Genomic DNA, 56911 nt, shown 5'->3' with positions numbered 1-56911 from the left:
CGCCCACCAGGTTGAAGTTGCTGTATGGCTTGCAGCCCATCGCCTCTTGCGCGCGCTCGGTCACGCGCAGGCGGCCGCGGCCGGCCGGAAAGCGATCGCCGCAGCGGCCGCCGTGGCGGCGGAAATGGTGCGACGGCTCTGTGGCATCGACGAAGCGGTTGACGCCCAGATGCGGCTCATCCGCGCATAGCGTATCGACCATGGCCCACAGTGCGCGCGCGTCGGCCGGGCTGGCGTCCCAGCCGGGAAAGAACGCGCCGCAATCGGCAAAGGGCAGCGACTGGCCCAGGTCCATGCCCACCAGGCTATCGGACGGCAGGTGGTGCAGCAGCCAGTCGAGCACCTCTTGCCGCGACCAGCGATGGCCGGGGCGCACCAGCACTGGGGCTGCGTCACCCGTTGTGCAGTGGGCGAGAGCGATGCCCTTGTGGCGCTCTCCCGCCGCGCCTGACCAGTCGACCGCCACGAAATGGGCAAAGCGGCTCATTCGTCCTCGATCGGCGTTTCGCCTCGCCGCTCGCGCCGCTTGCGGTCCCACCAGTCCAGCCGCTTGACGATCTCGCGCTCGAACCCGCGCTCGACCGGGCGATAGAAAGCCTGCGCGGCCATCTCTTCGGGCCAATAATCGGCGCCGGAAAAGCCATCGGCGGCATCGTGGTCATAGGCATAGCCCTTGCCATAGCCGATGTCCTTCATCAGCTTGGTCGGGGCGTTGAGGATATGCGCCGGCGGGCTGAGCGATCCGGTCTCGCGCGCGGCTTTCCATGCCGCCTTCATCGCGCCATAGGCGGCGTTGGATTTGGGCGCGGTGGCGCAATAGAGGCAGGCCTGGACGATCGCCAGTTCCCCCTCGGGCGAGCCGAGGAAAGTGTAGGCATCCTTGGCGGCCAGGCACTGGGTCAGCGCCTGGGGATCAGCCAGGCCAATGTCTTCGCTGGCAAAGCGGACCAGGCGGCGCAGCACGTACATCGGGTCTTCGCCCGCGACCAGCATGCGCGCCATCCAATAGAGCGCTGCCTGCGGATCGGACCCGCGCAACGATTTGTGCAGGGCGGAAATGAGGTTGTAGTGCCCGTCGCGGTCCTTGTCGTACACCGCCATGCGCCGCATCAGGAAGGCAGACAGGCCTTCGGGATCGAGCGGCGCGGGCAGATCGACATCGAGCAGCGTTTCGACCTGGTTGAGCAGGAAGCGCCCATCGCCATCGGCCGAGGCGACCAGCGCCTCGCGCGCGGGGGGCGTCAGCGGCAGGGCAAGCCCGGTTTCCTCTTCCGCGCGGCGCAGCAGCTCTTCCAGCGCGGCAGCATCGAGGCGGTGCAGGATCAGCACCTGCGCGCGGCTGAGCAGCGCGGCGTTGAGCGCAAAGCTGGGGTTCTCGGTGGTGGCACCGACCAGGGTGATCGTGCCGTTTTCCACCACCGGCAGGAAGCCATCCTGCTGCGCGCGGTTGAAGCGGTGAATCTCGTCAACAAACAGCAGCGTGCGCCGCCCGGCCAGCGCCATGGCTTCGGCCTCGGCAAACAGCTTTTTCAGATCGGCCACGCCCGAAAAGATCGCGCTGATCGCGATGAAGCGCATGCCCACGGCATCGGCCAGCAGGCGCGCGATCGAGGTCTTGCCGGTGCCCGGCGGCCCCCACAGGATCATCGACGAGAGCTTGCCGGCAGCAACCATGCGGCCGATCGCGCCTTCCGCGCCGGTGAGGTGGCCCTGGCCGATCACCTGGTCGAGCGCGCGCGGGCGTAGCCTGTCGGCCAGCGGGCCGTGGTCAAGCGGCTGGGATCGCGGGGTTTCCTGGGGTGGCGGGGCAAACAGATCGGCCATGCGGCACCGAGATAGGGCCTGCGCGCGAAAATTTCTCGAAAAATTTTAACCGGGGTCTTGCGCAGATGCTATTAAGATATATCTTAGCTGCATCGTGATGAAAGGAATAACGATGCGATTTGATAGTGAACGCCCCGGACGGGGCAAATTCGGTGGCTGGCGCGGAAGCGCTGGCGAAGGCCATGGTGGCCACTGTGGCGGCGGCCGGTTCGGCGAGCGCCTGGCGCGCAAGTTTGCCGGCCGTTTTGACGATGAAGGTGGTCCTTTCGGTGGAGGCCCCTTTGATGGTGGCCCCTTCGGCGGCGGCCCGTTTGGTGGCGGTCGGGGCGGGCGCGGCGGCGGCGGGCCGTTCGGCCGTGGCCGGGGTGGCCGTGGGCGCATGTTCGCCGCTGGCGAATTGCGCCTCTTGCTGCTGAGCCTGGTGGCCGAGCAGGACCGCCACGGCTATGAACTGATCAAGGCCGTGGAAGACCTCACCGGCGGGCAATATGCCCCGAGCCCGGGCGTGGTCTATCCCACCCTGGCCCTGCTGGTGGACGAAGGCCTGATTGCCGAAGCAGCGGGTGAAGGCACGCGCAAGGCGTTTACCGCGACCGAGGCCGGCCGCGCCGAACTGGCGGGCAAGACCGAGGAACTCAAGGTCATCGTCGATCGGCTGACCAGCTTGGCCCAGGCCGGCGCCCGCGAGGCCAGCCCGCCGGTGCGCCGCGCCTTTGCCAACCTGGCGTTGGCGTTGCGGCAACGCGTGGCGGGCGGTTCGTTCGACAACGACACGGCGCTCGCGGTGGCCGATATCCTGGATGAGGCCGCGCGTAAGATCGAGCGGCTGTGACGACACCACGCCGGAGTGGCCAACAGGCCGCTCCGGCGCCTTGGTGGGGGACACGATTGGAATTGCCAGACAGTTTGCGTCGCTTTAAGTCCGGGGCAGACTTGAAAGTACGTGATCCTGCCAGTGATGCCTGTAACCGATGAACCCATTGCCCGGTTGCACGCGGCCGAGATCGCGGCGTTTCCTTCCAATGAACTGATCACCACGCAATGGCTCCAGGCCAAGTGGCTCTGGCTGGTCGCGATGCTGCTGGCCGCATTGCCGCTGGCCCTGCCGCCCGTGGTGCCGCTGACCGACCTGGCGGGCCATCTCGGGCACTATGCGGTGCAGGTCGATCACGGTCGCTCGGCCGACCTCAGCCGATGGTACAGCTTTCACTGGAACCTTATCCCCAATCTTGGGGTCGATCTCGTCATGGAAGTGCTGGCGCCGTGGCTGGGCCTTGAGCCCGCCTTGCGGGCGGTGGCCGTCGCCATTCCGGTGTTGCAGGTTCTGGGGATTTTCTGCCTGGCGCGCAGCCTGCATGGCCGGATCACGCCGCTCGTGCTGTTTGCGCTGCCTTTGGCCTATAGCTATCCATTGCAGTTCGGCTTCCTCAACTTTGCCTTGGGCCAGGCGCTTGCAACCCTCGCCCTGGCGCTGTGGATTGCCATGGGGCGGCGCGGCTGGATTGCGGCGCGCTGGGCGCTGTTCATCCCGGTTTCCGCATTGCTGTGGACGTGCCACTTGGTGGCCTGGGTTTTGCTGTGTGTGTTTGCCGGCATGGATGAACTTGCCCGGCGCTGGCAGCCCGATGCATCGCGCAAGGGCAGGTGGCGCGCGCTGTGCCGGGCTGGCTGGGATGCTGGGCTGGCGGCCAGTTGCCTGGCTGCGCCGCTGATCTTGCGGATCGTCTGGCCGCTGCCACCCAGCGGACATGGGCCGACCGAGGATTTCTTCAACCCCGCGCTCAAGCTCACCTACCCGTTGATGCCGCTGCGCGATCGCTGGCTCGTGTGGGACGTGGCGGGCGCCATGTTGCTGTTGGGACTGGTGTGGTGGGGGCTGCGCCGCACAGGTGGGGACCGCGCCAGGCGTGTGGGCACCATGGGTTTGTGGTGGGGGTGCGCCGTTCTGGCCCTGGCCTATGTCCTGCTGCCCGCCACGTTGATCGGTGCCAGCCTGGTCGACATGCGGCTTGTACCCATTATGCTGATGGTGGCGCTGGTTGCGGCTTCGCCACGCTACCCGGATTCCGGCTGGCTGCGCTGGGCAAGTCTGGCATGGCTGGGGGCGGGATTTGCCGTTGCCCGCCTGCTGGGCAATGTCCTTAGTCTATGGCTGGCCGGGCAAACCATGGCGTCAGACCTGGTGGCGCTTGATGCGGTGCCGCGCGGCAGCCGCGTTGCGTCGCTGGTGCTGGAAAGCTGCAACGTATCGATCCTGCCATGGCAGCGGGAGCGGCGCACGCATCTGGGTGGCTATGCCATCGCGCGGCGCCATGCCTTTTCCAACGAGCAATGGATGGTGCCCGGCGGCCATCTGCTCCAGGTAAAGGCGCCATTGGCTGGGGCATTTGCCACCGACGATTCCGAATTCGCCAAGCCCGATGACTGCGCCAAGCCCAACACGATCAGCCGGCGCCTGGCGCAGCTGCCGCGCGCGGCGTTCGATTACATCTGGATCATCGATACGGCTGCCGTGCGTCCGGTGGCCGGCGCGATGCCGGTGCGGCGCACGCCCGGCAGCGTGCTCTATCGCATCGTGCGCTGAACGCGCGATGCTCTATGGCATTGTGCGCTGAACGCGCACTGGCGGCTATTTGCGTGTGCGCTTCTGCCGTACCAGGCGAACATAGGTATCGGCCACGGCCTGGTTGATGCGGTCCCAGCTGAATTCCTGGGCGCGCAGTTCGCCCGCCGCGCCATGCTGCGCACGCAGTTGCGGATTTTCCACGTAGGCGCGCAGCGCTTCGGCAAACTGGTGCACTGCGCCCGGCGTGATCAGGCGGCCGGAGACATGATCGTCGACGAGGCTCTGGCTGCCGGTGGCGGCTGAAGCCACCACGGGCAGGGCGCAGGCCATTGCCTCGAGCGTGACATTGCCGAACGTCTCGGTGACGGAAGGGAAAAACAGCACGTCCATGCTGGCCACGCCCCGGCCGAGATCGGCGCCAGACATGAACCCGGCGAATACCGCGTCGGGCAGGCGGGTTTCCAGCCATTCGCGCGCCGGACCTTCGCCGATCACCAGCACGCGGAACTTGGCGCCGCGTCGCTTCAATTCGTCGATCGCGTCGGAAAAGACGTCGAGCCCCTTTTCCATCACCAGGCGGCTGAAAATGCCGATCACCACATCGTCATCGGCCAGGCCCAGCGATCGGCGCCATTCCATGCTGCGCCGCTCGGGCGTGAAGATGTCGCGATCGACCCCACGTGACCAGATGCCGATATCATAGTTCATGCGCTGCTCGCGCAGCACCTGGGCCATGGATTCCGACGGGGCAACCAGCGCATCGCAGCGGCGATAGAACCGGCGAAGCATGGCCTCGATCACCGGTTCCAGCCAGGCCATGTTGTAATAGCGGAAATAGGTTTCGAACCGGGTGTGCACCGAGGCCAGCACCGGCAGGCTGTGCCGGCGCGCCCAGGTGACCACGCGGTGGGCGGCAACATCGGGCGACGAGACATGGACGACATGCGGATCAAACGCCGCCAGATCGCGCCGCACCCGGCCCGACAGCGCGATCGGCACGCGATATTCGGCGCGGCCCGGCACGGCCAGGGCAGGAATGCCGATCAGCGTGCCGGTGGGCTCGAACGCCGGATGTTCCACCTTGGGCGAATAGACCCGCACTTGTGCACCCTGGCGCATAAGATGCCCGACCAGGCGATTGAGTGCCTGGTTGGCGCCATCGCGGACATAGTTGTAGTTGCCGCTGAACAGCGCGATGCGCAGCCCGTCGAGCCGACCAGTGGCCGTCATGGTACGAAGATCAAGTGCCTGAGGATCAGGTGTGGTCTGGTTCACGGGGTGGGAACTCGTCATGGCGGCGCCATAGCGGGCGCGGGGCGGGATGGCGAGAGGCCGGCGCGACAAATGCCAAGGCGCCAAATGGCAACGCGCCCGCCGGACTGGTCCGACGGGCGCGCCTGTCAGGGTTTCACGCTATGCTGGCGGCGGGTTTACCAGCCGCGATGCCAGCGCGGATAACCGCCATAACCGTAATAGGCCGGGCCGCTGCGATAGACTTCGCGATAGACATAGGTCCGCGGGGGCGGCGGCGGCGGGGCATAATAGCCGCCATAATAGGCCGGGCCTTCATAGTAATAGCTCGGCGGCGGGGGCGGCGGGGCATAGCCTTCTTCCACCACATAGCCGCGGTGCGGATGGTCCGACGCGATCGCAGCACCCACGGCCAGGCCCAGGATACCGGCGCCAATCGCCAGACCGGCGCCACCGCCACCACGATGCCAGCCATGGGCCTCTGCCGGGGCGGCAGTGGCCATCACGGTGGCGCCCAGGGCGCCGGCCAGCAGAACCTTGCTCAAAAGCTTCATGGCTCGTCTCCAACCCGCTGCCTTGTCCAAAAGAGCCTCATGCTCGCAGCGGGGTTCGTTGCAGCAACCTTATGCAACACGCGCTGAACCGGCGATGAAACCTTTGTTCAGGCAATGACAGACATGAAAAAAGGCGCCCCGTTGCCGGAGCGCCCCTTTTCGCTGATCAAGCCTGGCCCGCAAAGGGCCGCAAAATCAGGCGTTTTCCTTCTTGCGGCTGGCCTTCTTGCGCTCGTTGGGATCAAGGATCGCCTTGCGCAGACGCACCGTCTGGGGGGTCACTTCGACCATTTCATCGTCGTCGATATAAGCGATGGCCTGCTCCAGCGTCATGATGCGCGGGGGGGTGAGGCGAATCGCGTCGTCCTTGCCGGTCGAACGGAAGTTCGTCAGCTGCTTGGACTTCATCGGGTTGACTTCGAGATCGTCGGGCTTGGCGTTTTCGCCAATGATCATGCCTTCATAGACCTTGTCCTGCGGGCGCACGAACAGCACGCCGCGGTCTTCCAGGCTGTTGAGGGCATAGGCCACCGCTTCGCCGGTCGCGTTCGAGATCAGCACGCCGTTCTGGCGGCCTTCGATCGCGCCCTTGTGCGGGCCATACTTTTCGAACAGGCGGTTCATGATCCCGGTGCCGCGCGTGTCGGACAGGAATTCGCCGTGGTAGCCGATCAGCCCGCGCGACGGAGCCGAGAAAGTGATGCGGGTCTTGCCGGCGCCCGAGGGACGCATGTCGGTCAGCTCGGCCTTGCGGCGCTGCATCTTTTCGACGACCGTGCCGGAGAATTCGTCGTCCACGTCGATCAGCACGGTTTCATACGGCTCGGTGCGGCCGTTTTCGTCGGTGCCGAACAGCACGCGCGGGCGGCTGATGCCCAGTTCAAAGCCTTCGCGGCGCATCGTTTCGATCAGCACGCCCAGCTGCAGTTCGCCGCGGCCGGCCACTTCGAAGCTGTCCTTGTCGGCGCTTTCGGTGACGCGGATGGCCACGTTGGTTTCCGCTTCGCGCATCAGGCGGTCGCGGATCATGCGGCTCGTCACCTTGTCGCCTTCGCGGCCGGCAAACGGGCTGTCGTTCACCGAAAAGCGCATCGCCAGCGTCGGCGGATCGATCGGCTGGGCGGCAATCGGGGTCGAGACCGAAGGATCGGCCACGGTGTTGGCCACGGTCGCCTTTTCGAGGCCGGCGAGCGCGATGATGTCGCCAGCGCGGGCTTCTTCCACCGGCACGCGTTCCAGGCCGCGGAACGACAGAATCTTAGAGGCGCGGCCCACTTCCAGCACCTTGCCATCGCGATCGATCGCGTGGATCGGCTGGTTGAGCTTGATCGTGCCCGACTGCACGCGGCCGGTCAGCACGCGGCCCATGAAGTTGTCACGATCGAGCAGGGTGGCCAGGAAGCTGAACGGACCATCGACGTCGAGCGACGGGGCCGGCACGTGGCTGACGATCTTTTCGAACAGCGGCAGCAGGTTGCCTTCGCGCACGGTTTCGTCGTTGCCGGCATAGCCGTTGCGGCCCGAAGCATAGAGCACGGGGAATTCAAGCTGTTCGTCGTTGGCATCGAGGCTGACGAAGAGATCGAACACTTCGTCGAGCACTTCCTGCGGGCGGCCATCGGGGCGGTCGATCTTGTTGACCACCACGATCGGCTTGAGGCCAAGGGCCAGCGCCTTGCCGGTGACGAACTTGGTCTGCGGCATCGCGCCTTCCGAGCTGTCGACCAGCAGGATCACGCCATCGACCATCGAGAGGATGCGTTCCACTTCGCCGCCGAAGTCGGCGTGGCCGGGGGTGTCGACGATGTTGATTCGCGTCGTCTCGTTGGTGGCCGGATTGGTCCATTCCACCGAGGTGCACTTGGCCAGAATGGTGATCCCACGTTCCTTTTCCAGGTCGTTGGAATCCATCGCGCGTTCTTCCACGCGCTGGTTGTCGCGGAACGTGCCGGATTGGCGGAACAGCTGGTCAACCAGCGTGGTCTTGCCGTGGTCGACGTGGGCGATGATCGCAATATTGCGCAAGGGCAGTGACATGAAAGGCTTTCTTCGACAGACCGTAACGTGCGGCCGGGATACTGGAGCTTGCAGCAGGCGCTGTGTCGGGAAGATCCCGTCATCTCGGTTCTGGCCGCACTTGGGCGCGCGCTTACTCGTTATTGTGCGTTGCCACAAGGGCGACTGGCAAAAGAGCCTGCCGCGATGATGTGGCGCAGGCGCAACAGTACCGCCAAAACGCCGCCAAATCCGGCCGAAATGCCCGGAAATGACACGGATTGCGGTTTATGGCCGAATGTAACCGCGCTAGCAGAAAGGCGCGGCGTGGCCGGCCAACACGGGGGGTGTTGCCAGCCACGCGGTCAACAGGGCGCGCATACCACAAGACATGCAGGGTCGGGGCGAACACAGCGATGATGCACGGCGGCGCCGGCTTGCGGTAAACCGCAAGCTGCTGATTACGGCCGCTTGGCTGCCGCTTGGCCTAGCCATCGCGCCCACCGCCCATGCTGCCGGCGATGGCCCGGCCGAGGTGGCCGCAAGCGGCGAGGGGGCAGATGGCACTATCGTCGTCACCGCGACCAAGCGTGCGGCCAGCCTGGAAGACGTGCCGGTGGCGGTCAGCGTGGCCAGCGGCGAGGCCATCGCGCGGGCACAGATCCGCGATCTGAAAGACCTGACCAGCCTGGTGCCCTCGCTGTCGATGCAGCAGTTGCAGAGCCCGGCCAACGTCAACATCTACATCCGTGGCTTTGGCAACGGCGCCAACAACAGCGGAATCGAACCCTCGGTCGGGGTATTCGTCGATGGCGTCTATCGCTCGCGCACGGCAGCGCAGATTGCCGATCTGCCCGATGTGGAGCAGGTGGAAGTCTTGCGCGGCCCGCAATCCACGCTGTTCGGCAAAAACGCGTCGGCCGGGGTCATCTCGATCATTACGCGCCTGCCGCAGTTCACGCCCGGCGCGGATTTCGAGGCGAGCTATGGCAACTATAACGCCCAGGTGTTCAAGGGTTTGGTCACTGGTCCCTTGACCGATACCCTGGCGGTGAGCGTGGCGGCCGGGCGCAACCGGCGCGACGGCTTTATCGTCGATCCCGATAGCGGCCAGCGCAGCAACGGCCGCAACCGCTGGTTCGTGCGCGGCCAGGCGCTGTGGCAGCCCGGCGATGATCTGTCGCTGCGGGTGATCGGCGATTACGGCCTGATCGACGAGGTGTGCTGCGCGCCGGTCAATGTCCAGTCCTCTGCCGCGACCCAGGCGGTCTTGGCGATCGGCGGCAAGGTCAATGCGCCCGATGCGATCTATGCCGATCAGGCCTGGTGGAATTTCGATTCGACCAACCGCATCGCCAACTACGGCTTTTCCGGTCAGCTCGACTATAAGGCCAGCCGGTTCAAGCTGACGGCGATTTCGGCGTGGCGGCGGCTGACCTCGGCCACCAACCAGGATTCCGATTTCACCAGCGGTCAGATGCTGGCGCGCAATGCCCAAGACCTGACGCTGTCGACCTTTACCGAGGAACTGCGCCTGGCGACCGACCTGCCCGGGCCGTTCAACGCGCTCGCCGGGGTCTATTACTTCAACGAGGCGCTGGACCAGCGCAATGCCATCGCCTTTGGCCGGGACATGCGCGCCTATGCCAACCTGCTGGTGCAGGGGGCGAGTGCCGGAGCATTGAGCGTGCCGTTGCTGGAGCAGGTGCTGGGCGGCCTGGACGGCGATCCCGCCCGCTATGCCGGCCGCTTCTTTGCCAGCGGGCAGGGTTCCAACGAACGCTATCGCCTGCGTAACGAGGCGTTCTCGGCATTTTTCCAAGGCGATCTCAAGCTCGGTGGCGCGCTCACGCTGACGGCGGGTGCTGCCTTTACCAGCGATACCAAGCGCTATGCGATCGTCGGCGAAACCACCGACGCTTTTGCCGGCGTGGACCTTGACGGTCGCGCCTATGCCCCGTTCCGGCAGCAACTGCTGGCCGCCGCCGGTTTTCGCGCGCGTGGCGTCAACCCGCAGAGCCCGGCGGCGATCGCGGCCTTTGCCCAGGCCGATCCCCAGGGCTATGCCGCCGTGTTGGGGCGCGCTGCGGCCAATGCCAACAACCCGGCGGCCAATCCGCTTGGCGCCCTGCGCCGGCTGCAGCTTTTCCCGCCCTATGTTGACGTGCCCAATGCGGTGGAACCGGGCCGCACGCATGACCAGCGGCTGACCTGGACAGCACGTGCAACAGTCATGCTCAACCGGCGCGTGCACGCCTATGCCAGCGTCGCCACCGGGTTCAAGGCCAGCTCGATCAACCTGTCGCGCGACAGCCGCCCGTTTCCGGCCGACCAGGCCGCGTTGGAGGCCGCCGGCCTGGCCCAGGTCAACCAGACCTATGCCACCCGCTTTGCCGGGCCAGAGCGTACCACCGTCTATGAGCTGGGCCTCAAGGCGCAGTGGGGGCTGGCCACGGCCAATATCGCGGTGTTCGACCAGACCATCAGCGGCTTTCAGTCCAACGTCTTTACCGGCATTGGTTTCGCACTGGTCAACGCCGGCAAGGAGCGCGTGCGCGGGGTGGAAGTGGAAACCGTGCTGCGCCCGGCGCCAGGCCTGACGCTTTCGGGCAGCGCCACCTGGCTCGATCCGCTGTACCATGATTTCACGATGTCGGCGGTGGGCGATCTGTCCGGACGGCGGCCGGCCGGCATTCCCGCCCTGTCGTTCACCCTGGCGGGGCAATACGAGCACCGCCTGGGCCGCACCGCGCGCCTGTTCTTGCGGGCGGATTTCCATCATGAAAGCCCGGTGATCACGGAAGAGGGGCTGCCCGGTTTCCTTGATCTGGGCACGGCCGCCGCGATCGCCGCGTCGGCGCAATACAAGCGGCGCATCGACGAAGTGAATGCCGCGCTGGGCCTGGCCCCCCGCGCCCGCACCGAATTTACGCTGTGGGCGCGCAACCTGACCAACAACCGCACACTGACCAAGGTTTTCGATTCGGTGGCCCAGCCTCTGGCAATTTCGGGTTACACCAACCAGCCGCGCACCTATGGTGCATCGGTGCGTTATCGCTTCTAACCCGGACGCGAAGCGCAAGACTTGCAAGGGGGCTGCCTGGCGGCCCCCTTTTTCTTGTCATGTCGATATTTTTCTGGCTGTTTGCCCATGGCGACCAACCGGCATCGGCCGGTGAGCGATGGGGGTGTTCGTGTACTGGCTGATCCTGCCCTACAGGCGCATGTTCGAGTTTCGCGGGCGCTCGCGACGGCGGGAGTTCTTCTCGCTGGTGCTGTCGGGGATCGCAGTGTTCCTGCTTTTCTTCAGCGTGTTCATGCCGGTGCATCTTTGGGACAAAGCCGCTGCACCGGAAACAAACCGCTGGGATATCGTTGCCATCTCCGGGATGGCGATCCTGGTGCTGGTCTGGGCGTGGGCGCATATGGCGGTGTGTATTCGCCGCTTTCATGACCAGGACCGCACGGGGTGGCTCTACCTGATCAGCTTCGTGCCTTACGTTGGCGGGCTGATCGTGTTCGTGATGATGTTCCTGCCCGGCACGCCCGGGCCCAACCGCTATGGTGCCGATCCCAAGAACCGCGATCTGACCGACGTGTTTGGCTGAAACCGCCAGGAGAACTGCGCATGAATTGGATGCTGTTGCCCTATCGCCGCTATTTCCAGTTCGCTGGCCGATCGCGCCGCAAGGAATACTGGATGTTCACGCTGTTTGGCCTGCTGGTGAACCTGGCGCTGACCATCGTTTTCGGCCGCACCACCTATACCACAATGGGCTGGTATACCGGGGTCAGCACCCAGCTCAACGGCGTGGGTGATGCCTTGTCTGGGCTGTTCGCGCTGTTCAACTTCATCCCCAGCCTGGCGGTGTCGGTGCGGCGCCTGCACGATATCGATCGTTCGGGCTGGTGGTTTCTGTTGATCTTCCTGCCGATCCTGGGCTGGTTCGCGCTGCTGGTGTTCATGTGCCTGGACGGCACGCGCGGCTCCAACCGCTATGGCTCTGACCCCAAGAACCCCTACGAAGCCGACGTTTTCCAGTGATTACAATTCCCTGAGCGCCTGGGCGGGCCGCGTGCGCAACACGCCGAGCGACCCGCCCAGCGCCATGGCCATCACCACCGCGAGCGCGCCGCCGAGCACGGCCAGGATGGTGCCCCAGCCGGGCAGCCAGGCAAAATCGAACAGCTGCGTCACCACCGCCCAGGCGCCTGCGGTGCCGAGCCCCAGCGCGACACCGGCCAGCAGCACGGCCAGCAAGGCCTGTTCGGCCAGCACCAGCACCAGCAACTGGCCCGATCCGGCGCCCAGCACGCGCAGCACCACCGCGTCATAGTGCCGTTGCGCCCGCGCGGCAGCGATGGCGCCGGCCAGCACCGCCATCCCAGCCAGGATCGCCACGCTGGCGGCGGCAAAGATCGCCACGGCCATCTGCCCCAACAGGCTGCGCGCCTGCGCCAGCACCGGGCCCACCTCTATCACCGAGCTGGACGGCAGGGCGCGCACCAGGCCTGACAGGATCGCGCGCGACACGGCCGGATTGCCCTGCGCCTTGCCCAGTTCGATCGTGGCGGCAAGATTATAGGGGGCATCGGCCAAGGCATTGGTGCTGAACACCAGGACATAGTTGAAGCCATAGCTGTCCCAGTCGATCCGCCGGAACGAGGCGACGCGCGCGCTGCGTTCCACCCCCAGCAGCGACACCGTGATCCTGTCCCCCAGCTTGAGGTGGATGGCCTGCGCCAGCTTTTCATCCACTGATACCAGCGGTTCGCCGCGATAGCCGGCCGGCCACCAACGCCCGGCGGTCAGGACGTTGCCCTCGGGCAGGGCATCGGCAAAGGTCAGCCCGCGATCACCGCGCAGCGCCCAGGCATCATCGGGAATGCGCACCAGATCGGCAACGCGGATCATGTGATCGGCCGGGCCGAACGCCACGATCGTGCCGCGCATCGCCGGCACGGTGCGGATGCGCGCAGCAGGCGCCGCGCCGCGCACCACGCGTTCAAAAGCGGGCAGGCCGGCGGGCGGCACGTCGAGCACGAAATAGTCGGGCGCCTGTTGCGGCACGCGGGCGGCGATGTTGGCGTCAAGGCTGGTCTGCACCCCGGCGAGCAGCACGAACGCCGCCATGCCAAAGCCCAGCGCGGTGACCAGTGCCCCGGTCTGCGCGCCGGGGCGGTGCAGGTTGGCCAGAGCCATCCGCGCGATCGGGTGGCGCGGACGCGGCAGGCGGGCGGCGAGCCACACCAATGCCCAGCCCAGCGCCGCCAGCAGGGCCAACACGCCGCCCGCCGCCGCCAGGAAACCGGCGGCCAGCCAGGGCTGCTCTGCCCCAGCCACCGCAATGGCGGCAATCGTGGCGAGGCCAATGCCCATGGCGAGCGCGCGGCTACGCCAGCCGTCGCGCGGGGGCACCAGGCGGCCGCGCATCAGCGCCATGGCCGGCACGGCACGGGCGCGCAGCAGCGGCGGCGCGGCAAAGGTGGCGGCAATCAGCGCGCCCTGCAGCGCGGCCAGGGCGAGCGCACCGGGCGCCAGTACCAGGCCGGCGGGGATCGGCAAAAGATCTTTCAGCGCCAGGCCGATCAGCGGGGTGGCCGCCACCCCCAGCGCCAGGCCAAGGCCGATTGCCAGCAGCGTGGCCAGGCCCAGTTGCAGAAGATAGATCCGTGCAATGTCAGCCCCGGCGGCGCCCAGGATCTTGAGCGTGGCGATCGCCCCGCGCCGCGCCTCAAGGTAGGAGGCCACGCCATTGCCAATGCCGATGCCGGCAATCAGCAAGGCGGCCAGCGCCACCAGCGCCAGGAATTGCCCCATTCGCGAAACAAAGCGATCGAGCCCGGGCGAGGCCTTGTCACGCGTGCGCAGTTCCAGCCCGGCATTGGGGAACTGGCGGGTGAGGGCGTCGGCTACGGCCTGCGGCTGGGCGGTGGGGGGAAGGCGCAGGCGGTATTTCCAGCGCGCCATGGCGCCGGGCTGAACAAGATCGGTGGCATCGAGCCCGGCGCGGCTGATGATTACCGTGGGGCCCAGGCCAAAACCCTCGCCCAGGCGGTCAGGCTCGTCCGCGATCACCCCGCCGATGCGGAATGTGGCGCTGCCGATCTTCAAGGGCTGGCCAGTGGACACGCCCAGCCGCTGCGCCACGCCCGGCGCGATCCAAGCGGTTGTGGCGTCGGGCGCGCCCACCGCGCGGCCATCGGCCAGGGTGAAACGGCCATAGAGCGGCCAGGCGCCGTCCACTGCCTTGAGTTCGATCGGCACGGCAGTGCCATCGCTGTCGGGCACGGTGGCCATGGCCCGCATGCGCGCCCCGATCGAGAGCGTGCCGGCGCGGGCAAAGGCCGCCTGTTCCGGGGCAAAGGCCTGGCGCCCGGCCAGTTCCACTTCCACATCGCCGCCCAGCATCGCCTGGCCGCGTTGATCGAGTTCGCCGCGCACGGCATCGGTCAGCGTGCCGATCGCGGCCAGTGCCGCCACGCCCAGCACCAGGCAGACGACCAGCAGGCGCAAGCCCCGGAATTTCCAGTCCAGTCCGCGCCGGGCCAATGTCCAGGCGGTGCCCCAGCCCAGGCCTCGCTTTTGGGTGTCGCCGGCCAGCGCCGTGGCGGTCATCGGGTTTCGTCCGCCACGATGCGGCCATCGGCCAGGCGCAGGATGCGACCACAGCGCTGGGCCAGCGCTTCATCGTGCGTGACCATCAGCAAGGTTGCCCCGGCCTGGCGCGCGCGATCGAACAGCAGATCGGCCACGGCGGTGCCGGTCGCGGTATCGAGGTTGCCGGTCGGTTCATCGGCAAACAGCAGTGCCGGGCGCGGGGCGAGCGCACGGGCAATCGCCACGCGCTGCTGTTCTCCGCCTGAAAGCTGGCCGGGATAGTGATCGAGCCGGTGGGCCAGGCCCACGGCGGCCAGTTCCGCTTCGGCCCGCGGCATGGCATCGGCCATGCCGGCCAGTTCCATCGGCGTGGCGACATTCTCGCGCGCGGTCATCGTTGGCAGCAGGTGAAACGCCTGGAGCACGATGCCGATGCGCCCACGCCGCGCGGTGGCAAGGCCATCTTCATCGAGCGTGGAAAAATCCGCGCCGGCCACAGACAGTACGCCGCCGCTGGCGCGTTCTAACCCCGCAAGCACGGCCAGCAGGGATGACTTGCCCGAGCCCGATGGCCCCAGCAGGGCCACGGTTTCCCCGGCCATCACGGCAAGGTCCAGACCCTTGAGAATATCGACACGGGCGGCGTCACGGCCAAGGGAAAGGGTGAGTGCGCGGGCGGAAATGAGCGGGGCAGGGCTGGTCACCGCGCGGGAGTGGCATAGACCGCAAGCATCTTGCAACCGGCCATTCCACCAACGACATGGGGGCAGCACCTGTCTTTATGGGAAACCCGATGCGCGCGCCTGTTTATGCTGTTCCGGTTCTTGCTGCCCTGGCCTTGCTGCCGCTCGCCGGCTGTTCGCGCGACAAGGCGCCCGATGCGCTGGAAACGCGGGATGCGACGACCGCCGCTGGCGCAGCAGCGCCCGCCGCCGTGCCGGCAGATGCGCCGGTGATCCTGGCGTTTGGGGACAGCCTCTATGCCGGATACCAGCTGGACCAGGGGCAAAGCTATCCGGCCCGGCTGCAGGCGGCGCTCAATGCCGCGGGGGTCAAGGCGCGCGTGATCAATGCCGGCGTTTCGGGCGATACCACGGCGGCGGCGCGGCAGCGGCTGGCCTTCACGCTGGATAACCAGCCGCGCAAGCCGACGCTGGTGATGGTCGGCCTGGGCGGCAACGACATGCTGCGCGGCCTGCCGCCGGCACAGACCCGCGCCAACCTCGATGCGATCCTCGCGGAACTCAAGCGGCGCGGCATTCCCGTGATGCTCACCGGCATGCTCGCCGCGCCGAACATGGGGGCGGATTACGTGGCGGCGTTCAACCCGATCTGGCCGGCCCTGGCGAAAAAGTATGATGCCGCGCTGGTGCCGTTCTTACTGCAACCGATCATTGCCCGGCCGGCGCTGCAATTGCCCGATCACATGCACCCCAATGCGCGAGGAGTGGATGCGATCGTTGCGGCAACCCAGCCAGCCGTGGCCCTGGCCCTGGCCCTGGCCTTGCACCAAAATTACCCGTCACCCCGGGCTTGACCCGGGGTCCCGCTGTTTTCGTGACGCACCAAGGAAAAGTGGGACCCCGGGTCAAGCCCGGGGTGACGTGGGTATTGCTGGTTGGGATCAATCCCGCACTGCCGCTCCATCGTGCACATGCCACATCGCCGCTTCGCCGGCGATTTCGGCAAAGGGCGCCGCTTCGGTGCCGGTCATCCACACTTGCGCGCCCGAGGCAGCGAGCCGTTCATAGAGCGCGGCGCGGCGCAGCGGATCGAGGTGGGCGGCGATTTCATCGAGGAGCAGCAGGCGCGGGCGCGGGCCGGCGGTGAGTTCGGCATGGGCCAGCACGATGGCGATCAGCATCGCCTTCTGCTCCCCGGTGGAGCAATCGGCTGCCGGGGCATCCTTGGTGGCCAGGCGCACGGCCAGATCATCGCGGTGCGGGCCGATCAGCGTGCGCCCGGCCGCGCGATCGCGGCGGCGGCCCTGGCGCAAGGCGCTGCGCAGAGCCTCTTCATCGGCCGGGGTTTCGCTGGCATAGGCCAGCGACGGCCGGGCAAAAGGCTGTTCGGGAACGGTTTCCAGCACGGCGCCAAGATCGGCCACCAGGTCGGCGCGCGCCGCGACGATCGCCGCGCCGGTCTGCGCGAGTTGTGTTTCCAGCGCGTCGAGCCAGGCGGGATCGGGTTCGCGGTCGTCTGCCAGCAGGCGGTTGCGTTCGCGAAGACCGTTTTCATAGCGGGCGCTGGTCTGGGCATGGCCGGGCAGGCGGGCCAGCACCAGCCGATCGAGGAAACGGCGGCGGTTGCCCGCGCTTTCGGCAAACAGCCGGTCCATCGCCGGGGTCAGCCAGGTGAGCGAGAGCCATTCCGCCAACCGCGCCGCCGGTGCCTGTGCGCCGTTGACCTTGACCAGGCGCCGGCCGGGCGCGGCGGGCTGGGTGTGGGTGCCCAGCACAAGTTCGCCCGCTTCCATCTCGGCTGCTACGGCGAAGCTGCCATCACCATGGCGCGCGGCCATTTCGGCCGGCTGGGCGCGGCGCAGGCCCCGGCCCGGCGCCAGCAGCGACAGCGCTTCGAGCACATTGGTCTTGCCCGCGCCGTTTTCCCCCACCAGCACGTTGAAGCGCGCCATGCCATCAAGCCGGGTGGCCGCATGGTTGCGAAAATCGCGCAGGGTCAGGCGGGTTAGTGCCATGGGGTTTGCTGGAAGTGTGCGGCTTCCACCACCCCCTGACCCCCTCCTCTGAAGAGGAGGGGGAGAACCGCATCAAAAAGCCCCCTCTTCTTTAGAGGAGGGGGTTGGGGGTGGTGGAAACCTGAAACAACACCTGCAGACATCACCCTTGCCCACGCTCCAGCAACCCGTGCTTTTTCAGGCAGTGGCGCAACTGGTCATAGGTCACGCCCAGCGCCTTGGCGGTCTGCCGCTGGTTATAGCGGTTGCGGCCCAGGTGATGCTCCAGGATGGCGCGCTCGTGGGAGTCGACTGCGGCGCGCAGATCCTGGATCGTATCGAAATCCGCGGCACTGGTCGCATGTTGCATCACCGTGGTGCAGGCATCGGTGGCCGGGGTCATCAAGGCGGCGGGTTTCCACGGGCTTTCAAACGGATCGAACTGTACATGCGCGATCGGGCGGTCGGGATCGTCCCAGCGATAGACCGCGCGCTCCACCACGTTGCGCAGTTCGCGCACGTTGCCGGGCCAGGCGTGGGTTTCCAGCTGCTGCTGGGCATGGGGGGCAAAGCCGGGCCAGGCATCCCATTGCAGTTCGGCCGCCATGCGCCGGCCGAAATACTCGGCCAGCACGGCCACGTCGCCTTCGCGCACGCGCAGCGGGGGCAGGGTGATCACCTCGAAGCTGAGGCGATCGAGCAGGTCGGGGCGAAAGCGGCCTTGCGCGGCCATCTTCGGCAGATCCTCGTTGGTGGCAGCGACGATGCGCACGTCCACGCGGATCGGCCGGCTGGCGCCGATGCGCGTCACCTCGCCATACTCCACCGCGCGCAGCAGGCGTTCCTGCGCGCCCATCGACAGCGTTCCCAACTCGTCCAGGAACAGCGTGCCTTTGTCCGCCTCTTCAAAGCGGCCGACGCGCGCGCGGGTGGCGCCGGTAAAGGCGCCGGCCTCGTGCCCGAAGAGCTCCGCCTCGATCAGGGTTTCGGGCAGGGCGGCGCAGTTCATCGTCACCAGCGGTTCCTGCCAGCGTGTGGACAAGCGGTGCAGGCGTTCGGCGATCAGTTCCTTGCCAGTGCCGCGTTCACCGATCACCAGCACCGGGCGGCGCATCGGCGCGGCGCGGCTGGCCCGCTCGACCGCGTCGAGAAAGGCGCTGGATTGGCCGATGAACTGAACTTCGCGATCCATGGCCTAACATTTGGCATATTTTCCCAAGTGCGGGCAAGATGCGCCATTCTACGGGGTGGAGAATTTTCAGAAAACGGCGCAAATCAGCCACTTTTCAAATTTGGCACGAGCCTTGCTGAATACAGAACAACCGCTTTGGAGTAACCCCGATGACCACCGCCCCGTTCTTCTCCACCCGTCTTGGCCGCGCCGCCCTGGTCAGCATTGCCGCGATGCTGGCGATGAACGCCGTGGTCCTGGCCAACCACATGCCAGAACTGCCTGGCCTGGGCCACAGCGTCCACGCCGCGTCGGCTAGCCACACCGGCATCACCCGCTCGGTCGCGGCCATCACCGGGGGCCTGGCATGAATTCCATTCTCGAACCCGTGCCGGCAGGCCCGCAGTCTTCCGGTGGCTCCTCGCGCTTTGACGATGCGCTGCGGGCCGCGCGGATGCGGCCCTCGTCGGGGACCGGCCAAAGTGATACGAACGCCGCAAGGCCTTTTTTCAACGGAGCAAACCTGATGGGCATCTTTTCGCGCACGCGCGATATCATTGCCGCCAATTTCAACGATCTGTTGGACAAGGCCGACGATCCGGCCAAGATGATCCGCATGATCATCCTGGAAATGGAAGAGACGCTGGTTGAGGTGCGTGCCTCTGCCGCGCGGACCATTGCCGACCAGAAGGAAATGCTGCGCCACGTGGCCAAGCTTGACCGCCTGCAGGCCGATTGGGCCGACAAGGCGCAGCTCGCCCTGTCGAAGGACCGCGAGGATCTGGCCCGTGCTGCCCTGATGGAGCGCAAGAAGGCGGCCGACATGGCCGACCAGCTGCGCAGCGAAGTGGCGGTGCTCGACGATTCGATGCGCGCCTATGAGCAGGACATCGAAAAGCTGCAGACCCGCCTGCGCGAGGCCCGCAGCCGCCAGACTGCCATCGCCGCCCGCCTGGAGAGCGCGGAAAACCGCGTGCGCCTGCGCGCCCTGATGACCAGCGAGCGCGTGGACGAAGCGCTGTCGCGGTTCGACCAGCTCGAACGCCGCGTCGATTATGCCGAAGGCCGCGCCGATGCGCTGAGCATCGCCGAAAGCGGGACGCCCAGCCTGGCCGATGAGATTGCCGCCCTCGCCGGGCAGGACAAGATCGACGAGGAACTGGCCGCGATGAAGCGCGCCATGGGCAAGGAGGGCTGATCACCATGGGCGATATGGACCTGACGCCGTTCTTTGCCCTGGTAACGCTGTTCGTCGCGCTGCCATGGATCGTGCTGCACTACATGACCAAGTGGAAGACCGCCGCAACCCTGACCAGCGGCGATGAGCAACTGCTGGAAGAGCTTTATCGCGTCGCGCGCCGCCTGGAAGAGCGGATGGACACGGTGGAGCGCCTGGTTGCCAGCGAAAACCCGCAATTCCGCCCGGCCAGCCTGGCGGCCGAGCGCACCAACCACCAGGCCGACCTGTCTGAACTCGATCGGCTGATGACGCAAACCAAGGGGACCGTGAAATGAGCGCTGCCCGTACCCGTTTCTATCGCGACAAGGTCAACGGCAAGTTCATGGGCGTGTGCGCCGGGATTGCCGACTACACCGGGGTTGATGTGCTGTGGGTGCGGCTGGCGCTGATCGTCGGCACCTGCTGCGGGCTCGGCTTCTTGCCGATCATCTATCTCGCGCTGGGCTTCCTGGCTGAAAAGAAGCCGGCCTCGCTCTATGCCGATCGGCAGGAGCAGAAGTTCTGGCAGGGCGTGCGCCAATCGCCGGCCCGTTCGGCCCGCGAAGTGCGCGCCTCGTTGCGCGACATCGATCGCCGCTTGGCCGAAGTCGAACACTTCTATGTCTCGAGCAATCCGCGCCTCGCCCAGGAAATCGAAAGCCTGCGCTAAGCCACCATTCCATCCCATCCCGGCACTTCGAAGGGGACTGCTGCCATGGATCACGGAACACTTGCCCTGCTTATCCCGCTTGCCCCGTTCATGATCGCAGGCCTTGCGATCTGGACCCGGCACAGCCGGCGGATGGCGGAAATCCAGGCCAACGCCACGGCCGAAAAGGCCGCCCAATATGCCGTCCAGAACCAGGCGCTGGAAGATCGCGTGCGCGTATTGGAACGCATTGTCACCGATGGTGGCTATGACGTGGCGCTGCAGATCGAGGCCCTGCGCGATGTCAACCGCATCGAAGGCAGCCAGCACGACGGCGCCGCCCGCGCCCCGGTTTCGGGCAAGCTGCAATGACTGCCGCCGGTGCCATCGTCCTGCTGGCATTTGCCACCCTGGCCACTTTGCTGGTCGGCCTGGCAATGGCGGCGCAGGCCTGGTCGCGCCGGATGGATCAGCGCGAGCGGGAAATCATCGCCACCACCCGCGCCACGGCTGAGCAGGCCGCGCAATATGCCGCCCAGACCGCCCGGCTGGAGCAGCGCGTGCGCGTGCTGGAAGGCATGATGCAGGGGCGCGAGGCTTCGGCCATGCCCCAGTTCAACTGACCGCGTTTACCCGCCCTTTCTTTTCCCCCCGCCCGATTTACCCGGTCCAGCCAAGGATTTCCTACCCGTGAGCTTTGGAGCCACTCTTGTTGCCATCGTCGCGATCCTGGCCTGGGCCAGCCTGCGCCATCGCCGCCACAGCGCCCAACAGGATACCTATCCCATCGCCGATGCGGCGGAAAATGCCGCCCTCGCGCGCGAAGTGGCTGCGCTGCGCAGCCGGGTTGAGGTGCTGGAGCGCATCCTGACCGACCAGCGTGGATCGACCGACCTTGCCCGTGAAATCGAATCCCTGCGCGATCGTTGAGGGTTGAGGTGGGCTGGTTCCCGCATTAGGCGGCGTGGACAAATTCCGCAGTGCCACGGCTGGAAGCAAAAACCGCCAGTTCAAGGAGGCGAGGAAGCGGAATATCGGGAATATTGCGCGACGAGCCGACGCGGAAATGGCGGTTTTTGGTCCAGCCCCGGAGGGGTTGCCCTGCAAGAGGCCCTGGCAGCGTTGCTCCGCCTTGAAAGAGGCCCACTCTTCCTGCGGCCTCGCGCCTCGCCAGGGCCTCTTGCAGGGCAACCGTGGCATTGCGGAATTTGTCCACGCCGCCTAAGGCCCAGCCTATGCGCACCCTTGCCGACATTCTCGAAGAGTACGAGTTCAGCGATGGCGATGAACGCTATCGCTTGCTGATCGACCTTGGGCGAGAGCTTGAGCCGATGCCCGATGCGCTGAAAACCGATGCCACGCTGGTGCGTGGCTGCTCGGCAGCGGTATGGGTCTATCCCACTGAGGGGGAGGGCGGCGCCCTGCATTTCCTGGCCGATAGCAACGCAGCGATCACCAAGGGCATCATTGCCCTGGTCCTGGCCGCCGTGCAGGACCGGCCCGCTGCTGAGGTGGCAGGCATGGACATTGCCGAGGCGCTGGCGCCGTTCAATCTCAAGAACCAGCTTTCATCCAACCGCACGCAGGGCCTGCCCAACATGATTGCGCTGGTGCGCGAACACGCCGCGCGCCTGGCTGCGGCGGGCTGACGGCGGGCATGGTCCGCCGCCATCTCTGGACGGCTGCGGGCCTGTTCTTTGTCGGGCTGGGCACGGTGGGCGCGTTCCTGCCACTGCTGCCCACGGTGCCGTTCCTGCTGCTGGCGGTGTTCTGCTTTGCGCGCGGCAACCCCGCGTGGGAGCAGCGCCTGCTCGATCATCCCAAGTGGGGGCCGCCCTTGCGCGAATGGCGCACCCGGCGCGCCATCCCCCGCCGTGCCAAGAAGGCGGCACTGGCGACCATGGCGCTGAGCGTGGGGGTAACCGCGTTCACTGCCGGCTGGCCCTGGGTGCTGATCCCGGCGGCGGTCATGGCCTTGAGCGGCACCTGGATCTGGACCCGCGCGGAATAGGACGTCGCATGCAGCTTGCCGCCATCCATCGCTATCCGGTCAAGTCCCTGGGGGGAGAAGCGATGGAGCGCGCCACGATCACCGCGCAGGGCGTGGCGGGTGATCGGCGCTGGATGGTCGTCAATCCGCAAGGTCGCTTTCTCACCCGCCGCGAACTGCCGGCGATGGCCCTGCTGCGCGCCGTGCCGCATGCCGATGGCGGCGTGACACTGCACCATGCGGCTGCGCCATCGGTAAAGGTGGCGGTGCCGACCACGGCCGAGCGCCGCGCGGTCAAGGTGTGGGGAGACAGCCTGGCCGCCACCCCCGCTGGCGCCGAGGCCGACGCCTGGCTTTCAGCGCGGCTGGGCCAGCCGGTTCACCTGGTGCACATGGGCGATGACGTGATCCGTCCGGTCGATCCGCGCTATGGCCAGCCGGGTGATGCCGTGGGCTTTGCCGATGGCTTTCCGCTGCTCGTCACCACGCAGGAATCGCTCGACGCGCTCAATGCGCAGTTGCCCGCGCCGATCACCATGGCGCGCTTCCGCCCCAACCTGGTGATCACCGGCGCGCCTGCGGCCTTTGCCGAAGAGGGCTGGAACAGCTTGCGCATCGGCGCGCTCACGCTGCGGCTGGTCAAGCCCTGCACGCGCTGCGTGATTACCACGCAAGACCCGCAGACGGGGGAAAGCCATGACCGCGAGCCGCTGGCCACGCTGCGTCGCATGGGGCGGCTGTGGCAGCGCCAGCCGGTGTTTGGCATGAATGCCATTCCCGATGGCGCGGCCGATCTGGCCGTGGGGGATGGGGTGGAGCTGGGCTGAACGCCCCTCCGTCAGGCCTGCGGCCTGCCACCTCCCCGCCATGCGGGGAGGATCTTTTACTCGACCGCTTCGCGCAGCACGGCGATGCCGGCGGCGCGCTGTTCGCGCAATTCGCGCTTGAGCACCACGGGATCGCGCGCGACGACAAAGCCGAAGCTGACTCCGCCTTCCTTGCCGATCGTGGCATGGTGCAGCTTGTGCGCCTGGACCAGTCGCTTGGCATAGCCACGCTTGGGCACCCAGCGGAACCAGCGCTGGTGCACCAGGCCATCGTGGATGAAGGTATAGATCAGGCCATAGACCAGCACGCCCATGCCGATCCAGGTGCCCGGCCACCAGGCATGCGCGCCCAGCACCACGGGGCTGCCAACCGCGAACATCGAAATCGAAATGGCCGCGCCGACCACGGCATAGAGATCGTTCTTTTCCAGGAAACCATCGTGCGGTTCGTGGTGATCACGGTGCCACGCCCAGCCAAAGCCGTGCATGATGTATTTGTGGCTGGACCAGGCGACCAGTTCCATGGTGGCAGCAGCGCCCAGCACGATCATGATGGCAAGCAGGATATCCATGGCCAGCGCCCATAGCGCAATGCGCGCGCGGCGGCGATGCGTTTTATCGGGCAGGGCTGGGGGCGTTGGGCGAGTTATCAAGCGCACCCCGCCATCCTTGCTGAAACCCGAACGCGCGGATCGCGTTTGGTTCAGGATCACTTTGCCACACCATGATCATCAAACGGCGCCGGCGCTCAATCGCCAGGCGTCGCTGACAAGCAAGGAGTAAAGCCCATGAAAAAGCTCATTCTCGCCGCGCTGATTCCGGCCACGGTGGGCCTGGCTGCCCCGGCCTTGGCACAGCCTGCGCCGCCGCCGCCCGGTGGCTGGCACCACGGCCCTGGCCCGGCGATGGGCGGCTGGATGACGCCGCGCCGTGACGCTGCGATCCGCCAGGATATCGGCCAGCTGCGCTTTGCCATCGACCGCGCTGTGCGCAACCGCACCATCTCTCCGCGCGAAGCAGCGCCGTTGCGCCGCCAGGCCATGGTCGTGCAGCGCCAGTACAAGATGTATGCCCGCGATGGCCTGAGCCGCGACGAAGTGCGCTGGTTGGCCAGCCGGGTGAACCAGATCCGCCAGCAGCTGCGCATGGAACGCGCAGACTGGGATCGCGATCGCTGGTGATCGGTGCCAGTCAGGCTCGCCCTGGCATCGCCTGAACCCCGGTTTGAGGCGTGCCAAGGCAGCGCCGGGACAGAAAATGACGCATGCCCCCGCGTGTTCTTGCCGTTTGGTGCTTGAAATGCGCGGGGGCGATGCTTAACCGCACTGCATGACCAGCACCGGCAAGACGCTCTACGAAAAGATCTGGGATGCCCACGTCGTGGAAAACCGCGAGGATGGCACCAGCCTGATCTATATCGACCGCCATCTCGTTCACGAAGTGACGAGCCCGCAGGCGTTCGAGGCGCTTCGCATGGCCGGGCGCAAGGTGCGCCGCCCCGATCTGACGTTGGCGGTGCCCGATCACAACCTGCCCACCACCGCGCGCCGCGATGCGGCTGGCCATCGCATTCCCATCGCCGATCCCGAAAGCGCGCAGCAACTTGCCGCGCTGGAGCGCAATGCGCCCGAGTTTGGCATCCGCTATATCGGCGATGCCGACGCGGCGCAGGGCATCGTCCATGTCGTTGGGCCAGAGCAGGGTTTTTCCCTGCCCGGCGCCACGATCGTGTGCGGTGACAGCCACACCGCCTGCCACGGTGGCCTGGGGGCCTTGGCCTTCGGCATCGGCACGTCGGAAGTGGAGCATGTGCTCGCCACGCAGACCCTGCTGCTCAAGCGCAGCAAGACCATGGAAGTGCGTGTCGAGGGTACGCTCACGCCGGGCGTTTCGGCCAAGGACGTGGTGCTGCACATCACCGGCGTGCTCGGTGCGGCAGGTGGCACGGGCTACGTCATCGAATATACCGGCCAGGTTATCCGTGACCTGTCGATCGAGGGCCGCCTGACGGTTTCGAACATGGCGATCGAGCATGGCGCCCGCGCCGGCCTGATCGCGCCTGATGACAAGACCTTCGCCTATGTGAAGGGCCGCCCCTATGCGCCCAAGGGCGCCGATTGGGACAAGGCCGTGGCCTGGTGGAAGAGCCTGGCGACCGATGCCGGCGCGCAGTATGACAAGATCGTGGTGATCGATGCGGCCGATATCGCGCCGTCGGTCACCTGGGGCACCAGCCCCGAAGACGTGCTGCCGATCACCGCCACGGTGCCCGCGCCGGAAAGCTTTGCCGATCCGTCGAAGCAGGATGCTGCGCGCAAGTCTTTGGAATACATGGGCCTGGCGCCGGGCACGGCGCTCAACACGGTGGAAATCCAGAACGTGTTCATCGGCAGCTGCACCAACAGCCGGATCGAAGACCTGCGCGCCGCCGCCGCGATCCTCAAGGGCCGCAAGAAGGCCGACACCGTGCGCTGGGCGATCGTCGTGCCCGGTTCGGGCCTGGTCAAGGCCATGGCCGAAGACGAAGGGCTGGACGTGATCTTCAAGGACGCGGGCCTTGAATGGCGCGAGCCGGGCTGCTCGGCGTGCCTGGGCATGAACCCCGACAAGGTGCCGGCTGGCGAGCGCTGCGCCTCTACCTCGAACCGCAATTTCGTCGGTCGCCAGGGCCCCGGCGCGCGCACCCATCTGGTCAGCCCGGCCATGGCCGCTGCGGCAGCGGTGACCGGCCGGTTGACTGACGTGCGCGAGCTGGTGTGACCGCACCGGTTTGAACGACTCGCGCAAATCCGCCTTTGCCCCGGTAGTCGATGCGCAGACCCGCGTGCTGGTCTGCGGCAGCCTGCCGGGAGAGGCGTCGCTGGCCGCTGGCCGGTATTACGCGCATCCCAAGAACCAGTTCTGGCGGCTGGTGGGTGGGGTGATCGGGCGCGATCTGGTCACGCTCGATTATCCCGAGCGGCTGGATGTGCTGCGCAGCACGGGCATCGGCCTGTGGGACACCGTCGCCAGCGCCACGCGCCGGGGCAGCCTCGATACCGCGATCAAGGCGGCGCAACTGGCACCCCTGGCACAACTGGCCGCCCGCCTGCCGGCCTTGCGCGCGATCGGCTTCAACGGGGCGACCGCGGCGCGCCATGGCCGCGCGCAAATGGCCGATCTTGCTGAAATTTCATTCATTCAACTGCCGTCAAGCAGCCCGGCCTATTGTGCGGTGACACTCGCGCAAAAGCAGCTGGAATGGAATTCTCTGCGGAAATTCCTCGATTGAGCGTTGCATTGTGCGGCAAGCGGGCCAATTCTTGCAGCCCATAAGAAGGAGGAAGGCGTGTCCAAGAAGGAAAACTGGGCCGGAACGGCTGTCCTGGCAGGAGCGGCGGCCGTCGGGTCTGCTGCACTGGCGGCGGCGCTGCTCTATACCAACCGCCGCAAGGAACGCGCCCAGAAGGTGGCCGACAAGACCCCGCTGGGCGATGCCCCCGAAACCGATTGAGGCCCCAAGACCGAACGACAGCAGGCGGGGCTGATCGTTTCCTGCCTGCACAGGCTATTTCCGCCGTTGCGCAGGGCGCGGCGGCGGCTATAGCGGGGGCATGGAACCGGTAAACCACATCGAAGGCCGCGCCATTCCGTTCGGCCGCAAGAACATCGACACCGACGTGATCATCCCGGCCAAGTGGCTCAAGACGATCAGTCGCGAGGGGCTCGGCCGTGGCGCGTTCGAAACGCTGCGCGCAGACCCTGACAACCTGTTCGACAGCGAAACGTTCAAAGGCGCGCCGATCCTCATCGCGGGCGACAACTTTGGCTGTGGTTCCAGCCGTGAACATGCCGCTTGGGCCCTGCTCGACCTGGGCATCAAGGCGGTCATCGCGCCGTCGTTTTCCGATATCTTTTCGGGCAACGCGTTCAAGAACGGCATCCTCACCGTGGTGATGCCGCAGGAACAGGTCGATCGCCTGCTCGAAGTGGCGCAGACCGATCCGATCGCGATCGATCTTGAGGCGCAGTCCGTGACCACGCCGTTCCAGGACCGCTTCACGTTCGAGATCGACGCGTTTCGCAAGCACTGCCTGATCAACGGGCTGGATGAAGTGGGCCTGACCTTGGCGCGCAGCGACGCGATCGGCGCATTCGAAGGCCAGGTGGCCGAGGCGCGGCCGTTCCTGGCACAGGGCACCGGCGTTCCGGCCTGATCGAGGCCGTCAGCCGACCGGCTCTGTCACCGGCGCCACGTCCACCGATACGGCCACGGTCTGCCCGCCGCCGCCGTGGAACACGCCGTCCATCGGCGCGACATCGGCATAGTCGCGGCCCATCGCGGTAAACACGTGGTCGGTTGAGGCCAGCATCGCGTTGGTGGGATCAAACCCCACCCAGCCCAGCGCGTCCCCACACCACAGCGCGGCCCAGGCGTGGGTGGCATCCGCGCCCACCAGGCGCGGCTGGCCCGGTGGGGGCAGGGTGCGCAGATAGCCACTGACATAGGCCGCGGGCAGCCCGTGGCCCCGCGCCGCCACGATCATCACATGGGCAAAATCCTGGCACACCCCATGGCGCGCGCGGAACGCGTCGAGCGGCGGGGTTTCGGCCGTGGTGGCGCTGCCATCATAGGTGAATTCATCGTGGATGGCGTGCATCAGGGCCAGCCCCGCATCCATCACGCTGCGCGCGCCGGCCAGGATCGGGCCGGCCCAGCCCACGATCTCGGGCGAAAGCGGGGTCATCGACGAGGGATAGATGTAGCTTGCCGGGCCCAGCGCGGAAAGATCGCGATGGGCGGCCGCCCGCGCGCCGATTTCGGCCACGCTGGGTGTCTTGGCCAACGCCAGTTCGGGATCGGGGGCGCGCACTTCCACGCGGAAGCTGCTTTCCACTTCCAGCGCATCGAGCGGCTCGCGAATGAACAGGCGGCTGCGGTTGACCAGGAACGGCCCGGCTTCTTCCTCCATCGACCACGGCACGGGCGCTACCGCCAGGCGGAAATCGCTGACGGATTGCGTGGGCCAGGGCGCGGGGCGCAGGCGCAGGTTGAACCGGGCGAGCCGCACTGGGGCGGCATAATCCACGCGGGTCTTGTGGCGGATATCGTAGATCATGCGAGCAAGCTGCTGCTGGCGCCACCGCCAGCCTTTTCGAACTGCAGGAAGTAGCGGGTGGAGATGGTGTCGGACAGCGTCAGCAGGCGCTGTTCCGCCTCGGCCAGCCGCGCCAGGTTCCACGCTTCCACCGGCAGGCTCGACAGCGGCGCCAGGATCGCACGCGCTTCCAGAAGCGGGGCTTCGGGCAGGTTGTCTTCGCGCAGCGCGGGCAGCGCCTCGATATGGCTGACCAGGGCCTGCGCCTGAAACGCCAGGGAGCGCGGGTTGGTGGGATCGAGCAGCAGCAGATCGAGCACCGGCGCCGTGCTCGGCGCGGCCAGATAGCGCGCGCGATAGGTGATCTGGCTGTCTGACAGATCGAGCAGCACGCCCAAGGCCTCTGGCGTTTCTATCCGGGCTGACAGCGCGCGCAGCGTCTGGCACAGCGCCACAGCGCGTTCCAGGCGGCGGCCCATGTCGAGGAAATGGCGCGAGGGGCCAAGCGTGAAGTTTTCCGCCAGCAGGCCCGACAGCGCCGAAAGCCGCTCGATCAACTCGCGCGCGGTGCGCAGCAACGCGCCGGCGCGATGGCCGTCCACCGGCGGCAGGGGGCGGCTGGCAATGCGCCAGAAATCGGTGGTGAAGCGATCGCGCAGGGTGAGGGCCGTGGCACGGATCGCGGCAAACAACGCGCCGACAGAGCCGTTCATCGCCGTGTCTGACAGCGCCGCGGCGCAGGCCTGGGGCATCGGCAAATCGGCCTCTTCGCGCGAGAGGGCGCCCCAGGTTACCATCAGATCAACCAGCCGCGCGATCACCTCGGGGCTGTGGCCGGCGGCGGCATCCACCTCGATCGAATTGCCCAGCACCGCGCGGATGATCCGCACTGTCGCTTCTGCGCGCTCGACATAGCGGCCGAACCAGAACAGGTTGTCGGCCGCCTGGCTTGCCAGGATACCACCGCCGCGCCGCACCGGGGGCGGCGCGCCCAGCGCCGAGGGCGTGGCGTTGACGGCAGCGGCATCGGCCTTGGTATCCACCACGCAGACATCGGCGGAAATATCGCCTTCGCCCATCATCGTGTTGACCATTTCGCCCGAGGAGGAGAGCCGGGCAAAGCCGCCGGGCATCACTGTCCACTCGCCCGCCGCATTGCGCGCCACGAACGCGCGGACGGTAAAGGCGCGCGGCACGAATGCCTCGCCGATTAGCGCCGGCGTGGTCGACAGGGTGACGATTTCCTGGCCGCAATAGTCCACCGGCCGGCGTGCCATGGCCGCCAGCAGGGCGCCGCGCTGCGCCTTGTCGAGGCTGCGCCCGGCTACGGCGCGGCCATGGGGCAGGCCTTCCACCCCGGCGCCGAACGCGGGGGTGATCATCAACTGGTCGAGGCGCGCGGCCACGTCCTGCGCCTCGCGCGGCTGGCCGCACCACCAGGTGGCGACATTGGGCAGGATCGGCGCTTCACCCAGCAGCACCGAGAACAGGCGCGGCATGAACGCGGCAAAGGCCGGTGCTTCCAGCACTTCGGCGCCGGGCCAATTGGCCAGCGTCAACCCGCCGCGGTCCAGCGCCTCGAACAGGTCGGGCACGCCGATCTCGGATCGCGCATCAAAGCGCAGCGGATCGAGCGCATTGGTATCGATCCAGCGCCACACCGCATCCACCCGCTTGGGCCCGGCAATGGTGCGCACATAGACGCGATCATCGCTGACCGTCAGGTCGCGCCCTTCCACCAGCGGAAAGCCGAGGTAGCGCGCCAGGTGTGCCTGTTCGGGATAGGACTGGTTGAAGCGGCCGGGGGTGAGCAGGGCGATGCGCGGGTTTTCGCGCTGGCATTCGCGGGCAATGCCGCCGCGCAGATCGGAAAAGAACTGCGCCAGGCGGCGCGCGCGCATGTCGGTCAACAATCCGCCGGTGACGCGCGAGAGCGCCAGGCGGTTTTCCAGGGCATAGCCGATGCCGTTGGCCAGCCGCAGCCGATCGCCCAGCACGCGCCACTGCCCGCGCGGCCCGCGCGCCAGATCGACCGCATAGACGTGGATATGCGGCCCGCTGCGCGGCGCCACACCCACCATCGAACGTGCAAAATAGCGGCTGCCGGCAATCAGTGCAGCGGGCAGATGGCCATCGGCCACCAAGCGCCCTTCGCCATAGATATCATCGACCACTGCTTCGAGCAGGCGCGCACGCTGCACCAGGCCGCGCTCTACCTCGGCCCATTCCTGCGCGCCGACGATCAGTGGCATGGGCGACAGCGGCCAGTCGCGCTCGTCATCCTCACCCGTCAGGCGGAACGACATGCCCAGGTCCAGGATCTGGCGCCCGACCAGTTCCTGCACGGCTACGCCAGCCTCTTCGCGCAGCGCCAGCAGGCTTTGCGCCGCGCGTTGCCAGGTCTGGGCCACATCGGGCGCGGCATCGCGATAGAGATCGCCCGCCCCCACATCCACCGGATAGGCGGCCAGGCCCGGCGCCGCGGCCGGATCAGGTTTGGCCGCCATGGTCTGGGCTGCCATCGGGTTCAGGCCAGCCCGGCGGGGCGGCGCAGATCGAGCGTCATGGGAAACTCCCCGGGCATTTCCGCCGGCGGCACGGGCAGGTGGCCAGGCGAATGGCCATGATCCTGGAACCGCGCCTTGCGCCGCGCCTGGGCTTCATAGCCGTTGACCGGTACCGAATCGTAATTGCGCCCGCCCGGATGGGCCACATGATAGACGCAGCCGCCCAGCGAGCGCTGGTTCCAGCTATCGAAGATATCGAAGGTTAGCGGGGCATGGGGCGGCAGCATCGGATGCAGGCAGTTGGCCGGCAGCCAGGCCTTGTAGCGCACGCCGCCCACGGCCTCTCCCGGCGTGCCGGTAAAGTTCAGCGGCACGCGGCGGCCATTGCAGGTGATGACATGGCGCCCTGGCACCAGGCCGCTGGCGCGCACCTGCAACCGCTCGGTCGAACTGTCGACATAGCGCACAGTGCCGCCGATCGCGCCGGTTTCACCCAGCACGTTCCATGGCTCCAGCGCGTGGCTCACTTCCAGGTGCACGCCCCCGCCTTCCACTTCGCCGTGCACGGGAAAGCGGAACTGGCGCTGCGCCTCGAACCACACGGGATCGAAATCATAGCCCGCGCCGCGCAGATCAGCCAGCACATCGAGGAAATCGGCCCAGACGAAGTGGGGCAGCATGAACTTGTCATGCAACTGCGTGCCCCAGCGCACCAGCGGGCCATCAATGGGTTGGCGCCAGAACCACGCGCATAGCGCGCGCAGCAGCAGTTGCTGGGCCAGCGACATGCGCGCGTCTGGCGGCATCTCGAACCCGCGAAATTCCACCAGGCCCAGCCGCCCGGTGGGGCCATCGGGCGAAAACAGCTTGTCGATGCAGATTTCGGTGCGGTGGGTGTTGCCGGTCACATCGACCAGCAGGTTGCGGAACAGGCGATCGACCACCCAGGCCAGCGGTTGCGGCTGATCGGGGCCGGGCACCTGGGCCAGCGCGATTTCCAGTTCATAGAGCCCGTCGTGCCGCGCCTCGTCGATGCGCGGCGCCTGGCAGGTGGGGCCGATGAACATGCCCGAAAACAGATAGCTGAGGCTGGGATGCCGCTGCCAATAGATCACGAAAGACTTGAGCAGGTCGGGCCGGCGGATGAATGGGCTGTCGAGCAGGGTGGGGCCACCCAGCACGATGTGATTGCCCCCGCCGGTGCCGATGGCGCGCCCGTCAACCATGAACTTGTCGGCGGTCAGCCCCACCTCGCGTGCGCATTGGTAAAGTGTTTCGGTGATCTCCACCGATTCGGCCCATGACGCGGCGGGCTGGATATTCACCTCGATCACGCCGGGATCGGGCGTGACCTTGAGCACCATCAGGCGCGGGTCGGGCGGCGGCGGATAGCCTTCGATGCGCACCGGCAGGCGCGTTTCCTCGGCCACCGCCTCGACGCTGGCGATCAGGTCGAGATAGTCTTCCAGCGTTTCGACCGGCGGGATGAACACGCACAGGTGATCGCCCTTGGGCTCTACCGAGATCGCCGTGCGCACCGCGCCTTCGATGGCGATGGTCTGTTCCACGCGGGTCTGCCGGCCCGGGCTGGCGCTGTGCAGGTCATGGCCCTGGGCGCGCGCCTCGCGGCTGCGGTCCTCGTGCGACATGGTGTCTGGCGTTGCCGCATCGCGCGTTTGCACCGCCCGTTCGATCGCCTGGGCCCGAAAATCGGCCAGGGGTTCGCGCGGCTCGGCCGTGTCGCGCGGGTGGATATAGGGATAAGCGGCCGGCGGCACGTGCGGCAGCGAATTGAGCGGCAGGCGATAGCCCAGCGCGCTGTCGCCGGGCACGGCAAACAGGGCGCCGCGGCGCAGCTTCCACTTTTCCGAATACCACTGCCGCAGCCCATGGGCACGGCGGGCCTGCCACGGTTGCTGGCGCTGGATTGGCAGAACATGGCCCACCGGCTTGGTCAAGCCGCGCTGGAACGTGCGGACAAAGCGCTGGCGCACTTCGGGATCGTCCAGCTTGGGATCGGTGGGCTCGGTATTTTCGGGCAGTTCGGCCTCGCGCACGATCCATTCGAGCGCGTCTTCATAAACCGGGGCGACGTTTTCCGGCGCCACGCCAAGCACAGTCGCGGTTTCGCGCAGGAACAGCGCGGCGTCATCGGCGTCAACTGTGGCGATGGCATCGGGCGTCGGCCGGTCGGGTGCGATCAGGTTCTCATCGCGCCAGATCGGCACGCCATCCTTGCGCCAATAGATCGAATAGCCCCAGCGCGGCAGGCTTTCCCCCGGATACCACTTGCCCTGGCCATGGTGCAGCAGCGATCCCGGCGCGAAATGGCCACGCAGCTTGCGGATCAGCTGGTCGGCATACCAGGCCTTGGTCGGCCCCACCGCGCTGCTGTTCCATTCCGGCGCCTCGAAATCGCCGTCGGCCACGAAGGTTGGCTCACCACCGATGGTCAGGCGCACGTCTTGCGCGGCGAGATCGGCATCGACCTGTTGGCCGAGCGCGTCGAGCGCGTCCCAGCGCGCCTCGGTGAACGGCTTGGTTATGCGCACCGCCTCGGCCAGGCGGGAAACCTCCATCTCGAAATGGAAATCGGAATGGACCGGCTCCAGCACCACGCCCTCGATCGGGGCGGCGGTGCGATAATGCGGCGTGGCGCACAGCGGAATGTGCCCTTCGCCAGCAAAAAGCCCCCAGGTGGCATCCAGCCCGATCCAGCCCGCACCGGGCAGATAGACTTCGGTCCAGGCATGCAGATCGCACACGTCCTGTGGCACGCCGGCCGGGCCATCCACCGCCGCGACATCAGGCGTCAGCTGGATCGAATAGCCCGAGACAAAGCGCGCGGCAAAGCCCAGGCGGCGCAGCAGCTGCACCAGCAGCCAGGCGGAATCGCGGCACGATCCAGTGCCCACGTCCAGGGTTTCTTCCGGCGCCTGCACCCCCGGTTCCATGCGGATGACATAGCCGATGCGCTGGTTTACCGCCTGGTTGATCGCCACCAGGAAGTCGATGGTGCGGCCCTCGTACCCGGTGAACTGGGTGAGGATTTCCTCGAACAGCGGGCCCTGCGTCTCGGTTTCGCGGTAGGCGGCCAGATCTGCCTGCAATTCCTCTGCATAGGCAAAGGGATAGGTTTCGGCATAGTCTTCAACAAAGAAGTCGAACGGATTGATCACGACCAGATCGGCCAAAAGATCGACGGCAATCTCGAAATGATCGATCGGATCGGGAAAAACGATCCGGGCCAGCCAGTTGCCGTAGGGGTCTTGCTGCCAGTTGATGAAGTGATTGGCCGGGCTGATCTTCAAGGAGTAATTGGGCACTGCGGTGCGGCTATGCGCCGCCGGCCGCAATCGGATCACCTGCGGCCCCAATCGAACCGGCTTGGCATAGGAATAGCGCGTGAGGTGATGGAGGCCCGCCTTGATCATGGCTGTGGAGGTTGCCCCAATTCATGCTGCGCTGCAACGCACAATCGAACGGCGCGCGTAGCCTCGCACCACCCCCAGCCCCTCCTCTTCAGAGGAGGGGGGCGAGGGGTGGTGGAAGCTGCTCACCGAGGTCAGCCTTCTTGCCCCCACCATAGGCCGGGATCGCCAATTTCCAGCGGATCGCCGCAGCGCGCAGGGCAAAGCCGGCCAGCGCCGATACCGCCCAGACCCAGCCCTTGGGCAGGTGCAGCGCCTGCCCCGCCGAACACAGCGCGGCGGCCAGCGCGGCGGCGGTGACATAGAGCTCGGGGCGCATGATGATCGACGGGCGCCCGGCCACGCAATCGCGGATCACGCCGCCCACGCAGCCGGTGATCACCCCCATCATGAAGGCCGGCACCGGCGGAATGCCATAGGCCAGCGCCTTGGTCGTGCCCAAGACGGCATAGGCGCCCAGGCCCACCGCATCGGCCCATTCCAGCGCGGCGCCGCGCCACCAGCGGTGCGGGGTGAGCCAGCACAGCACTGCCATGCCCAGGCATACCAGCGCGACCCAGCGATCATGCACCCAGAACACCGGCGCACCGATCAGCAGATCGCGCACCGAACCGCCGCCCACCCCGGTGATCACCGCGAAAAAGCACATGGTCACCAGGGTCTGCCGCATGCGCGCGGCCACCAGTGCGCCCGACAGCGCAAACACGGCGATGCCGGCCAGATCGGCCAGGCCAATCACGGCGGGCAGAGCGGGCGCCACCGCATGGGGCAGCGAGGTGGGCAGGGGAGGAACCAGGGGCATGGCACTACCCTTGCCTTGGCGATCAGTGCATGTCGAGGCTGACCGTGGCGGTTCCGGTGCCTTCGACCGGCAGATACAGCCCCTGGCCGGCTGCCTTGAGCTGGCCAGTGCGCACATCCTCGATCCGCGCGCGGATGATGAAATCGCCGGTGCGCTTTTCGGTCAGCGCGCGGTCGATCTTGCCCATCAGCTTGGCATAGTCGTTCTCGAAATTCTGGGCGAGCGCTGCCGCGATCGTTTCGGAAAGGCCCGGCGCATTGGCGAGGCCCAGCAGGACATCGGTGCCGGTGCTGTCGGTCACGCCGGAAACCGCCAGATCGGCAAAGCCGACCTTGCGCGAATTGGGCGCGTTGACCGGGGTGCCGGTCAGCCACACGGTGCCATGCGCCGTGTGGGGCGCAGCATCGACGGCAAACTGCACGCCCACCGCCACCTTGCCGCCGCGCGTGCCATAGCACGTCACTTTGCCAAAGCGGGCGGTGATCGGGCCGAGGCCCGGCACATCGAACGGTCGGGCCGATCGCTTGACCAGCGCGCGGGCGATCACCGGCTCCAGTTCGCGGTAATCGGCAATCACCGGAATGACGAACAGCATCCGCCCCGGCGTGGTTTCCAGCTTGCGCACGGGCGGCAGCGGCGTGACGGCCGGATCGGGCGGCCGGTTGCCGACAAAGGTTTCGGTCTGCGCATGCATGCCCAGGCGCAGCACCAGGCGCCGCCCTTCCACAGCATAGCCGCCATAGCGCAAGTCATGCGGCGTGACCCGCATCCACACCGGGGGATTGGCGTGGTTGAGTTCCAGCGAGGTGAACGCGCTGGCCCAGGCCTTGCCAATCTCGCGGTCGAGATGCAGCTTGTCCAATTCCTGTGGTAGCGTGCGCTCCAGCCGCGCGACCACGTCCTTGAGCTTGGCATCAGCCTTGTCGGTAAAGGTGATACGCTGGCCCAGGAAATCGATGCCGGGGGCTTTGGTCCAGTCATAGTGGATATCGAGCGTGGCGCGCGGTTTCCAGTCGTTGGCCAGCGACAGCCGCACATGGGCGTGCACCACGGCATCGCCAGTGGCGGTTTCCTGCTTGAACACGCCGGCAATATCCTTGGCGCGCAGCGTGGCATGCAGCGGCAGCGTGACCACCAGATCCTGGCCCTGGCCCGCCAGCGTGATCGGCCCGCGCACCACATCGCCCACGATGCGGCATTCCACGCGCGGTGTCTTGAGCTTGACCCCCAGCACCTTGACTCGCTGCGAGGCCAGGCAATCCTGCCCGGGCTTGTCGATCGACCACAACTGGCGCGGCACCTCGCGTTCGAGCGCGGCGCTCAGTTCGTCCAGCCGGGCGACGATCGGCACGGCGATAGTCGAGGCCTGGGGCGGCACGGCGATGGCATCGTTGGCGCGCGGCGGCGCCTCTGTCACCGGGCTGTGGTGGCAGCCGGCCAGCAGGATCGATGCGGTCAGCGCCGCTGCGCTGCCGACCTTACGCGAGAGTGTCATGTGCTGTTGCCCCGTTTGGGCGCACTACGCACCAAGACCGGGCAAAGTTCCCGGCGCCATGATGGCGCCCGTTCGCCCATGAAAAAGGCCGCGCCCGGTTGCCCCGGCGCGGCCTTGTTTCATCGGTTGTGCCAAAAGGCGATCAGATGTGGATCGGCTTTTCGCGGATACCCATTGCCGCTTCCTTGAGCGCTTCCGAATGGGTCGGGTGCGCGTGGCAGGTATAGGCGATGTCTTCCGAGGTAGCGCCAAATTCCAGCGCCAGCGCGGCTTCGGCGATCATCGTGCCGGCCACCGAGGCAATCGCCCACACGCCCAGCACGCGGTCGGTCTGCGCATCGGCAATGACCTTCACGAAGCCATCGGGCTCGTGGTTGGTCTTGGCGCGGCTGTTGGCCAGCATGGGGAACTTGCTGACCTTGATCTTCGACTGGTCGCCGCCGGCCTTTTCCAGCGCGGCTTCCTGGGTCAGGCCCACGCCGGCAAATTCGGGGAAGGTATAGACCACGCCGGGGATCACGTCGTGGTTGACGATCCCCGTCAGGCCCGCGATGTTTTCGGCCACGGCAATGCCTTCGTCCTCGGCCTTGTGCGCCAGCATCGGGCCGGGGATCACGTCACCGATGGCCCACACGCCGTCCACCTTGGTGCGGAAATCGTGGTCGGTTTCGATCTGGCCGCGACCGTTCAGTTCCAGGCCGATCTTGTCGAGCCCGAGGCCATCGGTGTTAGGCTTGCGGCCGATGGCCACCAGCACGCAATCGGCTTCGATCGTTTCGGCAGCGCCGCCGGCCGAAGGCTCGACCGTGAGCGTCGCCTTGCTGCCTTCCACGGCCACGCCGGTGACCTTGGTCGAGAGCTTGAGCGCCATGCCCTGCTTCTTGAAGATCTTGGCGGCTTCCTTGCGCACGTCGCCGTCCATGCCGGGCAGCAGCTGGTCAAGGTATTCCACCACAGTGACCTTGGCACCCAGGCGGCGCCAGACCGAACCCAGTTCCAGGCCGATCACGCCGCCACCGATCACCACCAGGTGTTCGGGCACGCGGTCGAGCGCGAGGGCACCGGTCGAATCGACCACCACGCCGGCGTCATTGTCCACGGTCACGCCCGGCAGCGGGGTGACCGACGAACCGGTGGCGATGACGATGTGCTTGGCCGAAATCTTTTGCCCGGCCACGGTGACGCTGTGCGCGTCTTCGAACGTGGCATAGCCCTTGAGCCAGGTGATCTTGTTCTTCTTGAACAGGAATTCGATGCCGCCGGTCAGGCCCTTGACCGAGTCGAGCTTCTGCGCCTGCATGGCAGAGAGGTCCAGTTCCACCGGGCCGGTCTTGATGCCATAGTTGGCAAAGGTGCCGTTGACGGCTTCGTCGTACTTTTCCGAACCGTGCAGCAGCGCCTTCGACGGGATGCAGCCCACGTTGAGGCAGGTGCCGCCCAGCGTTTCGCGCCCTTCGGCGCACGCAGTCTTGAGGCCCAGATGGGCCGCGCGGATCGCCGCGACATAGCCGCCCGGGCCAGCGCCGATCACCAGGACATCATAATCATATTCAGCCATTGCGGCCTCCTGTTCGCGCGTTCCCGAAAACGGTGGCGGGACTGGCGCGACTTATCACACAAGTTCGCGTGGATGCACGCTGGCGCGCCCGGCGGTGGTCACCGGGCGCGCCGTGCAGTGCCGATCAGAGATCGATCAGCAGGCGGGTGGGATCTTCGATCGCTTCCTTGATGGTCTTGAGGGCGGTAACCGCCTCGCGACCGTCGATGATGCGGTGGTCATACGACAGGGCGATGTACATCATCGGGCGGATCACGATCTCGCCGTTGCGGACCACGGGGCGGTCCTCGATGCGGTGCAGGCCCAGCACGGCCGACTGCGGCGGGTTGATGATCGGGGTGGACATCAGGCCACCAAACACGCCGCCGTTGGAAATCGTGAAGGTGCCGCCCTTCATGTCTTCCATGGTCAGCGCGCCTTCGCGGGCCTTCTTGCCGAAATCGCCGATCGCCTTTTCGATGCCGGCGAACGAGAGCTTGTCAGCGTCGCGCACCACCGGAACGACCAGGCCGTTCGGCGCCGAGACGGCCACCGAGATATCGACATAGTCGTGATAGACGATTTCATCGCCCTGGATCTGGGCGTTGACGGCCGGAATGTCCTTGAGCGCCAGGCACGAAGCCTTGGCGAAGAAAGACATGAAGCCCAGCTTCACGCCGTGCTTCTTCTCGAACACGTCCTTGTACTTCTCGCGCGCGGCCATCACCGCCGACATGTCCACGTCGTTGAACGTGGTGAGCAGGGCAGCGTTTTCCTGCGCGCTCTTGAGGCGCTTGGCGATGGTCTGGCGCAGGCGCGTCATCTTGACGCGTTCCTCGTTGCGGCCGGGAGCAGCAACGGCCGCAGGCACGGCAGCCGTGGCGGCCGGCGCCGGCGAGGCTGCCTTGGCCTGGGCTGCGGCGAGCACGTCTTCCTTGGTCAGGCGGCCGTCCTTGCCGGTGCCCTTGACGGTGGAAGGATCGATGCCGTGCTCCAGCACCGCGCGGCGCACCGCCGGCGACAGCGCGGCAGCGCCGGCATCGTCACCAGCAGGGGCCGAAGCAGGGACAGCCGCAGCAGCAGCCGGGGCCGGCGCGGCGGCCGGAGCCACTGTGTCGGACGCGGGCGGCACGGGCTTTTCCTCGCGCGGGGCAACCGGCACGTTGCCGGCTGCGGCAACGCCGTCTTCCACGGTGCCGAGCAGCGCGCCAACCGTGACGGTTTCGCCTTCGGCAACCAGGATCTGGCCCAGCACGCCGGCAACGGGCGAGGGCACTTCGACGGCAACCTTGTCGGTTTCGAGGCTGACGATAGGCTCGTCCAGAGCCACCGCTTCGCCGGGCTTCTTCAGCCACTGGCCGACCGTCGCTTCGCTGACGCTTTCACCGAGCGTCGGAACCTTGACTTCGATGGACATGACTTGGTGTTCCTTGGGGAGAATTCAGGTGGACGAAACGGCCGGTCAGGCCTTCTTCTTGCGGCGGATTTCCTCGCGCACCGACAGCGCCAGCGCATCGGCCACCAAGGCGGCCTGCTCGGCATTGTGGCGCTTGGCCAGGCCCGTGGCGGGCGAAGCCGAGGCGGAACGGCCGGCATAGCGGGGGCGCGTGACCTTGCCCTTGGCAGCCTTGAGCGATTCCTCGATCAGCGGCTCGGCAAAGAACCACGAACCGTTGTTCTTCGGCTCTTCCTGGCACCACACCACGTCTTCCAGATTGGTCATGCGCGACAGGCGCAGGGCCAGCGGCTCACCCGGGAAGGGGTAGAGCTGCTCGATCCGAATGATCTGGGTATCGGTGATGCCGGCCGCATCGCGTGCCTCGATCAGGTCATAGGCGACCTTGCCCGAGCACAGCACCACGCGGCGGGTGTCGCGGTCTTCCGGTGCCGAAGGATCGGACAGGATGCGCTTGAACTGCGCTTCGCCCAGGAAATCGGCCGCGGTCGACTTGGCCAGCGGGTGGCGAAGCAGCGACTTGGGCGTCATGATGATCAGCGGCTTGCGGAACGAGCGGTGCATCTGCCGGCGCAGCACGTGGAAGTAGTTGGCCGGGCTGGTGATGTTGCACACCTGCAGGTTGTCTTCCGCGCAGAGCTGGAGATAGCGCTCGAGACGGGCCGAAGAGTGTTCCGGACCCTGGCCTTCATAGCCGTGCGGCAGCAGCATGACGAGGCCGTTGGCACGCAGCCACTTGGCTTCCGATGCGGCGACGTACTGGTCGATCACGATCTGGGCGCCGTTGGCAAAGTCACCGAACTGCGCTTCCCACAGCACCAGCGTCTTGGGATCGGCACTGGCATAGCCGTATTCGAAGCCGAGCACGCCATATTCTGACAGCGGGCTGTCGAGCACTTCGAAGCGGCCGTGGGGCAGCGTCGCCAGCGGCACATACTTGTGCTCGTCGGTCTGGTCGACCCACACCGCGTGGCGCTGGCTGAACGTGCCGCGGCCGCAATCCTGGCCCGAGAGGCGTACGTTGTAGCCTTCGGTGACCAGGCTGCCATAGGCGAGTGCTTCGGCCGTGGCCCAGTCAAACCCGTTGCCGGTGTTGAACATCTCGCGCTTGGCGTCGAGCACGCGGCCCAGCGTCTTGTGGACGGTCAGGCTTTCGGGAACCGAGGTCAGCGTACGGCCCAGGCTGTCGAACAGCTTCTGTTCGATGCCGGTGGCCACATTGCGGCGCGCCGTCACCGGGTCGGCCGGCTTGTTGAGGCCTGCCCAGCGTCCGCCGAACCAGTCGGCCTCGTTGGCCTTGTAGCTCTTGGCGGCTTCGAACTCGTTTTCAAGCGTGGCGGTGAAGTGGTCTTCCACGTCACCCTTCCAGCCCTTGTCGATCACGCCCTCGGCGGCCAGGCGCTCGGCATAGAGCGTCGAGACGGCCGGATGCTTCTTGATCTTGGCGTACATCAGCGGCTGCGTGAACGAGGGCTCGTCGCCTTCGTTGTGGCCGAAGCGGCGGTAGCACCACATGTCGATCACGATGTCGCGGCCGAACTGCTGGCGATAGTCGATCGCCAGCTTGCACGCGAAGGTCACCGCTTCGGGATCATCGCCGTTGACGTGGATGATCGGCGCCTGGACGCCCTTGGCCACGTCAGAGGGGTAGGGCGAGCCGCGCGAGAACTGCGGGCTGGTGGTGAAGCCGATCTGGTTGTTGATGATGAAGTGGATGCAACCGCCGGTGTTGTAGCCCTGCACGCCGGAAAAGCCGAAGCATTCCCAGACAATGCCCTGGCCGGCAAAGGCGGCGTCGCCGTGGATCAGCACCGGCAGCACCTGCTTGTGCTTGCCCGGGCCCACGTCATCGCGGAACTGCTGCTGGGCCAGCGTCTTGCCCAGCACGATGGGGTCCACCGTTTCCAGGTGCGACGGGTTGGGCAGCAGGCTCATGTGCACCTTGGTGCCGTCGAACTCGCGGTCGGTGCTGGTGCCCAGGTGATACTTCACGTCGCCCGAGCCGCCCACGTCTTCGGGGTTGGCGCTGCCGCCCGAGAATTCGTGGAAGATCACGCGATAGGGCTTGGCCATCACGTTGGCGAGGATGTTCAGGCGGCCGCGGTGGGCCATGCCATAGATGATTTCCTTCACCCCGCGCTGGCCGCCGTACTTGATCACCGCTTCGAGCGCGGGGATCATCGACTCGCCGCCGTCCAGGCCGAAGCGCTTGGTGCCGACATACTTCTTGCCGAGGAACTTCTCGTACTGCTCGCCGCGCACCACGGCCGAAAGGATCGCCTTCTTGCCCTCGGGCGTGAAGTCGATCGACTTGTCGCCGCCTTCGATGCGGTCCTGCAGGAACTTGCGCTCCTCCACGTCGGAGATGTGCATGTATTCCAGGCCGACCTTGCCGCAATAGTTCTTGCGCAGAATCTCGACCACTTCGCGCACGGTGCCCCATTGCAGGCCCAGCGTGCCGCCCAGATAGATCTTGCGATCCATGTCCTTGGGCAGGAAGCCGTGGTATTCGGGGCTGAGGTCGGCCGGCAGGTACTGCTTGGACAGGCCCAGCGGATCAAGGTCTGCCGCCAGGTGGCCGCGCACGCGATAGGTGCGCACCAGCAGCATCACGCGCAGGCTGTCGTTGGCCGCCTGTTCCAGCGCGGCTTCGTCCAGCGCGGCGCCGGCCTTCTTGGCGGCCTTGGCGACCTCGACCTTGATGGTCATGGGATCGAGCGCACGGGTCAGATCATCGCCGGCGAGTGCGTCGGTAATCGGCCAGCGCTTGGACTGCCAGGACGGACCCTGCTGCGGCGCATCCTGTGAAGGATCAACTTCGTACTCGTGCACGTCCTGTGCCATGGTCAATTCACTCCTGTGCCCCCGGGGAGGGGAGGGGCTTCGGAAAAAGGTTGTGGGCAGAGTGCATACCGGCGCAGCCTGCCTGTGACTGTCATCGCTTTCCCGCCGCCATGGCCGGACCGGCCGCCCTGCGCATGCCTTGCGCGCAATGGGCCAGGTATCCTTAATGGCGTCTGGTCAGCGCCCTTCGCAAAGGGTCTTATCGCTTTTGCCGGCCTGAAAAACAGCCCGGTAGAAGGTGCCGCGGCCGCCCCGGAAAGGACGGCCGCGAACCATGCTGCCATCAGGCGAGCGAGGGATCGATGCCCTTGCACGCCACCAGCAGTTCCTTGACTGCGTCGACCGAGACCTGGAGGTTGGCCTTGGCGGTTTCATCGAGGTTGATTTCGATGACCTTTTCCACGCCGCCAGCGCCGATTACCACCGGCACGCCAACATAGAGGCCGTCAACGCCATAGGCGCCGTCGACATGGGCGGCGCAGGGCAGGATGCGCTTCTGGTCGTTGAGGTACGCTTCGGCCATGGCGATGCCCGAGGCGGCCGGGGCATAGAACGCCGAACCGGTCTTGAGCAGGCCGACGATTTCGCCGCCGCCCGAACGGGTGCGGGCCACGATCGCGTCGATCTTTTCCTGGGTGGAAGCGCCCATCTTGATCAGGTCGGTGACGGGGATGCCGGCGACGGTGGAATATTCCACGACCGGAACCATGGTGTCGCCGTGGCCGCCGAGCACGAACGAGTTCACGTCGCGCACCGAAACGCCGAATTCCCAGGCGAGGAACGTGCTGAAGCGCGCCGAGTCGAGCACGCCAGCCATGCCGACCACCTTGTTGGCGGGCAGGCCGGAGAATTCGCGCAGCGCCCAGACCATCGCGTCGAGCGGGTTGGTGATGCAGATCACGAAGGCGTCGGGCGCGTTGTCGCGGATGCCTTCGCCGACCGACTTCATCACCTTGAGGTTGATGCCGAGCAGGTCATCGCGGCTCATGCCGGGCTTACGCGCCACGCCAGCCGTCACGATGATGACGTCTGCGCCAGCGATGTCCTTGTAATCGTTGGTGCCGATGATCTTGGCGTCAAAGCCTTCGACCGGGCCGCACTGCGAGAGATCGAGGGCCTTGCCCTGCGGAACGCCTTCCACCACGTCGAACAGGACGATGTCGCCCAGTTCCTTCTGCGCGGCCAGATGCGCCAGAGTGCCACCGATGTTACCCGCGCCGATGAGCGCGATCTTCTTGCGTGCCATGTGCTTTACGGTCCTTTCCCGGAGTCGTCGCGGGACAAGCGTTCAAGCGTTGCCGACTCAAGCCCCCGGATGGAGGTCCCCCCGCGCCCGCGAGACGGGAAGGGTTGCCGGCAAGTGGAGGGGCACGTAGGCCTGCCCGAGAGGGATTGCAACCGCAAAAAACCCCGCATCTGCGGGTTTCTTTGATATCAGTTCGCAATAGCGTTAAGTGGTAAATCTACCGTTCATACGAATGCGACAGGCAAGCCCTTTGCCTCGTTTCAGAACGGTGCGGCCGCCGGGTTTTTCAGGCGTGCCGGCGATGGGCGCAGCCGCAACTGGCTCGGCACGATGGCGCGACGAACCGGGCAGCGTTTGACGAAGCCATCTTGGCTCGCTGCGTGAAATTCATCCGAGCCCGGCAAGTTCCCGGCGCAGGGCAATGGCCTTGCGGCGATCGAGCGTGTGGCACACCTGCGCCCACCAATCCGCCTGTTCCGCGTCCCCCGCCATCGCCGCGCGGGTGGCTGCGCGGGCAGCTTGCCCGGCAGCGGCATGGCCATGACTGGCAAACAGGCGCAGTGCTTCGGCCAGCAGGGCGTCTTCGGCCAGCCGATCAGCGAGGCGCCCGGCCATGGCGCGCACTGGCGAGGGATAGTCCTGGGCTGCCTGGAGCGACCAGGCCGGATTGTCGTTGGCAGGGCGCGGCACGCGGCCGGCGGGCCGACGGAGACAGGGCGAGATCATGCCATAGCGAGGGGCGAAACGCAGCATGCGCGGGTGGTCTCCGTTCTTCATCGCGACACCGAAAGTTCGGCTTTTTTCGTGTTCAAAGCCGTTTTCGGGGTAAACTTCCTGGCGGCTCTGCCGTCCTTCTACGGGGCGTTGCGCTAACAGGGCGTGAGATGAGACGGTAAACGGGACATTGATGTTCCCGCAGACGCGGCCAAGCGTGCCGATGCAGCGCCTGGCCGGGTTCAATCAGCCTTTAGCCATGCGGCTGGGCAATCCATTTTCCGGCGTTTTCATAGGTTTCCCGCGCTTCGGGGCGAACCTGCGGATTGGGCGCGCCGGGCAGGGGCGCTGCCAGTTGCGGTGCGGCGCTGGCCGAGATCGGCCGCTGCGGCGCCTGGCTGGGGCCGTCCATGATGCTCACCGTGGCGCCCAGGGCCGGCGCGCCGGTGTGTTCCAGCGCGCTGATGCGGCCGTCTTCGAAGGCCTTTTCCAGCGTCACCGGATCGGCCACGTCGGCCGCGGCCGGCACCCAGCTGCGCGGATGGGGCGCGGCCAGCGGCTCGCCACCGCGATAGCTGGCGTTGAAGGCGGCGGGCTGGCCGGCCGATCCGGCCCAGCGATAGAAGCGATGCGCCCCGATCGTGCCGATGAAGGCCAGCTTGTCTGACCATAGCGGATGGACCGCGCTGGTATGGTAATGCGTCGCCAGGCCCACCGGGGCAAACACGTTGCCCGCCAGGGCATCGGCTGCCACGCGCCGGGCGCGGTCCCAGAACTGTTGCACCGGGCGGCGCGCCATCGCGCCGTCGCAGGCAAAGCTGAACTGGCAACCGGCGCGTTCCGAGCCCTGGAACACCACGCCGCACACGGTCTTGGGAAAGGCGGGATGCGCCACGCGGTTGAGCACGACCTGCGCCACTGCGCGCTGCCCGGCATCGGGTTCGGACGCGGCTTCGTAATAGATCGCGGTGGTCAGGCATTGCAGCGCGCGCCAGCGGTCTTCGCCGCTGCCGGTGGCAAACAGTGGCCGCGCTGCTGGATTGGCAGACCAGGGCGCGGTGGTGGTGCCATCATCGGCATCGCTGCGGATTGCGGCCACCTGCCGGTCCCAGGCACGGGCGGCGTCCTGCGGGGCAAGCAGGCCGCTGTCTTGCGCCGAAACATAGTAGAACGCCGAGCCGGGAAAGCTTTCGCCCGCCCGCTCGAAAGGTTGCAGCCCGCCGTTGCGATCCTGCGCTGCGGCGGCATCGCTGCCGGGCGAACCCCAGCCGATCGCGCCGAGCACCAGGCCTAGCGCGCCGATCGCGGCAATACCGGCGGCCCGCTCGGCCAGGCGCGAGGGCGCGCGATGCTGGTGGCGCCACGAGGTCATGTCGCGGCGGCGGATGCGTGCGGCAAAATCGCGGGGGCGCACCGGCGGCAGCGTAAGCGCCGCGATCAGCGCGCCATCGGCCTGCCGCTGCCCGGCTAGGGCGACGCGCTCTTCCGGCCCCGGCGGCGGCATCAGCGCCTCGGGCGGAAGGGTGGGCGTGGCGCCGGTGAAGGGAATCGGGTCTGGCATAGGGCGTGAAACAGGGCAGGCTTGGTCTGCGCCATGGTGCGTTACGCGTTGCACTGCAACCATGCACGGCAGGAATCGTCCTCGTCCCGATAAGGCACAGGCTGCTACGGGTTGGTTAATCATGGCTGCGGGCTTGCCCCTTGGTGCAGGTGTCGCTATCCGCCCGGGCTGACGCCACCGGTGCCCGCAACCACGCGGGCTAAGAGGGAAGCCGGAACCAGCCGGCGCTGCCCCCGCAACTGTTTCCGGACGAGCGCCGCGCCCTTGCGCGCCACTGGCCCCTTGGCGGGCTGGGAAGGCCGGCGTGTCGCGTTGACTTCGGATGAGCCAGGAAACCTGCCGGTGTGTGGTCGTTCCGCGGCCGGGCGGGGTGTACCGGGCGCAAGCGTGACGAGTCTTCCGCCAGGGCCCGGCGGACCCTCGCGCCATGGACGGCAAGACTGTCCATGGGCCGGGAGGAAAAGAACCGTGAAGACATCGCTTGTTGCACTGGCCACCGCCGTGATGCTGGCCACCCCTGCCTATGCCGATGAAGCCCCCGCCAGCGATGGCGCGCAGATCACTGTATTGGCCACCGGCAACGACCTGTCGCTCGACCAGACCGGCCAGGCCATCACCGTGTTGCCGTTGCAGACGATCGAGGCGGTGCAGGGCGTTGACCTGACCCGCGTGCTCGATCGCGTGCCGGGCCTGACCTGGTCGCGCACCGGGGGTCTGGGTGCGCAAACCGCCGTGCGCCTGCGCGGCGGGGAAGGGCAGCACACCCTGGTGCTGGTCGATGGCGTGCGCGTGGAAGATCCCTCGGCGCCATCGGGCGGGTTTGACTTCGGCACGCTGACGAGCGGCGGGATCGAGCGGATCGAAGTGCTGCGCGGCTCCAACTCGGTGGTCTGGGGCAGCTCTGCCATTGGCGGGGTGATCGCGGTTACCACGCGCGAGATCGACGGCGTCGAAGCCTCGGCCGAGGCCGGCTCGCGCCGCAGCTATGATGCCGATGCTGTCGCCGGCGTGAAGCGCGACCGCTATGCCTTCTCGATCGATGGTGGCTATGCCACCACCGATGGAGTTTCGGCCGCTGCCAGCGGGACCGAGCGCGATGGCTATGACCAGTGGCGCGTGGGCGGCAAGGCGCGGGTCAACCTCACCGAAACGCTGTCGCTGGTCGCCAATGCCCGCTATGCCGATGGCAAGACCCAGATCGATGGCTATCCCGCGCCCGATTATGTCTTTGCCGATACCCCGGAATACACCACCACGCGGCAGTTCTTCGGCCGCGCCGGGCTGCACTATGCCGGCGGTCCGCTGACGCTCGATGCCGGCTATGCCCTGTCCGACACGCGCCGCCGCTATTACACCGGCGGGGCCGACAACGCGTTCGAATATGGCTACAACGGCCGCAGCGAGCGGGTGGAATTGAACGGCCGCTATAGCCTGCCTGCTGATTTCGCGATCGATTTCGGGGCGGATCGCGAATGGACCCGGTTCGACAGCACCTATGACACGCGCCAGAACGCGCATCTGACCAGCGGCCATGCCATGCTCGGCTGGTACACCGCCAAGGCGAGCCTGGCCGCCGGCGTGCGCTATGACGAACAGAGCCAGTTCGGCAGCAATGTCAGCCTGGGGGCCAACGGCACGGTGGAAGTGGTGCGCGGGCTGCGCCTCAATGCCAGCTATGGCGAAGGCTTCCGCGCGCCCACGCTCTATCAGCTGCTCTCGCCCGATTACGGCAATGCCGCGCTCGCTCCCGAACGCAGCCGCAGCTATGACCTGGGCGTGGTCTATGCCAGCCAGGATGGCGGCTTCCATGCCGGCGTCACGCTGTTCCGCCGCGATACCCGCAACCTCATCGCCTATGTCTCGTGCTTCATGGCGCAAACCGCGCTGTGCCAGGGCCATACCTATGGCGTCTATGACAACGTCGGCAAGGCGCGCGCGCAAGGCGTCGAGCTCGATGTGGGCGCCGCGCTCAGCAGCCAGGTCAAGGGCACGATCGCCTATGCCTATACCGAGGCGACCGACCGCACGCCTGGCGCCGCCACGTTCGGCAACGACCTGGCGCGCCGCCCGCGCCACGCGCTGACCACCTCGCTCGATTGGACCACGCCCTGGGCCGGCCTGGCCCTGGCCGCAGACCTGCGCTTCCAGTCGGAAAGTTTTGACAACGCGGCCAATTCGATCAAGTTGGCGGGCGGTAGCGTCACCACCGTGCGCGCCAGTTTGCCGATCCTTCATCAGGCCGAACTTTTCGGCCGGGTGGAAAACGTGTTCGATCGGCCGCTGGTGACGGCAGCGGGCTATGGCGCGCTGGGTCGTTCCGTGTTCGGTGGCGTTCGCCTGCGGTACTGATGGCGTTGCGCCGGTTGGAGGAATGGCTTTGCCGTGAGCGGCCGCATCGTGCCTGACTTTGCCTTGCTCTGCCGGCGCATGGGGCGCGGTGCCGTGGTGCTGGCGCTGATGCTGGGCGGGTGCGCGCAGGTGGCTCCCGCCGATCCGCAGGCCACCGATCGTCTGCCCCGGATCGTGTCGCTCAACCCTTGCAGCGATGCGATCCTGGCAGAAGTGGCCGATCCCGCGCAGATCCTGGCGCTGTCTTCCTACAGCCGCGATCCGGCACAAACCTCGATGGACGTGGCGCAGGCCATGCGCTTTGCCACCACCGATGGCGCGGTAGAAAGCGTGCTGGCGCTGCATCCCGATCTGGTGGTGACCAGCACTTATGCCGATCCGGCCACGCTGGCGGCGTTGCGCGGGCTGGGCCTGCGCGTGGAAACGGTGGGCATTGCCGAATCGCTCGATGCCGCGCGCGCCCAGGTGCGCAGCCTGGCCGGCTGGGCCGGGCAGCCGGCGCGCGGCGCCGCGCTGATCGCGCGGATCGACCGCGCAGTCGCCGCCGCGGCGCCGCCGCCGGGCACGGCGCCGATCACGGCCGTGCTGTGGGAACCGGGCGGCCTGGTGCCGGGCCAGAATACCCTGGCATCAGACCTGATGATGCGTGCCGGCTTTGCCAATTTCAGTGCGCAACGCGGCCTGGGCCAATCCGAACGCCTGTCGCTGGAGCGCATGCTGGCCGATCCGCCGCGCGTGATCATGGCCGTGGGCACCCCGCGCGGCACCCTGGCCGATCAGGCCGCGCCGCAGGAAGACCGCCTGCTGTTCCATCCCGCGCTGGCGGCGCTGCGCCACACCGCGCGCGTGCCGATTTCCCCCAACCTGATCTATTGCGGCGGCCCAACCATTCCCCGGTTCCTGAACCGCATGGTGGCGGTGCGCCAAGAGCTGGAAGCGATGCCATGAACCGTGCTGCCTTGCCCCTGGTGCTGGGTGGCTTGCTGCTCGTGCTGTTTCCGCTGTGCCTGCTGGCCGGGCAGGTGTGGATCAATCCGTTCGATCCGGCCGGTGCCAATGCCACGGTGATCCTGGCGCAACTGCGCCTGCCGCGCGCGGTGCTGGCGGTGATCGTCGGGGCCGGACTGGGCGCGGCGGGTGCGGCGATGCAGGGCTATCTGCGCAATCCCCTGGCCGATCCCGGCCTGTTCGGGGTGGCGCCGCTCGCCGCGCTAGGTGCGGTGCTGTCGCTGTTTACCGGCTTTGCGGTGCAGCCTTTCGCGCTGCCGGCGATGGCCCTGGCGGGCGCCGCTGGGGGCATGGTGCTGCTGGCACTGATCGCGTCGGGACCGCGCACGGGCCTGGCCGGGGGCGTGGCGCTGTTCACGCTGGCCGGCATGATGCTGTCCAGCCTGGCTGGCGCATTGACCAGCCTGGCGATCAGCCTGGCGCCCAATCCCTTTGCCCTGACCGAGATTGTCACCTGGCTGATGGGCGCGCTGACCGATCGCAGCTGGCACGATGTGGCGCTGGCCGCGCCGCTCACCGCGCTGGGGCTGGTGCTGCTGTGGCGTGCCGGGCCGGCGCTCGATGCCTTGACCCTGGGCGAGCTGGCGGCCCGCTCGATGGGCCTCGATCCGGCGGCCTTGCGCGGATTGATGGTGGTAGGCGTGGGCCTGGTGGTGGGGGCCGGGGTTTCGGCGGCCGGGGTCATCGGCTTTGTCGGGCTGATGGTGCCGCATATCGTGCGCCCGTTCACCGATCGCCGCCCATCCAGCCTGCTGCTGCCCAGCGCGTTGGCGGGGGCGCTGTTGCTGCTGCTCGCCGATACGCTGTGCCGCTGCCTGCCGCTGGCGGGGGGTGAGCTGCGCCTGGGCATCGCGCTCAGCCTGCTGGGCGCGCCGTTCTTCCTGCATCTTCTGCTGCGCCTGCGGCGCGGCCTGGCTTGAGAGGCACCGGGGCCATGGATCTTGTTACCGATGCCGTCACCATGGTGGGCCGCCTGCGCGATGTGCGCGTGGGGCTGTCGCCAGGACGCCTGACCGCGATTTGCGGGCCGAACGGAGCAGGCAAGTCCACGCTGCTTTCGGCGCTTGCTGGCCTGGAAGAGCCCGATGGCGGGCACGTGTCTTTGGGGCAGCATCGCCTGGCCGAACTGACGGCGCGCGAACGCGCCATTGCCATCGGCTATCTGCCGCAAGCGGGCGAGGTGGCGTGGAACGTGACGGTGGAAACGCTGGTGCGGCTCGGCCGCCTGCCGCACCGCACACCGCTGCGGATCGACGCGGCCGCAACCATGGCAGCCTTGCAGGCGCTTGACCTTACCGGCCTTGCCGGGCGCGAGGTGGGCACGCTGTCGGGCGGGGAGCGGGCACGCGCGCTGCTGGCGCGGGTCCTGGCCGGGCAGCCGCGCTGGATTCTGGCGGACGAGCCGCTGGCTGCGCTCGACCTGGCGCACCAGCAGGCGCTGCTCGCCCATTTTCGCCGTCTGGCGGGGCAAGGCGTGGGCGTGGTGGTCGTGCTGCACGATCTGGCCCTGGCGATGAACCATGCCGATCACGTCATCGTGCTCGACCGTGGCACCGTGGCCGCCAATGGCGCGCCGCACCTGGCGCTGGCCGAAGGCGTGCTAGCCGGGGTCTGGGGCGTCAAGGCACGCTGGGTGGGCGATGGGCGCACCCGCGCGCTTGCGATCGGCTGATCGGCTCCCCACATCAGGGGTCAATCGCCCTTGCCCACCGAGCCATCTTGCGCAGTTCTTGCTGCGCTGCGACAGGCTTGCGTGAATCGAACAAATCTGGAACATTGCCCTTCATGTCGACCGCCCCCACACGTGCGCCCGGTGCCGCTCGCTCCGCGCTGACCACCCTTTCCGTGCGCGGCGCGCGCGAGCACAACCTGAAGGGGATCGATGTCGATCTGCCGCGTGACAGCCTGGTGGTGATCACCGGCCTGTCCGGTTCGGGCAAGTCCAGCCTGGCGTTCGACACGATCTATGCCGAAGGGCAGCGGCGCTATGTCGAATCGCTGTCGGCCTATGCGCGCCAGTTCCTGGAAATGATGCAGAAGCCCGATGTGGAGCACATCGACGGCCTCTCGCCGGCCATTTCGATCGAGCAGAAGACCACCAGCCGCAACCCCCGCTCCACCGTGGCGACGGTCACCGAAATCTATGACTATATGCGCCTGCTCTGGGCGCGGATCGGCGTGCCCTATTCGCCGGCCACCGGCCTGCCGATCAGCGCGCAGACCGTCAGCCAGATGGTCGATCGCGTGATGGCCCTGCCCGAGGGCACGCGCGCCTATCTGCTGGCGCCGGTGGTGCGCGGCCGCAAGGGCGAATACCGCAAGGAACTCGCCGAGTGGCAGAAGGCGGGCTATACCCGCGTGCGCATCGATGGTGAGCTTTACGCGATCGAAGACGCCCCCGCGCTCGACAAGAAGTACAAGCACGATATCGAGGTGGTGGTCGATCGCATCGCGGTGAAGGACGGCATCCAGACACGCCTGGCCGACAGTTTCGAGCAGGCGCTCAAGCTGGCTGACGGGCTGGTCTTCATCGACCTGGCCGATACGACCGTGGCTGAATTGAATGGCGAGGCGGCGCCGGAAAAGGCCAAGAAGGGCACAGCTAAAGGCCAGCTCAAGGGCGCCGGCTTGCCCGACAACCGCATTGTCCTGTCGGAAAAGTTTGCCTGCCCGGTCTCGGGCTTCACGCTCGATGCGCTCGAACCTCGGCTGTTCTCGTTCAACGCGCCGCAGGGGGCGTGCCCGGCCTGCGACGGGCTGGGCGAAAAGCTGCTGTTCGACCCGCAACTGGTGGTGCCCAACGAGCATTTGAGCCTCAAGCAGGGCGCGATCGTGCCCTGGGCCAAGTCCAACCCGCCCAGCCCCTATTACATGCAGGTGCTGGCCAGCCTGGCTGATCATTTCGGCTTCAACCTCGATACCCCGTGGGACAAGCTGCCCGGCGAGGTGAAGATCGTGATCCTGCATGGCACGGCGGGCAAGGCCGTGCCGCTGACCTTCATCGACGGCAAGAAGAGCTACACCGTTTCCAAGGCGTTCGAAGGCGTGATCGGCAATCTCAATCGCCGCATGTTGCAAACCGAAAGCGCCTGGATGCGCGAGGAACTGGGCAAGTTCCAGACCGCGCAACCCTGCGAAACCTGCAACGGCGCGCGGTTGAAGCCCGAGGCGTTGAGCGTGAAGGTAGCGGGCAACGACATTTCCGCCAGCACGCGCCTGTCGGTCAGCGATGCACTGGAATGGTTCGCCACGCTCGATGGCAAGCTGACCAGCCAGCAGAGCCAGATTGCCAAGGCGATCCTCAAGGAAATCAACGAACGCCTCGGCTTCCTCAACAATGTCGGGCTCGATTACCTCAACCTCGATCGCACCTCGGGCACGCTGTCGGGCGGGGAATCGCAGCGTATTCGCCTGGCCAGCCAGATTGGTTCGGGCCTGTCGGGTGTGCTCTACGTGCTCGACGAACCCTCGATCGGCCTGCACCAGCGCGACAACGACCGCCTGCTCGAAACCTTGAAGCGGCTGCGCGACCTGGGCAACACGGTGATCGTGGTGGAGCATGACGAGGACGCGATCCGCGCGGCGGACTATGTCGTCGATCTCGGGCCCGGCGCGGGTGTCCACGGCGGCGAGATCGTTGCCCAGGGCACGCTCGACGATATCCTCGCCAATCCCGACAGCCTGACCGGGCAATACCTGACCGGCGCACGCCGGATCGAGGTGCCCAAGAAGCGCCGCAAGGGCAATGGCCTGTCCCTGGTGGTGGAAGGCGCGCGGGCCAACAATCTCAAGAACGTGACGGCCAAGATTCCGCTCGGCACGTTCTGCTGCGTCACCGGCGTGTCGGGCTCGGGCAAGTCCAGCCTGACCATCGATACGCTGCAAGCGGGCGCCTCGCGCGTACTCAATGGCGCGCGCGTGGTGGCCGGCGCGCATGACGCCATCAAGGGCCTGGAACATTGCGACAAGGTGATCGAGATCGACCAGTCGCCGATCGGCCGCACCCCGCGTTCCAACCCGGCGACCTATACCGGTTCGTTCACCCTGATCCGTGACTGGTTTGCCGGCCTGCCCGAAGCGCAGGCGCGCGGCTACAAGGCCGGGCGGTTCAGCTTCAACGTCAAGGGCGGACGCTGCGAGGCGTGCCAGGGCGATGGCCTGATCAAGATCGAGATGCACTTCCTGCCCGACGTTTACGTGACGTGCGAGGAATGCGGCGGCAAGCGCTACAACCGCGAGACGCTGGAGGTGAAGTTCAAGGGCCACTCGATCGCCGACGTGCTCGACATGACGATCGAAGACGCGGTGGAGTTCTTCAAGGCCGTGCCCCCGATTCGCGATCGCATGGCTATGCTGGGCGAAGTGGGCCTGGGCTATGTCAAGGTGGGGCAGCAGGCCACCACGCTATCGGGCGGCGAAGCGCAGCGCGTGAAGCTGGCCAAGGAACTGGCCCGCCGCTCCACCGGCAAGACGCTCTACATCCTCGATGAGCCCACCACGGGCCTGCACTTCGAAGACGTGCGCAAGCTGCTGGAAGTGCTCCACCGCCTGGTGGAGCAGGGCAACAGCGTGGTGGTGATCGAACACAATCTGGATGTGATCAAGACCGCCGACTGGATCATCGACATGGGCCCCGAAGGCGGCGTGCGCGGCGGCGAAGTGGTGGCCGTGGGCACGCCGGAACAGGTCGCCAAGAACAAGGCGAGCTTCACCGGCCACTATCTGGCGCCGTTGCTCAAGCGATGAGCGCCAAGCCCCTCGCCGCCGTGCGGGGAGGGGCTACGCCGCAGGCCGCCCGATCACGCGCCCAGCCAGGCGGTGGCAAGCTCGCCCCGGTGCCCCTCTGGCGCCAGCGCGGCGCGCAGCGCTTCGAGCATGGGCGGCAGTGCCTGGGTAAAGGCGTAGGGCGGGTTGACGATGAACAGCCCGGCGCCGTTGTAGATGCCCGGCTGGTCGGCATCATAGAGCCAATGTTCGATGGTCAGCAGTTTCGGGATGCGCAGCTTGCGCAGCTGTTCTTTCCACCGGACATGCGCGGCGCGGTCCTTGAGCGGGTACCAGATCACCGTCACGCCATGGGCCCATTTGCGATGGGCTGCGGCAAGCGTCGTGACGATCCGCGCGCGTTCGTCGGTCTGTTCATAGGGCGGATCGACCACCACCAGCCCACGCGCCGTGCGTGGCGGCACCATCGCCAGCCATAGCTCATAGGCATCACGCTGATGCACGGCGGCGGGCGTATCGCGCATTGCGCCGCGCAGGGCATAGGCATCGTCGGGGTGTTTTTCGTTCAGGATCAGCAGATCCTGCGGCCGCAGTAGCTGCGCCAGAAACCGTGGCGAACCGGGATAGAGCTGTGGCTCGGCGCCCTCGTTCACGGCCTGCACGGCGGCGCGATAGTCGTCCAGCAGGGGGTTCTGGTCGGCAAAGGCCCGCATCACACCCTGCGTCGCTTCGCCGGTGCGCTGGGCCGCATCGCCGCGCAGGTCGTAAATCCCGCAGCCGGCATGGGTGTCGATCAGGGTCAGCGCGCCGTCTTTTTGCTGCAAGGCCCGCACCAGCGCGATCAGCAGGGCATGCTTGACGACATCGGCGCTGTTGCCCGCATGGAAGGAATGGCGGTAATTCATGCTGCTTCAAAATCCTGACGGTCTGCCGAGATGCGGGCACGCGGGCTGGCACGCCCTGGCCGCACCGCTGCGACAGCGCCCTTAGCCTGCGACGTCACTCTTCACCAGACCAGCCGTGTCAGTCGCGCAGCGCCGCGTCCCGGCGCACGAACCACAGCGCCAGGACCGCGAGCGCGACCAGCACGCCGCATAGCAGCCACGCGGCATTGACGGCGGGAACGAGCGCGGCCTTTTCCACCAGGGGCCGCACCATCTCGGTGGTGAAATCGTCGAGCGGTTGGCCGCGCTGTTCCAGGAAAGCGTCGCGCGGAATGCCGATGCGCACGGCGGTGGCTACGTCGCCGGCGCGCAACTGGTCGGCGATGTGGTTGCCGGCGGTGGCGGCGCGGCTGAAGATCGTGGTGTCGATCAACGCCAGGCCAACCGCACCGCCCAGATTGCGCATCATGTTGAACAGCCCACTGGCATCGGCCACGAGCCGATCGGGCAGCCGCCCCAATGCCATGCGGGTTGGCGGCAGCAGGCAGAACATGATGGCGGCGCCACGCACGATCTGGGGCAGAATCATCGCCTGAAAATCGGTCTGCTCAGTCTGCCTGGTGCTGAGCAGCAGGCCGATGGCGAACAGCACGAAGCCGAAACCGGTGAGCAGGCGCGGGTCCATCCGGCGTTCGGCATAGACGGCGATCGGCGCGACCAGCAGCTGGGTGCAGCCGGTTACCAGCATGATCTCGCCAATGCGCAGCGGGCCGTGTTCGCGCACCAGGCCGAGGAAGAAGGGCATGAGATAGGTGGAGCCGAACAGCCCGAAGCCGAGCACGAAGCTGAGCAGGCAGCCGATGGTGAAGTTGCGATCGGCAAAGCAGCGCAGTTCCACCAGCGGGGCAGAGGATGTCACCGTGCGCCAGACAAAGCCGATCGCGCTGATGCCCGACGCGCAAAGCAGCGCGACCACGCGCAGGTCTGCCCAGCCGCGCGACGGCGCGTCCTTGAGGCCGAGTTGCAGCGCCACCAGCGCGGCGGCGAGCAGCACCAGCGCCAGCGCGTCTATCGGCCGGCCAGCCTGGCGGCCGGTCTGCTTGCCGCGCAGGAACAGCAACACCCCCAGGCTGGCAACGATGCCGGGCACGATGTTGACGCGAAACAGCCAGTGCCAGGAATAGGACTGGGTGATCCACCCGCCCACGATCGGGCCGATGGTGGGCGCCAGCACCGCCGCCACGCCGGCGATCGTGGTGGCAAGGCCCTGGCTGCGCGGCGGAAACAGCAGGAACACGGCGGCGAACACCGCCGGGATCAGCGTTCCCCCGGCAAAACCCTGGACCACGCGCCAGGCGATCAGCTGGGCAAAGCCGCTACTGGCCGCGCACCCTGCCGATGCCAGTGTGAACAGGCAGGCCGCTGCCACGAACAGCCAGCGCATGCCGAGCCGCGCGGTAAGAAACCCGGTCAACGGGATCGCGACGATTTCGGCGGTGAGATAGGCGGTCTGCACCCACACCATGCGATCGGGCGCGATGCCGATCGCCGCCTGGATGGCGGGCAGCGAAGTGGCGACGATCTGAATATCGAGGATGGCCATGAACATGCCCAGGCACATCAGGATAAAGCCTATCCATTCGCGATAGCTTGCGCCGTCTCTTTCGCCTAGGCTCGGGGCGTCCGTGCCAACCATGCGTCCAGCCATCGATTCTCCTGTGCGAAATCGCCCTTGTCCTATCGCAGGCAAGGAACTCGCTCTCGTCAAAATCGTTTCGGGCTGCACCTTTTTCACCGGTTCGCCGGTCTTGCAGGCGATACCGTAGATGCTGCCCGTTTCAATTCTCTCGCTTGCCACCCAAACTCCCCCGAATATCCTGCCCCAGGAAGAGGCGATCGCCACGGCGCGTACGCTCATTGGCGGGCATTTCGCCGATTTCGAGCGGCTGG

The 56911-nt window shown here is 66.8% G+C and carries 50 protein-coding genes and 1 riboswitch (2 of these 51 only partly in view); of the genes, 27 read left to right on the top strand and 23 right to left on the bottom strand.

Annotation, left to right across the window (positions count from 1 at the left end; all coding sequences use genetic code 11):
- Positions 1–487, bottom strand: the 5' portion of a protein-coding gene (locus ABIC78_RS04615) for a hypothetical protein (RefSeq protein ID WP_054130644.1). Its footprint begins 380 nt before the window's first position; 487 of the gene's 867 nt are visible here — the first part of the coding sequence; it begins with the start codon at positions 485–487; its stop codon lies off the left edge, out of view.
- Positions 484–1824: a replication-associated recombination protein A gene (locus ABIC78_RS04610; protein ID WP_054130643.1), complete on the bottom strand. Its 1341-nt coding sequence runs from the start codon at positions 1822–1824 to the stop codon at positions 484–486. The genes ABIC78_RS04615 and ABIC78_RS04610 overlap by 4 nt, the downstream gene beginning before the upstream one ends.
- A gap of 112 nt (positions 1825–1936) precedes the next feature.
- Here ABIC78_RS04610 and ABIC78_RS04605 point away from each other — a divergent pair, with 112 nt between their 5' ends.
- Together ABIC78_RS04605 and ABIC78_RS04600 are read left to right on the top strand one after the other, a co-directional pair.
- On the top strand, positions 1937–2656 hold the full coding sequence (locus ABIC78_RS04605; RefSeq protein WP_082349714.1) for a PadR family transcriptional regulator: 720 nt from the start codon (positions 1937–1939) through the stop codon (positions 2654–2656).
- 126 nt (positions 2657–2782) lie between these two features.
- Positions 2783–4408, top strand: a complete 1626-nt coding sequence (locus ABIC78_RS04600; protein ID WP_156306361.1) for a hypothetical protein — start codon at positions 2783–2785, stop codon at positions 4406–4408.
- Positions 4409–4453: 45 nt separating this feature from the next.
- Here ABIC78_RS04600 and ABIC78_RS04595 read toward each other — a convergent pair whose 3' ends face one another.
- The 3 genes from ABIC78_RS04595 to typA all read right to left on the bottom strand — a co-directional run bounded on the left by ABIC78_RS04595 (position 4454) and on the right by typA (position 8232).
- Complete coding sequence (locus ABIC78_RS04595) at positions 4454–5620, bottom strand: glycosyltransferase family 4 protein (protein WP_054130641.1); 1167 nt, start codon at positions 5618–5620, stop codon at positions 4454–4456.
- 200 nt (positions 5621–5820) lie between these two features.
- Positions 5821–6195, bottom strand: a complete 375-nt coding sequence (locus ABIC78_RS04590) for a hypothetical protein (RefSeq protein ID WP_022677909.1) — start codon at positions 6193–6195, stop codon at positions 5821–5823.
- Between the two features lie 195 nt (positions 6196–6390).
- The gene (typA, locus tag ABIC78_RS04585) at positions 6391–8232 is read right to left on the bottom strand and encodes a translational GTPase TypA (RefSeq protein WP_022677908.1); all 1842 of its coding nucleotides are present in this window, start codon (positions 8230–8232) and stop codon (positions 6391–6393) included.
- Between the two features lie 349 nt (positions 8233–8581).
- On the opposite strand from typA, the gene ABIC78_RS04580 reads away from it, so the two are divergent.
- From ABIC78_RS04580 to ABIC78_RS04570, 3 genes are all read left to right on the top strand, one after another.
- Positions 8582–11254, top strand: a complete 2673-nt coding sequence (locus ABIC78_RS04580; RefSeq protein ID WP_082349713.1) for a TonB-dependent receptor — start codon at positions 8582–8584, stop codon at positions 11252–11254.
- A 130-nt stretch (positions 11255–11384) separates the two neighbouring features.
- Positions 11385–11798, top strand: a complete 414-nt coding sequence (locus tag ABIC78_RS04575) for a DUF805 domain-containing protein (protein WP_233253891.1) — start codon at positions 11385–11387, stop codon at positions 11796–11798.
- A 20-nt stretch (positions 11799–11818) separates the two neighbouring features.
- Complete coding sequence (locus tag ABIC78_RS04570) at positions 11819–12235, top strand: DUF805 domain-containing protein (protein WP_022677905.1); 417 nt, start codon at positions 11819–11821, stop codon at positions 12233–12235.
- Here the strand turns inward: ABIC78_RS04570 and ABIC78_RS04565 are convergent, their stop codons facing one another.
- Positions 12236–14809, bottom strand: coding sequence for an ABC transporter permease (locus ABIC78_RS04565; protein ID WP_171794715.1), 2574 nt, complete (start codon positions 14807–14809; stop codon positions 12236–12238). It abuts the gene before it with no gap.
- Positions 14806–15495, bottom strand: a complete 690-nt coding sequence (locus tag ABIC78_RS04560) for an ABC transporter ATP-binding protein (protein ID WP_171794306.1) — start codon at positions 15493–15495, stop codon at positions 14806–14808. Before ABIC78_RS04560 ends, ABIC78_RS04565 begins: the two co-directional genes overlap by 4 nt.
- A gap of 89 nt (positions 15496–15584) precedes the next feature.
- Here ABIC78_RS04560 and ABIC78_RS04555 point away from each other — a divergent pair, with 89 nt between their 5' ends.
- Positions 15585–16328 (top strand): arylesterase, encoded by a 744-nt coding sequence (locus ABIC78_RS04555; protein ID WP_171794714.1) that lies wholly within the window; start codon positions 15585–15587, stop codon positions 16326–16328.
- A gap of 87 nt (positions 16329–16415) precedes the next feature.
- Here ABIC78_RS04555 and recF read toward each other — a convergent pair whose 3' ends face one another.
- A complete protein-coding gene (gene recF, locus ABIC78_RS04550; protein ID WP_171794713.1) occupies positions 16416–17489 on the bottom strand; it encodes a DNA replication/repair protein RecF in 1074 nt (357 codons plus the stop codon).
- A 142-nt stretch (positions 17490–17631) separates the two neighbouring features.
- Positions 17632–18660, bottom strand: a complete 1029-nt coding sequence (gene pspF, locus ABIC78_RS04545) for a phage shock protein operon transcriptional activator (RefSeq protein WP_171794712.1) — start codon at positions 18658–18660, stop codon at positions 17632–17634.
- A gap of 149 nt (positions 18661–18809) precedes the next feature.
- Here pspF and ABIC78_RS04540 point away from each other — a divergent pair, with 149 nt between their 5' ends.
- The 10 genes from ABIC78_RS04540 to ABIC78_RS04495 all read left to right on the top strand — a co-directional run bounded on the left by ABIC78_RS04540 (position 18810) and on the right by ABIC78_RS04495 (position 23324).
- Positions 18810–19010 (top strand): hypothetical protein, encoded by a 201-nt coding sequence (locus ABIC78_RS04540; protein WP_169049738.1) that lies wholly within the window; start codon positions 18810–18812, stop codon positions 19008–19010.
- A gap of 83 nt (positions 19011–19093) precedes the next feature.
- Positions 19094–19837: a phage shock protein PspA gene (gene pspA, locus ABIC78_RS04535; protein WP_231627549.1), complete on the top strand. Its 744-nt coding sequence runs from the start codon at positions 19094–19096 to the stop codon at positions 19835–19837.
- 5 nt (positions 19838–19842) lie between these two features.
- Positions 19843–20154 carry an envelope stress response membrane protein PspB gene (gene pspB / locus ABIC78_RS04530; protein ID WP_082349712.1) on the top strand — a complete coding sequence of 104 codons (312 nt, stop codon included), beginning with the start codon at positions 19843–19845 and terminating at the stop codon, positions 20152–20154.
- Positions 20151–20528, top strand: coding sequence for an envelope stress response membrane protein PspC (gene pspC / locus ABIC78_RS04525; protein ID WP_022677113.1), 378 nt, complete (start codon positions 20151–20153; stop codon positions 20526–20528). Before pspB ends, pspC begins: the two co-directional genes overlap by 4 nt.
- Before the next feature lie 45 nt (positions 20529–20573).
- Positions 20574–20879 (top strand): hypothetical protein, encoded by a 306-nt coding sequence (locus ABIC78_RS04520; protein WP_022677112.1) that lies wholly within the window; start codon positions 20574–20576, stop codon positions 20877–20879.
- Positions 20876–21130: a hypothetical protein gene (locus ABIC78_RS04515; RefSeq protein ID WP_054130634.1), complete on the top strand. Its 255-nt coding sequence runs from the start codon at positions 20876–20878 to the stop codon at positions 21128–21130. The genes ABIC78_RS04520 and ABIC78_RS04515 overlap by 4 nt, the downstream gene beginning before the upstream one ends.
- Before the next feature lie 67 nt (positions 21131–21197).
- Entirely contained in the window at positions 21198–21437 is a 240-nt protein-coding gene (locus ABIC78_RS04510) for a hypothetical protein (protein WP_054130633.1), read from the top strand.
- 305 nt (positions 21438–21742) lie between these two features.
- On the top strand, positions 21743–22156 hold the full coding sequence (locus tag ABIC78_RS04505; protein WP_054130632.1) for a SufE family protein: 414 nt from the start codon (positions 21743–21745) through the stop codon (positions 22154–22156).
- A gap of 8 nt (positions 22157–22164) precedes the next feature.
- Positions 22165–22518 (top strand): YbaN family protein, encoded by a 354-nt coding sequence (locus ABIC78_RS04500; protein WP_054130631.1) that lies wholly within the window; start codon positions 22165–22167, stop codon positions 22516–22518.
- 8 nt (positions 22519–22526) lie between these two features.
- Complete coding sequence (locus ABIC78_RS04495; protein WP_054130630.1) at positions 22527–23324, top strand: MOSC domain-containing protein; 798 nt, start codon at positions 22527–22529, stop codon at positions 23322–23324.
- 56 nt (positions 23325–23380) lie between these two features.
- Here ABIC78_RS04495 and ABIC78_RS04490 read toward each other — a convergent pair whose 3' ends face one another.
- Complete coding sequence (locus ABIC78_RS04490) at positions 23381–23896, bottom strand: sterol desaturase family protein (RefSeq protein WP_054130629.1); 516 nt, start codon at positions 23894–23896, stop codon at positions 23381–23383.
- Positions 23897–24112: 216 nt separating this feature from the next.
- Here ABIC78_RS04490 and ABIC78_RS04485 point away from each other — a divergent pair, with 216 nt between their 5' ends.
- The 5 genes from ABIC78_RS04485 (at position 24113) to leuD (ending at position 27520) form a co-directional block, all read left to right on the top strand.
- Positions 24113–24505 (top strand): hypothetical protein, encoded by a 393-nt coding sequence (locus tag ABIC78_RS04485; protein ID WP_022677105.1) that lies wholly within the window; start codon positions 24113–24115, stop codon positions 24503–24505.
- A 148-nt stretch (positions 24506–24653) separates the two neighbouring features.
- Positions 24654–26084: a 3-isopropylmalate dehydratase large subunit gene (gene leuC, locus ABIC78_RS04480; protein WP_054130628.1), complete on the top strand. Its 1431-nt coding sequence runs from the start codon at positions 24654–24656 to the stop codon at positions 26082–26084.
- Positions 26085–26094: 10 nt separating this feature from the next.
- The gene (locus ABIC78_RS04475) at positions 26095–26595 is read left to right on the top strand and encodes a DNA-deoxyinosine glycosylase (protein WP_022677103.1); all 501 of its coding nucleotides are present in this window, start codon (positions 26095–26097) and stop codon (positions 26593–26595) included.
- 57 nt (positions 26596–26652) lie between these two features.
- Positions 26653–26817: a hypothetical protein gene (locus tag ABIC78_RS04470; RefSeq protein ID WP_022677102.1), complete on the top strand. Its 165-nt coding sequence runs from the start codon at positions 26653–26655 to the stop codon at positions 26815–26817.
- A gap of 100 nt (positions 26818–26917) precedes the next feature.
- Positions 26918–27520, top strand: coding sequence for a 3-isopropylmalate dehydratase small subunit (gene leuD, locus ABIC78_RS04465; RefSeq protein WP_054130626.1), 603 nt, complete (start codon positions 26918–26920; stop codon positions 27518–27520).
- Between the two features lie 9 nt (positions 27521–27529).
- Here leuD and ABIC78_RS04460 read toward each other — a convergent pair whose 3' ends face one another.
- The 11 genes from ABIC78_RS04460 to ABIC78_RS04410 form a co-directional block, all read right to left on the bottom strand.
- A complete protein-coding gene (locus ABIC78_RS04460; protein WP_054130625.1) occupies positions 27530–28423 on the bottom strand; it encodes a transglutaminase family protein in 894 nt (297 codons plus the stop codon).
- Positions 28420–30909 carry a circularly permuted type 2 ATP-grasp protein gene (locus ABIC78_RS04455; RefSeq protein WP_054130892.1) on the bottom strand — a complete coding sequence of 830 codons (2490 nt, stop codon included), beginning with the start codon at positions 30907–30909 and terminating at the stop codon, positions 28420–28422. Before ABIC78_RS04455 ends, ABIC78_RS04460 begins: the two co-directional genes overlap by 4 nt.
- Positions 30910–30929: 20 nt before the next feature.
- Positions 30930–34343, bottom strand: coding sequence for a transglutaminase family protein (locus ABIC78_RS04450; protein ID WP_054130624.1), 3414 nt, complete (start codon positions 34341–34343; stop codon positions 30930–30932).
- Between the two features lie 88 nt (positions 34344–34431).
- Positions 34432–35142, bottom strand: a complete 711-nt coding sequence (locus tag ABIC78_RS04445; RefSeq protein ID WP_156306359.1) for a trimeric intracellular cation channel family protein — start codon at positions 35140–35142, stop codon at positions 34432–34434.
- A 22-nt stretch (positions 35143–35164) separates the two neighbouring features.
- Positions 35165–36637 (bottom strand): DUF4403 family protein, encoded by a 1473-nt coding sequence (locus ABIC78_RS04440; protein WP_054130623.1) that lies wholly within the window; start codon positions 36635–36637, stop codon positions 35165–35167.
- A 142-nt stretch (positions 36638–36779) separates the two neighbouring features.
- Positions 36780–38195, bottom strand: coding sequence for a dihydrolipoyl dehydrogenase (gene lpdA, locus ABIC78_RS04435; RefSeq protein ID WP_054130622.1), 1416 nt, complete (start codon positions 38193–38195; stop codon positions 36780–36782).
- A 124-nt stretch (positions 38196–38319) separates the two neighbouring features.
- Positions 38320–39591 carry a 2-oxoglutarate dehydrogenase complex dihydrolipoyllysine-residue succinyltransferase gene (gene odhB, locus ABIC78_RS04430; RefSeq protein WP_054130621.1) on the bottom strand — a complete coding sequence of 424 codons (1272 nt, stop codon included), beginning with the start codon at positions 39589–39591 and terminating at the stop codon, positions 38320–38322.
- Between the two features lie 45 nt (positions 39592–39636).
- Entirely contained in the window at positions 39637–42474 is a 2838-nt protein-coding gene (locus ABIC78_RS04425) for a 2-oxoglutarate dehydrogenase E1 component (protein ID WP_062786295.1), read from the bottom strand.
- Positions 42475–42757: 283 nt separating this feature from the next.
- Entirely contained in the window at positions 42758–43720 is a 963-nt protein-coding gene (mdh, locus tag ABIC78_RS04420) for a malate dehydrogenase (RefSeq protein WP_022675965.1), read from the bottom strand.
- Positions 43721–44107: 387 nt separating this feature from the next.
- Positions 44108–44473, bottom strand: a complete 366-nt coding sequence (locus ABIC78_RS04415) for a hypothetical protein (RefSeq protein ID WP_054130619.1) — start codon at positions 44471–44473, stop codon at positions 44108–44110.
- A 214-nt stretch (positions 44474–44687) separates the two neighbouring features.
- A complete protein-coding gene (locus tag ABIC78_RS04410) occupies positions 44688–45995 on the bottom strand; it encodes a cell wall hydrolase (RefSeq protein WP_354488009.1) in 1308 nt (435 codons plus the stop codon).
- 175 nt (positions 45996–46170) lie between these two features.
- Positions 46171–46340, top strand: a riboswitch (cobalamin riboswitch).
- 123 nt (positions 46341–46463) lie between these two features.
- Here ABIC78_RS04410 and ABIC78_RS04405 point away from each other — a divergent pair.
- The 5 genes from ABIC78_RS04405 to uvrA all read left to right on the top strand — a co-directional run bounded on the left by ABIC78_RS04405 (position 46464) and on the right by uvrA (position 54098).
- Positions 46464–48344 carry a TonB-dependent receptor plug domain-containing protein gene (locus ABIC78_RS04405; protein WP_231627518.1) on the top strand — a complete coding sequence of 627 codons (1881 nt, stop codon included), beginning with the start codon at positions 46464–46466 and terminating at the stop codon, positions 48342–48344.
- A 33-nt stretch (positions 48345–48377) separates the two neighbouring features.
- Positions 48378–49292 (top strand): ABC transporter substrate-binding protein, encoded by a 915-nt coding sequence (locus tag ABIC78_RS04400; RefSeq protein WP_054130618.1) that lies wholly within the window; start codon positions 48378–48380, stop codon positions 49290–49292.
- Entirely contained in the window at positions 49289–50272 is a 984-nt protein-coding gene (locus ABIC78_RS04395) for a FecCD family ABC transporter permease (protein ID WP_054130617.1), read from the top strand. The genes ABIC78_RS04400 and ABIC78_RS04395 overlap by 4 nt, the downstream gene beginning before the upstream one ends.
- 14 nt (positions 50273–50286) lie before the next feature.
- On the top strand, positions 50287–51024 hold the full coding sequence (locus tag ABIC78_RS04390; protein ID WP_054130616.1) for an ABC transporter ATP-binding protein: 738 nt from the start codon (positions 50287–50289) through the stop codon (positions 51022–51024).
- A 113-nt stretch (positions 51025–51137) separates the two neighbouring features.
- A complete protein-coding gene (gene uvrA / locus ABIC78_RS04385; protein WP_171794710.1) occupies positions 51138–54098 on the top strand; it encodes an excinuclease ABC subunit UvrA in 2961 nt (986 codons plus the stop codon).
- Between the two features lie 53 nt (positions 54099–54151).
- Here uvrA and ABIC78_RS04380 read toward each other — a convergent pair whose 3' ends face one another.
- Both ABIC78_RS04380 and ABIC78_RS04375 read right to left on the bottom strand, forming a co-directional pair.
- A complete protein-coding gene (locus ABIC78_RS04380) occupies positions 54152–54982 on the bottom strand; it encodes a 23S rRNA (adenine(2030)-N(6))-methyltransferase RlmJ (protein WP_169041087.1) in 831 nt (276 codons plus the stop codon).
- A gap of 118 nt (positions 54983–55100) precedes the next feature.
- Complete coding sequence (locus tag ABIC78_RS04375) at positions 55101–56669, bottom strand: DHA2 family efflux MFS transporter permease subunit (protein ID WP_082349711.1); 1569 nt, start codon at positions 56667–56669, stop codon at positions 55101–55103.
- A 118-nt stretch (positions 56670–56787) separates the two neighbouring features.
- Between ABIC78_RS04375 and ABIC78_RS04370 the strand changes: the two genes are divergently transcribed.
- Positions 56788–56911 carry the 5' portion of a type III polyketide synthase gene (locus tag ABIC78_RS04370; protein ID WP_169041088.1) on the top strand. The gene runs 926 nt beyond the window's last position, so 124 of the gene's 1050 nt are visible here — the first part of the coding sequence; its start codon is at positions 56788–56790; the stop codon falls past the right edge of the window.

The sequence above is a fragment of the Novosphingobium sp. 1529 genome (assembly GCF_040544855.1).
In the GTDB taxonomy this organism is placed as follows: domain Bacteria; phylum Pseudomonadota; class Alphaproteobacteria; order Sphingomonadales; family Sphingomonadaceae; genus Novosphingobium; species Novosphingobium capsulatum.
This window is presented reverse-complemented; position numbering and strand designations above follow the sequence as displayed.

Excerpts from the sequence above, each read along its gene's own strand:
- pspB (WP_082349712.1), top strand. The coding sequence starts at position 19,843 with ATGGGCGATATGGACCTGACGCCGTTCTTTGCCCTGGTAACGCTGTTC.
- pspC (WP_022677113.1), top strand. The coding sequence starts at position 20,151 with ATGAGCGCTGCCCGTACCCGTTTCTATCGCGACAAGGTCAACGGCAAG.
- ABIC78_RS04505 (WP_054130632.1), top strand. The coding sequence starts at position 21,743 with ATGCGCACCCTTGCCGACATTCTCGAAGAGTACGAGTTCAGCGATGGC.
- ABIC78_RS04595 (WP_054130641.1), bottom strand. The coding sequence starts at position 5,620 with ATGACGGCCACTGGTCGGCTCGACGGGCTGCGCATCGCGCTGTTCAGC.
- leuC (WP_054130628.1), top strand. The coding sequence starts at position 24,654 with ATGACCAGCACCGGCAAGACGCTCTACGAAAAGATCTGGGATGCCCAC.
- ABIC78_RS04515 (WP_054130634.1), top strand. The coding sequence starts at position 20,876 with ATGACTGCCGCCGGTGCCATCGTCCTGCTGGCATTTGCCACCCTGGCC.
- ABIC78_RS04605 (WP_082349714.1), top strand. The coding sequence starts at position 1,937 with ATGCGATTTGATAGTGAACGCCCCGGACGGGGCAAATTCGGTGGCTGG.
- ABIC78_RS04570 (WP_022677905.1), top strand. The coding sequence starts at position 11,819 with ATGAATTGGATGCTGTTGCCCTATCGCCGCTATTTCCAGTTCGCTGGC.
- ABIC78_RS04520 (WP_022677112.1), top strand. The coding sequence starts at position 20,574 with ATGGATCACGGAACACTTGCCCTGCTTATCCCGCTTGCCCCGTTCATG.
- ABIC78_RS04485 (WP_022677105.1), top strand. The coding sequence starts at position 24,113 with ATGAAAAAGCTCATTCTCGCCGCGCTGATTCCGGCCACGGTGGGCCTG.
- ABIC78_RS04555 (WP_171794714.1), top strand. The coding sequence starts at position 15,585 with ATGCGCGCGCCTGTTTATGCTGTTCCGGTTCTTGCTGCCCTGGCCTTG.
- ABIC78_RS04440 (WP_054130623.1), bottom strand. The coding sequence starts at position 36,637 with ATGACACTCTCGCGTAAGGTCGGCAGCGCAGCGGCGCTGACCGCATCG.
- mdh (WP_022675965.1), bottom strand. The coding sequence starts at position 43,720 with ATGGCACGCAAGAAGATCGCGCTCATCGGCGCGGGTAACATCGGTGGC.
- recF (WP_171794713.1), bottom strand. The coding sequence starts at position 17,489 with ATGGCACTAACCCGCCTGACCCTGCGCGATTTTCGCAACCATGCGGCC.
- ABIC78_RS04490 (WP_054130629.1), bottom strand. The coding sequence starts at position 23,896 with ATGGATATCCTGCTTGCCATCATGATCGTGCTGGGCGCTGCTGCCACC.
- ABIC78_RS04410 (WP_354488009.1), bottom strand. The coding sequence starts at position 45,995 with ATGCCAGACCCGATTCCCTTCACCGGCGCCACGCCCACCCTTCCGCCC.
- ABIC78_RS04445 (WP_156306359.1), bottom strand. The coding sequence starts at position 35,142 with ATGCCCCTGGTTCCTCCCCTGCCCACCTCGCTGCCCCATGCGGTGGCG.
- ABIC78_RS04540 (WP_169049738.1), top strand. The coding sequence starts at position 18,810 with ATGACCACCGCCCCGTTCTTCTCCACCCGTCTTGGCCGCGCCGCCCTG.
- ABIC78_RS04500 (WP_054130631.1), top strand. The coding sequence starts at position 22,165 with ATGGTCCGCCGCCATCTCTGGACGGCTGCGGGCCTGTTCTTTGTCGGG.
- ABIC78_RS04600 (WP_156306361.1), top strand. The coding sequence starts at position 2,783 with ATGCCTGTAACCGATGAACCCATTGCCCGGTTGCACGCGGCCGAGATC.
- ABIC78_RS04380 (WP_169041087.1), bottom strand. The coding sequence starts at position 54,982 with ATGAATTACCGCCATTCCTTCCATGCGGGCAACAGCGCCGATGTCGTC.
- ABIC78_RS04425 (WP_062786295.1), bottom strand. The coding sequence starts at position 42,474 with ATGGCACAGGACGTGCACGAGTACGAAGTTGATCCTTCACAGGATGCG.
- ABIC78_RS04460 (WP_054130625.1), bottom strand. The coding sequence starts at position 28,423 with ATGATCTACGATATCCGCCACAAGACCCGCGTGGATTATGCCGCCCCA.
- ABIC78_RS04495 (WP_054130630.1), top strand. The coding sequence starts at position 22,527 with ATGCAGCTTGCCGCCATCCATCGCTATCCGGTCAAGTCCCTGGGGGGA.
- leuD (WP_054130626.1), top strand. The coding sequence starts at position 26,918 with ATGGAACCGGTAAACCACATCGAAGGCCGCGCCATTCCGTTCGGCCGC.
- pspA (WP_231627549.1), top strand. The coding sequence starts at position 19,094 with ATGCGGCCCTCGTCGGGGACCGGCCAAAGTGATACGAACGCCGCAAGG.
- ABIC78_RS04610 (WP_054130643.1), bottom strand. The coding sequence starts at position 1,824 with ATGGCCGATCTGTTTGCCCCGCCACCCCAGGAAACCCCGCGATCCCAG.
- odhB (WP_054130621.1), bottom strand. The coding sequence starts at position 39,591 with ATGTCCATCGAAGTCAAGGTTCCGACGCTCGGTGAAAGCGTCAGCGAA.
- ABIC78_RS04565 (WP_171794715.1), bottom strand. The coding sequence starts at position 14,809 with ATGACCGCCACGGCGCTGGCCGGCGACACCCAAAAGCGAGGCCTGGGC.
- ABIC78_RS04450 (WP_054130624.1), bottom strand. The coding sequence starts at position 34,343 with ATGATCAAGGCGGGCCTCCATCACCTCACGCGCTATTCCTATGCCAAG.
- lpdA (WP_054130622.1), bottom strand. The coding sequence starts at position 38,195 with ATGGCTGAATATGATTATGATGTCCTGGTGATCGGCGCTGGCCCGGGC.
- ABIC78_RS04455 (WP_054130892.1), bottom strand. The coding sequence starts at position 30,909 with ATGGCGGCCAAACCTGATCCGGCCGCGGCGCCGGGCCTGGCCGCCTAT.
- ABIC78_RS04375 (WP_082349711.1), bottom strand. The coding sequence starts at position 56,669 with ATGGCTGGACGCATGGTTGGCACGGACGCCCCGAGCCTAGGCGAAAGA.
- ABIC78_RS04395 (WP_054130617.1), top strand. The coding sequence starts at position 49,289 with ATGAACCGTGCTGCCTTGCCCCTGGTGCTGGGTGGCTTGCTGCTCGTG.
- pspF (WP_171794712.1), bottom strand. The coding sequence starts at position 18,660 with ATGGATCGCGAAGTTCAGTTCATCGGCCAATCCAGCGCCTTTCTCGAC.
- typA (WP_022677908.1), bottom strand. The coding sequence starts at position 8,232 with ATGTCACTGCCCTTGCGCAATATTGCGATCATCGCCCACGTCGACCAC.
- ABIC78_RS04580 (WP_082349713.1), top strand. The coding sequence starts at position 8,582 with ATGCAGGGTCGGGGCGAACACAGCGATGATGCACGGCGGCGCCGGCTT.
- ABIC78_RS04415 (WP_054130619.1), bottom strand. The coding sequence starts at position 44,473 with ATGCTGCGTTTCGCCCCTCGCTATGGCATGATCTCGCCCTGTCTCCGT.
- ABIC78_RS04390 (WP_054130616.1), top strand. The coding sequence starts at position 50,287 with ATGGATCTTGTTACCGATGCCGTCACCATGGTGGGCCGCCTGCGCGAT.
- ABIC78_RS04590 (WP_022677909.1), bottom strand. The coding sequence starts at position 6,195 with ATGAAGCTTTTGAGCAAGGTTCTGCTGGCCGGCGCCCTGGGCGCCACC.
- uvrA (WP_171794710.1), top strand. The coding sequence starts at position 51,138 with ATGTCGACCGCCCCCACACGTGCGCCCGGTGCCGCTCGCTCCGCGCTG.